Annotated in this window: 54 protein-coding genes and 1 tRNA gene (1 of these 55 cut by a window edge); 27 read left to right on the forward strand and 28 right to left on the reverse strand. The window is 65.6% G+C overall.

Annotated features, from left to right (window positions below; translation table 11 throughout):
• Positions 1-156: 156 nt before the first annotated feature.
• Both ALII_RS0108405 and ALII_RS0108410 read left to right on the forward strand, forming a co-directional pair.
• Positions 157-630, forward strand: a complete 474-nt coding sequence (locus ALII_RS0108405) for a TerB family tellurite resistance protein (RefSeq protein ID WP_024586876.1) — start codon at positions 157-159, stop codon at positions 628-630.
• Between the two features lie 4 nt (positions 631-634).
• A complete protein-coding gene (locus ALII_RS0108410; RefSeq protein ID WP_051375813.1) occupies positions 635-1,420 on the forward strand; it encodes a glutamine amidotransferase in 786 nt (261 codons plus the stop codon).
• Here the strand turns inward: ALII_RS0108410 and ALII_RS0108415 are convergent.
• Entirely contained in the window at positions 1,373-2,614 is a 1,242-nt protein-coding gene (locus tag ALII_RS0108415; protein WP_024586878.1) for an MFS transporter, read from the reverse strand. The two genes, ALII_RS0108410 and ALII_RS0108415, sit on opposite strands and share 48 nt — an antisense overlap.
• A gap of 154 nt (positions 2,615-2,768) precedes the next feature.
• Between ALII_RS0108415 and ALII_RS0108420 the strand changes: the two genes are divergently transcribed.
• On the forward strand, positions 2,769-3,854 hold the full coding sequence (locus ALII_RS0108420; protein WP_024586879.1) for a YihY/virulence factor BrkB family protein: 1,086 nt from the start codon (positions 2,769-2,771) through the stop codon (positions 3,852-3,854).
• Between the two features lie 190 nt (positions 3,855-4,044).
• Positions 4,045-4,737, forward strand: a complete 693-nt coding sequence (locus tag ALII_RS0108425; RefSeq protein WP_024586880.1) for a YrbL family protein — start codon at positions 4,045-4,047, stop codon at positions 4,735-4,737.
• A gap of 99 nt (positions 4,738-4,836) precedes the next feature.
• On the opposite strand, the gene ALII_RS0108430 is transcribed toward ALII_RS0108425, so the two are convergent.
• From ALII_RS0108430 to ALII_RS0108440, 3 genes are all read right to left on the reverse strand, one after another.
• Positions 4,837-6,345: a tripartite tricarboxylate transporter permease gene (locus ALII_RS0108430; RefSeq protein ID WP_081718937.1), complete on the reverse strand. Its 1,509-nt coding sequence runs from the start codon at positions 6,343-6,345 to the stop codon at positions 4,837-4,839.
• Positions 6,345-6,848: a tripartite tricarboxylate transporter TctB family protein gene (locus ALII_RS21900; RefSeq protein ID WP_024586882.1), complete on the reverse strand. Its 504-nt coding sequence runs from the start codon at positions 6,846-6,848 to the stop codon at positions 6,345-6,347. The genes ALII_RS0108430 and ALII_RS21900 overlap by 1 nt, the downstream gene beginning before the upstream one ends.
• Before the next feature lie 153 nt (positions 6,849-7,001).
• Entirely contained in the window at positions 7,002-7,994 is a 993-nt protein-coding gene (locus tag ALII_RS0108440; RefSeq protein WP_024586883.1) for a tripartite tricarboxylate transporter substrate binding protein, read from the reverse strand.
• 172 nt (positions 7,995-8,166) lie between these two features.
• Here ALII_RS0108440 and ALII_RS0108445 point away from each other — a divergent pair, with 172 nt between their 5' ends.
• Positions 8,167-9,075 (forward strand): LysR family transcriptional regulator, encoded by a 909-nt coding sequence (locus ALII_RS0108445; protein ID WP_024586884.1) that lies wholly within the window; start codon positions 8,167-8,169, stop codon positions 9,073-9,075.
• Between the two features lie 39 nt (positions 9,076-9,114).
• Here the strand turns inward: ALII_RS0108445 and ALII_RS0108450 are convergent, their stop codons facing one another.
• The 8 genes from ALII_RS0108450 to bcsN form a co-directional block, all read right to left on the reverse strand.
• The gene (locus tag ALII_RS0108450) at positions 9,115-11,142 is read right to left on the reverse strand and encodes a TRAP transporter fused permease subunit (protein ID WP_081718938.1); all 2,028 of its coding nucleotides are present in this window, start codon (positions 11,140-11,142) and stop codon (positions 9,115-9,117) included.
• 70 nt (positions 11,143-11,212) lie between these two features.
• Positions 11,213-12,379: a TAXI family TRAP transporter solute-binding subunit gene (locus ALII_RS0108455; protein ID WP_029660345.1), complete on the reverse strand. Its 1,167-nt coding sequence runs from the start codon at positions 12,377-12,379 to the stop codon at positions 11,213-11,215.
• Between the two features lie 434 nt (positions 12,380-12,813).
• Positions 12,814-13,578 (reverse strand): SDR family oxidoreductase, encoded by a 765-nt coding sequence (locus ALII_RS0108460; protein WP_024586887.1) that lies wholly within the window; start codon positions 13,576-13,578, stop codon positions 12,814-12,816.
• Positions 13,579-13,669: 91 nt separating this feature from the next.
• Positions 13,670-15,814 carry a hypothetical protein gene (locus tag ALII_RS0108465; RefSeq protein WP_024586888.1) on the reverse strand — a complete coding sequence of 715 codons (2,145 nt, stop codon included), beginning with the start codon at positions 15,812-15,814 and terminating at the stop codon, positions 13,670-13,672.
• Positions 15,811-16,854 carry a glycosyl hydrolase family 8 gene (locus tag ALII_RS0108470; protein WP_024586889.1) on the reverse strand — a complete coding sequence of 348 codons (1,044 nt, stop codon included), beginning with the start codon at positions 16,852-16,854 and terminating at the stop codon, positions 15,811-15,813. Before ALII_RS0108470 ends, ALII_RS0108465 begins: the two co-directional genes overlap by 4 nt.
• Positions 16,851-19,262 carry a cellulose biosynthesis cyclic di-GMP-binding regulatory protein BcsB gene (locus ALII_RS0108475; protein ID WP_024586890.1) on the reverse strand — a complete coding sequence of 804 codons (2,412 nt, stop codon included), beginning with the start codon at positions 19,260-19,262 and terminating at the stop codon, positions 16,851-16,853. Before ALII_RS0108475 ends, ALII_RS0108470 begins: the two co-directional genes overlap by 4 nt.
• Entirely contained in the window at positions 19,259-21,448 is a 2,190-nt protein-coding gene (bcsA, locus tag ALII_RS0108480; RefSeq protein ID WP_024586891.1) for a UDP-forming cellulose synthase catalytic subunit, read from the reverse strand. Before bcsA ends, ALII_RS0108475 begins: the two co-directional genes overlap by 4 nt.
• 157 nt (positions 21,449-21,605) lie before the next feature.
• Entirely contained in the window at positions 21,606-22,634 is a 1,029-nt protein-coding gene (gene bcsN / locus ALII_RS0108485) for a cellulose biosynthesis protein BcsN (protein WP_081718939.1), read from the reverse strand.
• Between the two features lie 252 nt (positions 22,635-22,886).
• Between bcsN and ALII_RS21615 the strand changes: the two genes are divergently transcribed.
• Positions 22,887-23,270: a TVP38/TMEM64 family protein gene (locus ALII_RS21615; RefSeq protein WP_152529567.1), complete on the forward strand. Its 384-nt coding sequence runs from the start codon at positions 22,887-22,889 to the stop codon at positions 23,268-23,270.
• A gap of 106 nt (positions 23,271-23,376) precedes the next feature.
• On the opposite strand, the gene ALII_RS0108495 is transcribed toward ALII_RS21615, so the two are convergent.
• A tRNA-Ala gene (locus ALII_RS0108495) sits at positions 23,377-23,452 on the reverse strand.
• A gap of 173 nt (positions 23,453-23,625) precedes the next feature.
• Between ALII_RS0108495 and ALII_RS0108500 the strand changes: the two genes are divergently transcribed.
• The 6 genes from ALII_RS0108500 (at position 23,626) to ALII_RS0108525 (ending at position 27,864) form a co-directional block, all read left to right on the forward strand.
• Entirely contained in the window at positions 23,626-23,916 is a 291-nt protein-coding gene (locus ALII_RS0108500; protein ID WP_024586894.1) for a YggT family protein, read from the forward strand.
• 156 nt (positions 23,917-24,072) lie between these two features.
• Positions 24,073-25,902: a translational GTPase TypA gene (typA, locus tag ALII_RS0108505; protein ID WP_024586895.1), complete on the forward strand. Its 1,830-nt coding sequence runs from the start codon at positions 24,073-24,075 to the stop codon at positions 25,900-25,902.
• 124 nt (positions 25,903-26,026) lie between these two features.
• Positions 26,027-26,323 carry a YciI-like protein gene (locus tag ALII_RS0108510; protein WP_024586896.1) on the forward strand — a complete coding sequence of 99 codons (297 nt, stop codon included), beginning with the start codon at positions 26,027-26,029 and terminating at the stop codon, positions 26,321-26,323.
• Positions 26,323-26,748 (forward strand): EVE domain-containing protein, encoded by a 426-nt coding sequence (locus tag ALII_RS0108515; RefSeq protein WP_024586897.1) that lies wholly within the window; start codon positions 26,323-26,325, stop codon positions 26,746-26,748. Before ALII_RS0108510 ends, ALII_RS0108515 begins: the two co-directional genes overlap by 1 nt.
• The gene (locus ALII_RS0108520; protein ID WP_051375814.1) at positions 26,703-27,386 is read left to right on the forward strand and encodes a methyltransferase; all 684 of its coding nucleotides are present in this window, start codon (positions 26,703-26,705) and stop codon (positions 27,384-27,386) included. Before ALII_RS0108515 ends, ALII_RS0108520 begins: the two co-directional genes overlap by 46 nt.
• A 55-nt stretch (positions 27,387-27,441) precedes the next feature.
• The gene (locus ALII_RS0108525) at positions 27,442-27,864 is read left to right on the forward strand and encodes a DUF1761 domain-containing protein (RefSeq protein ID WP_024586899.1); all 423 of its coding nucleotides are present in this window, start codon (positions 27,442-27,444) and stop codon (positions 27,862-27,864) included.
• On the opposite strand, the gene ALII_RS0108530 is transcribed toward ALII_RS0108525, so the two are convergent.
• Positions 27,845-28,354, reverse strand: a complete 510-nt coding sequence (locus ALII_RS0108530; RefSeq protein WP_051375815.1) for a L,D-transpeptidase family protein — start codon at positions 28,352-28,354, stop codon at positions 27,845-27,847. The two genes, ALII_RS0108525 and ALII_RS0108530, sit on opposite strands and share 20 nt — an antisense overlap.
• 166 nt (positions 28,355-28,520) lie before the next feature.
• Here ALII_RS0108530 and ALII_RS0108535 point away from each other — a divergent pair, with 166 nt between their 5' ends.
• Together ALII_RS0108535 and ALII_RS0108540 are read left to right on the forward strand one after the other, a co-directional pair.
• Positions 28,521-29,204, forward strand: a complete 684-nt coding sequence (locus ALII_RS0108535; RefSeq protein WP_024586901.1) for a response regulator transcription factor — start codon at positions 28,521-28,523, stop codon at positions 29,202-29,204.
• A 61-nt stretch (positions 29,205-29,265) separates the two neighbouring features.
• A complete protein-coding gene (locus ALII_RS0108540; protein WP_024586902.1) occupies positions 29,266-29,721 on the forward strand; it encodes a cyclic nucleotide-binding domain-containing protein in 456 nt (151 codons plus the stop codon).
• A 194-nt stretch (positions 29,722-29,915) separates the two neighbouring features.
• Here ALII_RS0108540 and ALII_RS0108545 read toward each other — a convergent pair whose 3' ends face one another.
• Positions 29,916-30,857, reverse strand: a complete 942-nt coding sequence (locus ALII_RS0108545) for a nucleoside hydrolase (RefSeq protein ID WP_024586903.1) — start codon at positions 30,855-30,857, stop codon at positions 29,916-29,918.
• Between the two features lie 113 nt (positions 30,858-30,970).
• On the opposite strand from ALII_RS0108545, the gene ALII_RS0108550 reads away from it, so the two are divergent.
• Both ALII_RS0108550 and ALII_RS0108555 read left to right on the forward strand, forming a co-directional pair.
• On the forward strand, positions 30,971-31,396 hold the full coding sequence (locus ALII_RS0108550; protein WP_024586904.1) for an Hsp20 family protein: 426 nt from the start codon (positions 30,971-30,973) through the stop codon (positions 31,394-31,396).
• A gap of 79 nt (positions 31,397-31,475) precedes the next feature.
• On the forward strand, positions 31,476-31,736 hold the full coding sequence (locus ALII_RS0108555; RefSeq protein ID WP_024586905.1) for a DUF1150 family protein: 261 nt from the start codon (positions 31,476-31,478) through the stop codon (positions 31,734-31,736).
• A gap of 100 nt (positions 31,737-31,836) precedes the next feature.
• Here ALII_RS0108555 and ptsN read toward each other — a convergent pair whose 3' ends face one another.
• The 6 genes from ptsN to lptC all read right to left on the reverse strand — a co-directional run bounded on the left by ptsN (position 31,837) and on the right by lptC (position 36,778).
• A complete protein-coding gene (gene ptsN / locus ALII_RS0108560; protein ID WP_024586906.1) occupies positions 31,837-32,301 on the reverse strand; it encodes a PTS IIA-like nitrogen regulatory protein PtsN in 465 nt (154 codons plus the stop codon).
• A 46-nt stretch (positions 32,302-32,347) separates the two neighbouring features.
• Positions 32,348-32,935, reverse strand: coding sequence for a ribosome-associated translation inhibitor RaiA (raiA, locus tag ALII_RS0108565; RefSeq protein WP_024586907.1), 588 nt, complete (start codon positions 32,933-32,935; stop codon positions 32,348-32,350).
• 235 nt (positions 32,936-33,170) lie between these two features.
• Entirely contained in the window at positions 33,171-34,664 is a 1,494-nt protein-coding gene (gene rpoN, locus ALII_RS0108570) for an RNA polymerase factor sigma-54 (RefSeq protein ID WP_024586908.1), read from the reverse strand.
• A gap of 109 nt (positions 34,665-34,773) precedes the next feature.
• Complete coding sequence (gene lptB, locus ALII_RS0108575; RefSeq protein ID WP_024586909.1) at positions 34,774-35,553, reverse strand: LPS export ABC transporter ATP-binding protein; 780 nt, start codon at positions 35,551-35,553, stop codon at positions 34,774-34,776.
• Between the two features lie 8 nt (positions 35,554-35,561).
• Entirely contained in the window at positions 35,562-36,125 is a 564-nt protein-coding gene (locus tag ALII_RS0108580) for an LptA/OstA family protein (protein WP_024586910.1), read from the reverse strand.
• On the reverse strand, positions 36,125-36,778 hold the full coding sequence (gene lptC, locus ALII_RS0108585; protein WP_024586911.1) for an LPS export ABC transporter periplasmic protein LptC: 654 nt from the start codon (positions 36,776-36,778) through the stop codon (positions 36,125-36,127). Before lptC ends, ALII_RS0108580 begins: the two co-directional genes overlap by 1 nt.
• A gap of 292 nt (positions 36,779-37,070) precedes the next feature.
• On the opposite strand from lptC, the gene sppA reads away from it, so the two are divergent.
• From sppA to ALII_RS0108600, 3 genes are all read left to right on the forward strand, one after another.
• Positions 37,071-38,039 carry a signal peptide peptidase SppA gene (sppA, locus tag ALII_RS0108590; RefSeq protein WP_024586912.1) on the forward strand — a complete coding sequence of 323 codons (969 nt, stop codon included), beginning with the start codon at positions 37,071-37,073 and terminating at the stop codon, positions 38,037-38,039.
• Positions 38,040-38,196: 157 nt separating this feature from the next.
• Positions 38,197-38,487, forward strand: a complete 291-nt coding sequence (locus tag ALII_RS0108595; protein ID WP_024586913.1) for an integration host factor subunit beta — start codon at positions 38,197-38,199, stop codon at positions 38,485-38,487.
• Positions 38,488-38,515: 28 nt separating this feature from the next.
• Positions 38,516-38,821 (forward strand): DUF1049 domain-containing protein, encoded by a 306-nt coding sequence (locus ALII_RS0108600; protein WP_024586914.1) that lies wholly within the window; start codon positions 38,516-38,518, stop codon positions 38,819-38,821.
• Here ALII_RS0108600 and ALII_RS0108605 read toward each other — a convergent pair.
• Positions 38,818-39,522 carry an HAD family hydrolase gene (locus ALII_RS0108605; RefSeq protein WP_024586915.1) on the reverse strand — a complete coding sequence of 235 codons (705 nt, stop codon included), beginning with the start codon at positions 39,520-39,522 and terminating at the stop codon, positions 38,818-38,820. The genes ALII_RS0108600 and ALII_RS0108605 overlap by 4 nt on opposite strands.
• A 29-nt stretch (positions 39,523-39,551) precedes the next feature.
• Between ALII_RS0108605 and ALII_RS0108610 the strand changes: the two genes are divergently transcribed.
• The 6 genes from ALII_RS0108610 (at position 39,552) to ALII_RS0108635 (ending at position 46,289) form a co-directional block, all read left to right on the forward strand.
• Positions 39,552-40,604, forward strand: a complete 1,053-nt coding sequence (locus ALII_RS0108610) for a class I SAM-dependent rRNA methyltransferase (protein ID WP_024586916.1) — start codon at positions 39,552-39,554, stop codon at positions 40,602-40,604.
• Positions 40,601-41,452 carry an RNA methyltransferase gene (locus tag ALII_RS0108615; RefSeq protein WP_024586917.1) on the forward strand — a complete coding sequence of 284 codons (852 nt, stop codon included), beginning with the start codon at positions 40,601-40,603 and terminating at the stop codon, positions 41,450-41,452. The genes ALII_RS0108610 and ALII_RS0108615 overlap by 4 nt, the downstream gene beginning before the upstream one ends.
• Entirely contained in the window at positions 41,449-41,949 is a 501-nt protein-coding gene (gene lspA / locus ALII_RS0108620) for a signal peptidase II (protein WP_024586918.1), read from the forward strand. The genes ALII_RS0108615 and lspA overlap by 4 nt, the downstream gene beginning before the upstream one ends.
• Positions 41,950-42,009: 60 nt before the next feature.
• Positions 42,010-42,999 (forward strand): MDR family oxidoreductase, encoded by a 990-nt coding sequence (locus ALII_RS0108625; protein ID WP_024586919.1) that lies wholly within the window; start codon positions 42,010-42,012, stop codon positions 42,997-42,999.
• A gap of 87 nt (positions 43,000-43,086) precedes the next feature.
• The gene (locus ALII_RS0108630; protein WP_024586920.1) at positions 43,087-45,324 is read left to right on the forward strand and encodes a response regulator; all 2,238 of its coding nucleotides are present in this window, start codon (positions 43,087-43,089) and stop codon (positions 45,322-45,324) included.
• Between the two features lie 134 nt (positions 45,325-45,458).
• On the forward strand, positions 45,459-46,289 hold the full coding sequence (locus ALII_RS0108635; protein ID WP_051375818.1) for a GNAT family N-acetyltransferase: 831 nt from the start codon (positions 45,459-45,461) through the stop codon (positions 46,287-46,289).
• A 7-nt stretch (positions 46,290-46,296) separates the two neighbouring features.
• Here ALII_RS0108635 and ALII_RS0108640 read toward each other — a convergent pair whose 3' ends face one another.
• The 3 genes from ALII_RS0108640 to gyrB all read right to left on the reverse strand — a co-directional run bounded on the left by ALII_RS0108640 (position 46,297) and on the right by gyrB (position 50,337).
• Positions 46,297-46,935, reverse strand: coding sequence for a trimeric intracellular cation channel family protein (locus tag ALII_RS0108640; protein WP_024586922.1), 639 nt, complete (start codon positions 46,933-46,935; stop codon positions 46,297-46,299).
• Between the two features lie 134 nt (positions 46,936-47,069).
• Positions 47,070-47,747: a nucleotide exchange factor GrpE gene (grpE, locus tag ALII_RS0108645; RefSeq protein WP_024586923.1), complete on the reverse strand. Its 678-nt coding sequence runs from the start codon at positions 47,745-47,747 to the stop codon at positions 47,070-47,072.
• A gap of 115 nt (positions 47,748-47,862) precedes the next feature.
• On the reverse strand, positions 47,863-50,337 hold the full coding sequence (gene gyrB, locus ALII_RS0108650) for a DNA topoisomerase (ATP-hydrolyzing) subunit B (RefSeq protein WP_024586924.1): 2,475 nt from the start codon (positions 50,335-50,337) through the stop codon (positions 47,863-47,865).
• A 251-nt stretch (positions 50,338-50,588) separates the two neighbouring features.
• Here gyrB and ALII_RS22945 point away from each other — a divergent pair, with 251 nt between their 5' ends.
• Positions 50,589-52,622 (forward strand): PAS domain-containing protein, encoded by a 2,034-nt coding sequence (locus tag ALII_RS22945; protein ID WP_201767714.1) that lies wholly within the window; start codon positions 50,589-50,591, stop codon positions 52,620-52,622.
• A 52-nt stretch (positions 52,623-52,674) separates the two neighbouring features.
• On the opposite strand, the gene ALII_RS21145 is transcribed toward ALII_RS22945, so the two are convergent.
• Complete coding sequence (locus ALII_RS21145) at positions 52,675-53,118, reverse strand: response regulator (RefSeq protein WP_024586926.1); 444 nt, start codon at positions 53,116-53,118, stop codon at positions 52,675-52,677.
• 266 nt (positions 53,119-53,384) lie between these two features.
• Between ALII_RS21145 and ALII_RS0108665 the strand changes: the two genes are divergently transcribed.
• A complete protein-coding gene (locus ALII_RS0108665; RefSeq protein WP_024586927.1) occupies positions 53,385-54,752 on the forward strand; it encodes a cytochrome P450 in 1,368 nt (455 codons plus the stop codon).
• A gap of 133 nt (positions 54,753-54,885) precedes the next feature.
• On the opposite strand, the gene ALII_RS0108670 is transcribed toward ALII_RS0108665, so the two are convergent.
• Both ALII_RS0108670 and rsmI read right to left on the reverse strand, forming a co-directional pair.
• Positions 54,886-55,245: a YraN family protein gene (locus tag ALII_RS0108670; protein WP_024586928.1), complete on the reverse strand. Its 360-nt coding sequence runs from the start codon at positions 55,243-55,245 to the stop codon at positions 54,886-54,888.
• A protein-coding gene (gene rsmI / locus ALII_RS0108675; RefSeq protein ID WP_024586929.1) for a 16S rRNA (cytidine(1402)-2'-O)-methyltransferase crosses the window boundary here: on the reverse strand, positions 55,238-55,645 show its 3' end. 489 nt of this gene lie beyond the right edge of the window; 408 of the gene's 897 nt are visible here — the last part of the coding sequence; its start codon lies off the right edge, out of view; the stop codon is at positions 55,238-55,240. Before rsmI ends, ALII_RS0108670 begins: the two co-directional genes overlap by 8 nt.

Consider the following 55,645-nt stretch of genomic DNA (forward strand, 5'->3'; position numbering starts at 1 on the left):
GATAAAGGGTGGGGGTCACTTCAGAAAAAACCAATCTCCTCCACCCCCCACACCCAAACGATTGCCCGCATCTTGGCCTTTTCGCCGTCCTTGCGTTAAATGAAGGCAATCGGGCGCGATTCGCTGGTCGTGCCGCAAGGGACCTGACGCCGCCTCATGCTCGACCGCCTTCTTTCGCTTTTCCGTGACGTTCCCGCGGGCCGATCCGACTCCGACCGCTCCGACGATCCGAGGGTGGCGGTCGCGGCGCTGATGTACCATATCGTCGATGCGGACGGCGTGCGTGGCGCGGATGAAGCCGAGGCGCTGCGGCGGACCATCGCGGAGGCCTACCGGCTTTCCGGCGACGAACTCGACCGCATCCTCGTCGCGGGCGAGACTGCCGAGCGGGACGCGGTCGATCTCTATGCCTTCACCAGCGTCATCAATCGGCATCTGGACTTGCCGGCACGTCAGGAACTGATCTCGCTCCTGTGGGAAATGGTCTACGCCGATGGCGAGCGCCACGAACTGGAAGACAATCTCGTCTGGCGCGTTTGCGAACTCGTCGGCATCGACGGGCCGGAACGCGTGGCCCTGCGCCAGCGCGTCGCCGAACGCCTGCAATTCAGGAACGAAGACAACGGATAGAAGAATGCTGCACGGACCGATCTCGAAAGACGCATCCCACAAGGGGAAGCAGATCCTGATCGTCCTGCATCAGGAGCATTCGAGCCCCGGCCGCGTCGGGCAGTTGCTCGCCGCCGACGGCTACCATCTCGACATTCGCCGCCCGCCTCTGGGCGACGCTTTGCCCGCCACGCTCGCCGACCATGAAGGCGTCGTGATCTTCGGCGGGCCGATGAGCGCCAACGACCCGGAAGAATTCGTCAAGCGCGAGACCGACTGGATCTCGGTGCCGCTGCGTGAGGAAAAGCCGTTTCTCGGCATCTGCCTCGGTGCGCAGATGCTGGTCAATCATCTCGGCGGCAAGGTCGGCGGGCGCGACGACGGTCATGTCGAGATCGGCTGGTATCCGATCGAGGCAACCGACGAGGCGCGCGCCCTGCCGCTCGACTGGCCGTCCATGGTCTACCAGTTCCACCGCGAAGGCTTTTCGCTGCCCGCGGGCGCAAAGCTGCTGGCGACTGCCGAATCCTATCGCAACCAGGCGTTCCGCTATGGCCACAATGCCTGGGGCATCCAGTTCCATGCCGAACTGACGCGCGTCATGATGCACAAATGGGTGGTCAAGGGCGCGCACCGCTTCGTCCTGCCCGGCGCGCAGCAGGGCCGCGACCATCTGCATGGCCGCATGCTCTGGGACCTGAAGCTCAAGGCCTGGCTCGACGGTTTCCTGAAGCTCATCTTCGACCGCCAGGCGTTCGAGGCGTCACATGCGTCCGTCGAGACGTCGCGCCTTTCTGAGTTCGGGAAATAGCCAGGCCCACAGGCCCGCAACGCCGACCGCGCCGATGCCGCCCAGCACCACTGCCGGCACCGTCCCGATCATGGCGGCCATCGTCCCGGCGCGAAACTCGCCGAGCTCGTTCGATGCGCCGACGAACACCATGTTCACCGCATTGACCCGCCCGCGCACCCGGTCGGGCGTCCAGAGTTGGATCAGCGTCTCGCGGATGTAGACGGAGATCATGTCGGCCGCGCCCAGAAGCGCCAGCGCGACGATCGACAGCCACGGAATGGTGGAAAGGCCGAAGATCGCGGTGAAGACGCCGAACAGGCCGACGAAGACGAACATGATGATGCCGGCATGGTCGCGGATCGGATGGCCGGCGAGCCAGATGGCGACGCCGATGGCGCCGATGCCGGGCGCGGCGCGCAGGAGCCCGAGGCCCCAGGGGCCGAGTTCGAGAATGTCGCGCGCATAGACCGGCAGCAGCGCGACCGCACCGCCCAGAAGCACGGCGAAGAGATCGAGCGAGATCGCGCCGAGCACCACCTTTTCCGACCGGATGTAGCGGAAGCCGGCGAAGATCGTCTCCAGCGACGGACGCTCGGTCTCGGTGTGCTGCTTCGGCTTGGGGATCGAGAAGATCAAAAGCGAGGCGATGCCCATCATCGCCGCCGCGGTGCCGTAGGCCGCCTCGCTGGCAAGGCCGTAGAGGAGGCCGCCGGCGACCGGCCCGACGATGGTCGCCGTCTGCCAGGCCGACGAGTTCCACGCCACGGCGTTGGCGAAATCCTTCGCCGGCACGAGATTGGCGACGAGCGAGGCGGACGCCGGTCCGAAGAAGGCGCGCGCGACGCCGAAGACGAGCAGGACCGCGAAGACCGGCGCGGCCGAGCCGAGCCCGCGAACGGAAAGCCAGAGCAGCGCCGCCGCGCAGCCCATTTCAAGCAGGGAGGCCAGCCCCATGACGAGCCGGCGGCCGAACCGGTCGGCGACCGCGCCCGTCACCAGCACGAGCAGCAAGGCCGGCGCGAACTGGACGAGGCCGACGAGGCCGAGATCGAACGGATCGCGCGTCAGATCGTAGACCTGCCAGCCGACCGCGACCGACACGATCTGCGTCGCGAAGGTCATGAAGAACCGCGCCACCCAGAAGCGCAGATAGGAGGAATGGCGAAACGCCGCGTAGCGGTCGTCGGGATGCGCGGTTTTGGCTTCGGTCATGGGCGGGTCCGGGTCGGCTGCACCTTCTGATAGACCCTTTCGCGCCCCGGCGCGCCTCTACCAAGCGGCTGGACCAGCGCTTCTCGCGCGCTTGCGCCATGCAACCTATCGGCGTCTTCAAGGTTTCGCCCATAGACGAAAAGGGGCGACAGGAATGGACGAGACGGGCAGGACGACGGGGCGCGGACGGAACGCGGACCGTCCTTCGGCAATCCCCGCAAGGGGCTGGAAGGACATCGCCTGGCGGGTCTGGGCCAATATCAACGAACACCGCGTCATGCTGATCGCCGCAGGCGTCACCTTCTACCTGCTGCTGGCGCTGTTTCCCGCGCTTGCCGCCTTCGTCTCGATCTACGGCTTCGTCGCCGATCCGGTGACCGTCGGCGACCACATCTCGTTTCTGGGCGGCTTGCTCCCGTCCGCGTCGCTCGACCTCATCTATGCCCAGCTCGAGGCGCTCGCCGAACAGCGGCCCGAGGCGCTGAGCTTCGGCTTCGTCCTCGGCTTCCTCATCGCCCTGTGGAGCGCCAATAACGGCATCAAGTCGATGTTCGAGGCGATGAACGTCGCCAATCAGGAGAACGAGAAGCGCTCCTTCGTGAGGCTGAACCTGATCTCGTTCTGCTTCACGCTCGGCGCGATGTTCCTCGCCATCGCCTTCATCTTCACCGTCGGCGTGGTGCCCGCGATCCTCGCCCTTTTGCGCCTCGACGATTTCGGACCGATGCTGATCGCGGCCCTGCGCTGGCCCGTCATGCTGGTCATCATCGTCACCGGCATCTCGCTGCTCTACCGGTTCGGCCCGAGCCGCGAACAGGCCAAGTGGCGCTGGCTGTCCTGGGGCGCGTGCTTCGCCTCGGTCGTGTGGATCGTGACCTCGTTCGGCTTTTCCTACTACCTGCAGAATTTCGCCGACTACAACGCGACCTACGGCTCGCTCGGCGCGGTCATCGGCTTCATGATGTGGACGTGGATTTCCGCCATGATCGTCATCGTCGGCGCCGAGATCAACGCCGAGATGGAACACCAAACCGCGCTCGACACGACGACCGGCGCGGACCTGCCGATGGGCATTCGCGGCGCGACCATGGCCGACACGCTCGGCAAACCGGCCGAGACCTTCGTTCCGGACGAACACATGAACGATGACGGCGCGCGGACCGGCAAGGCCCATGTCGGCATCCTCGCCGCGGCAGCCGTCATCATGATGGCGATCCCGGTCCTGCATCGGGTGCGCTGACGCGCGGATGCGACGTCTTTGCAACAGAATTGCGACAATCTGTCCATCGGTCTGGAATAAACGTTGCGAAGCTTCGTTCAATGTCCGTTAAGTCGAACATTGAACGAGCTAACCATGACGTTCATCCAGCCGCGTACCAAGCATGCACTGGATGAGTATTTAGCTGTTGCTAATATGGATATTGCTGCGGATGGGCAGGCAAGTACTCGAATTGCGCGATGCTGTTCCGGTTTGTCGCGGCAATGCGCGGAATATCTACGACCTGCCCATTTATCCCGGCAGTGTCCTCAAGACCGTTCGCCCCGACAAGGTCGACGAGAACGGATTTCTCGCCGGCAAGAGCGCCATCAAAAAGGTACGTCTGGAGGGCTGCTATCACGGGTTTGCGCGCGAACTGCGCGAATTCCTGATCCAGTTTCGCAAACACCGTTGCGAGTCGGCGTTTTCACTTCCGATCGCTCATATTCACGGCATCGTCCAGACCGACGAGGGGGCCGGTCTTCTCGTTGAGAAGATCGTCGGAACAGATGGCGGTCTTGCACCGACGATCGGAAGGCTGCAAGCGTCCGGCACGCTTGCCAACAAGCACCGGCAGGCGCTCGAGACCATGTTCGAGCGCTGCCGCGAACTGCATATCGTCCTGAACGATATCCATGCCAACAACATCGTCTATACCGAGGCGCGCAACGGCATGCCTGAATGTGTGTGCGTGGATGGTTATGGCGAGCGCGTCCTGATCCCGATTCAACGTTGGTCCAAATGGGTCAATCGGCGCAGGATCGACCAGATCGCACGCGATGCCGATCAATATCTCGGCGGGGATACGCGTTGCGAACCTTGGGGGCGGCAACGGCGAATGCGCCAGGCTACTGCGCGCGCCTGAAGACTGGTTGCGCCGAGCGGGAACGAACCGCTGACATCGTCATGACAAATGCGCGCTATCCCGACTGCATCCGCGTCGACCGCGTTCGATACCGGAACCTCACGACGGCGCCTCGGCTGCCTTGCGTCCACGCAGGCGTGCCCATAGCGGGGTCTGGCCGACGATGATCGCGATCAGCGAGAGGGTCAGGATCAGCGACAGCGGACTGGTGAAGAACTCGCCGGCGAAGATCATCACATCGTCGCGCGCGGAGATCATCGCGCGCCTGTAGGAAACGTCCATCAGCGGCCCCAGGATGATGCCCAGGATGACCGGCGCGACGGGGAAACCATACACTTTCAGGAAGTAGCCGAGAATGCCGAAGGCCAGCATCCAGTAGACATCGGTCACGCTGTTCTGCACGGCGAACGTGCCGACGACAGACAGGACGACGATGAGGGGCAGGATGATGCCCTTGGGCAGTTCCACGATCTTCGAGAAGAGCTTGATGCCGCTGAGGCCGAAGATCAGCAGGAAGATGTTGGCCAGCACGAGATTGCCGACGATGAACCAGAAGAGATGTGGCGTCTCGACCATCAGCAGCGGGCCGGGCTTCAGACCGTGGATATAGAGCGCGCCGATGATGATCGCCGTCACCGCGTCACCGGGGATGCCGAGCGTCAGCATGGGCACATAGGCGCCGCCGACCGCGGCATTGTTGGCCGATTCGGGCGCCACAAGCCCTTCATAGGCGCCTTCGCCGAACGGGCGCGAGGGGTTCTTGACCGTCCGTTTCGCCTGGTCGTAGGCGAGCAGCGAGGCGATGTCTCCGCCCGTTCCGGGCAGCGCGCCGATGGTCACGCCGATCGCGGACGACTGCAGCGAGAGCGGAAGGTATTTGCGGATCAGCGACCATTTTGGAATGACGCTTCCGACCTTCTGCTTGATTGCCGGCAGGTCGAAGGTCCGCAACTGGTAGAGGACTTCGGCAACGCCGAAGAAACCGATCATCGCGGCGACATAGGAGATGCCGCCCATCAGGCTGAATTCGCCGAAGGTGAAGCGCGCCTGCGCCGTCATCGGGTCCATGCCGACGAGGCCGATGACGATGCCCAGCGAAGCGGCGAAGATGCCCTTGGCGAGCGAACTCGCGGCCAGGCTGCCGACAAGCAGAATGCCGATGATGGCGATCAGCAGATAGTCGCGCGGCGCGAACATCAAGGCGAATTTCGAGATCACCGGCGCGGCCACCGCGAGCGCGATGATGCCGACGAAGCCCCCGATGACCGACATGACCGTCGAAAGGCCGATGGCCGGCCCCGCCTCGCCGCGCTGGGCGAGCGGATAGCCGTCGAGTGCGGTCGCGACGGCGCTCGGCGCGCCGGGAATGTTGAGCAGGATGGCGGTGCGCGAACCGCCATAGACGCCGCCCATATAGACGCCCGCGATCAGGGCCAGCGCGTCGTTCACGTCCCATGTGAAGGTGAAGGAGATCAGGATCGATGCGGCCATCGTCACCGACAGGCCGGGTATGGCGCCGATATAGATGCCGGCGAACGTGCCGATCGCCGTCCAGACGAGCAGGCTCGGGTCGAGCCATCCCATGAAGAAGTAGCCGAAATTCTCCATCAGAAGAATGCTCCCCTCGGCAGAACGACGACGAAGACGTAGCGGAACAGACCGTAGATCACGGCGACCGAGACGGCGCTGATCACGAGCGTCAGCAAGAACCGCTTGCGGTAGAGCAGGATCATGGCAGCCGACAGGAAGAGGTAGGAAGCGACGATGAAGCCGAGCGGCTGAAGGGCGAGCATGTAGCCGATGATCAGGGCCGCGAACGCCACGATGCGAAACGAGACCACGTCGCCGAAGAACTGCCGGCCATCGCCGCAGCCCTCTCGCCGGGCCGATTTCGCGATGATGACGATCGCGGTCAACACCATCGTCCCCGTCGCCAGCATCGGGAAGACGCCGGCCGAGGACAGCGACTTGAAGCCGGCGATCGACCACGCCTGATAGGCAAGGACGAGGCTGGCGATTGCCAGGAGGACATTGAAGATCGCACTGCCGGGCGCTACGCCCTCGGGCGCGCGCTGATAGGCGGTGCTGCCGGTCTGGTCAGGCTCGTTCATGGGGTCCTCCCGCGGCAGCCATCCGCTTTTCGAGCGCTCGCAAGGTTCATCTGGCGCTCTGATCTTGCTGGGATTTCATTGCACCGTCCGCGCTCGTCGCACGCACGGGTGGCCCGTCCGCCGCCAAGGGGCAGACAGGCCGTTGCGTCCGGGTCAGGGACGCGGGATGTTCAGTTCCTCGGGCGAGCGCTCGACTGCGCCGGCATCGGCCAGCGTCCAGACAGTGGCCGACTGCCACTGCTTCAGAAACGCGTCCGCCTCTTCACCCGATATGTTCATCGTGATGTTTGTGCGGTCGGCCATGAGCGTCTTGAAGGCGTCGGTGTCGGCTGCGGTCTTGAACGCTTCCGTGAGCTTGGCCTTGACGTCGTCCGGCGTGTCCGCCTTGACGAAGACGCCGTAGAACGGGCCCCAGGGGAGCAGCGAGGAAAGCTCGGGATAGTCTTCGGTGATCGGCGGCACGCCCGGCAGCGCGTCGATCTCCTCGGCATTGAAGACCGCCAGCGGCTTGACCGTGCCGGCCTTGATCAATTCGGCCGCGGCGGAGGCGCCGACGGGCATGAAGTCGACATGACCGCCCTGAAGCGCGGTCAGGCCGGGGCCTTCGCCGTCGAACGGAACGGCCGTCACCTCGTAATCCGCGACTGTCGAGAGCATCGCGCCGATGACGTAGGGAATGCCGCCAGGCCCGGTCGAGCCCATCTTGATCTCGCCCGGCCGGCTCTGCGCATCGGCGACGACATCGGCAAAGCTTTCCCACGGCGAATCCGGGCTCGTGACGATGACGCCGACGCCGCGGCCCAGGATGTTGACCGGATAGAACTGGTTGTAGTCGATCTCGCCGAGCCCCATCACTCCATGAAGCTGCGGGTTCTCCGCGCCGAAGAGGATCGTGTAGCCGTCGGATGGGGCCGAGGCGACATAGGTGGTCGAGATCGCGCCGGCCGCGCCGGCCTTGTTGAGCATGACGATCTTCTGGCCGAGCGCTTCTTCGGCGGCCGGCGTCACGGCGCGCGCGACGACGTCGGTCGCCCCGCCCGCGCCCCACATGATGACACCCAGAAGCTCGCGCTCCGGATAGTCCTGCGCGGCGGCCACGCCGACCGAGGCCGCCAGGCCGGCAGCCATTACGATGCTACGGATCATTTCATTCCTCCCAAATGGCAACGAGACACCATGCGGCAACCCGGCATTCAACGCAGGCGCGGACTTGCCCTCCCGCCGGCCGCATGCGTTCCGCCATTTACAAGCAGCGTGCGTGCAAACACAATTACCAAGATCGTCGAATGACATAACATCAGGTTAAGGTTGGATCGAGATGCTGACGTTGCGACAGGTCGAAGTGGTTCGCGCGATCATGGTTTCGGGCTCCATCGCCGGGGCTGCACGCCATCTCAATGTTTCGCAACCGGGCATCAGCCGCCTGATGAAGCATCTGGAAACCTCCCTCGGCATCAGGCTCTTCGTCCGCCGGGGCGGCCGCTACGTGCCAGCGGAGGAAGCGCGCGCCGTGTTCGAGCAGATCAACGACGTGCATCGCAAGATCGACGACCTCCAGCTTGCGATCGACCGGCTCGCCCGGGGCAAGGATGTCGGGCTGCAGTTCGGATCGGTGCCCTCGATCGCCAACGTCATGGTGCCGCGTGCGGTGGTCGCGATGCAAAAGCGCTATCCCGACCTGCGGCTCAACATCGACATCATCAAGATCGAGGAAGCCGTCGACTATCTGATGCTCGCGCGCGGCGAGGTCGCGCTGATGAGCTACCGCCTCGACCACCCCTCGCTCGTCTTCGAGCCGCTGGCGACCGGCAAGCTCGTCTTCATCACCGCACCCGACCACGAGGCTGCGCGGATGCCCAGCATTTCCGTTGCCCAGATCGCCCGCTACCCGCTCATCGGCATCGATCCGAACGACCCTTACGGCCGCATCATGGTCTCGCTCTTCGAGCGGCACGGCTTCGAATACAACATCCCGATCCGCGCGCGCTTCGGCACGACCGTGATGTCGCTCGTCGAACGCAATGCGGGCGTCGCCGTCATCGACACGTTCTCGGTCGCCGATATCGGCAGTGGGCGCCTTGCCGTGATCCCGATCGAGGAGGAAACGAGCTTTCAGACCTATTTCGCCACGCGGCGCGACAGCTCCATTTCCAGTTTCGCCGGCAGTCTCATTCAGGAACTGAAGAAATCCATGACGTCGAGCCCCGCGCTCGACCCGCAGCATTGAACCCCATCGGCAGCACGCTCCGACGACCCATCGACTCCCTCATGCAGGGACGGCGCGTCTGTTCCGGAGGAACGTCACCACGAGCGTCGGCGCAGCGATCAACAGTGCGATCGCGGCGGTTTCGAGGTTCGACAGCCCGAGGCTCTGAACGCCCGGTGCGGCCAGCGCAAGTCCGCCGATTGCGAGCATGATCCGCATCGCGTAGCCCGGCGCTCCGTCCTGTATCGCACCCAGGCCCGCGATGTATCCCTGAACGGCAGAGCCGATGAAGATGACGCCGACGAGGGCGGTGACGAAGACCGCGCCGACTTCGACCGGCGTGCCTTGCCCGATGAGCGCGGGATTGAGGACGAAGAAGAAGGGAACGACGTAGATCACGCTGCCCAGAACACAGGCCGACGCCGCCGCCTTCATCGGGCTGACGCCGGCGATCGTCGCCGCCGCGAAGGCGCCGAGCGCGACCGGCGGCGTGATGAAGGACACCATGCCCCAGTAGAGAATGAAGAGATGCACGGCCAGCGGGTCGAGGCCCGACTGCACCAGTGCCGGCGCCAGGACGATGGCGAGGAAGATGTAGCAGGCGGTGACCGTCATGCCCATGCCGAAGATGAACGCCGTCGCGGCGCCCATGATCAGCAAGGTCAGCGTCCCGTCTCCGGCGAGGAAGACGAGATCGTTGACCAGCGTGCCGGCGAGGCCGGTTGCCGAAAACGCCCCGACGATCATGCCGACGGCCAGAAGCAGCGCCACGAGTTCCGCGAGCGAGCGCCCGATCGAGACGAGCAGATCGGCGAAGCCGCCGATGGACAGACGGGTCGACGGCCAGATCTGGTTGATGATCAGGAGCAGCGCCGTCGCATAGAACGGCGCCAGCGTTTCCTGCCGCAGGCCGATCATCACGAAGATCAGGACCGCGAACACCGCGATGTACTGCCAGCCCTCCGCGAATGTCTGCCGGAACGTCGGCAGTTCGCTTTCGGGCATGCCCTTGAGGTTGCGCTTGGCGGCATAGGCGTCAAGCTGGACGAACAGCGCGAAATAGAAGAGAACCGACGGAATGATGGCGGCAATGGCGATCTCGACATAGGGCCGGCCGAGGAACGACGCCATGATGAAGGCGGTCGTGCCCATGACGGGCGGCATCAATGTCCCGCCCGTCGAGGCGCAGGCTTCGGTGCCGGCGGCATAGCGCGCGGAAAACCCGGCGCGTTTCATGGCAGGTATCGTGACCACGCCTGTCGTCAGGACGTTGGAGATGACGCTTCCCGACATCGACCCCATGAAACCCGAGGCAAAGATCGCGACCTTCGCCGCGCCGCCGCGGAACCGGCCCACGAGCGCGAGCGCCAGATTGTTGAAGAACCTGCCACCACCGGTGAACTGAAGCGCGGCCCCGAAGACGATGAAGCCGATGACGAGTTGCCCGAAGGCCCGCATCGGAATGCCGAACGAGCTTTCGGCGGAAATGATATGGAATGCGATCGTCTCGTTGAGCGGAGACGGAAATCCCGAGATCGGGCCCGGCATCTTGTCGGCGACGACCGGATAGAGCGAGAACAGCAGCACCAGCACGAAGATGATGAGACCGCCGGTGCGGCGGGCGCCCTCGAGAATGAGCGCCCACATGACGAAGCTCAGATAGGTCGCGAGCGGCGGTGCACCGTATTCCCAGCCTTGAAGAAGGCTGGTCTGGGCCGTGTAGGCGAAATAGCCCGACACGCCCGCACTGGCTGCGGCGAGGACGAAATCGTACCAGGGAATCCGGTGGCTCGGCGCACCCGCGAATGCCGGGAACGCGATGAACGTCATGGCCAGGAAGATGCCGGACAGGACGTACAGATATTGCGGATCTAGAATTGTGGTCGGCAGCAGCCGAAGGTTGAAGAGCTGATTGACGGCCAGCGCGATCGCCGCAAGCGTCGCGAGTGCCAGAACCCAGCGTATCGAATTCGGCAGGAGGCGATAGCGCAGCTCCTGGGCGATTTCATCCTTGGCATGGTCCTGCAGGACCGCTGGTTCCGCGGGAGACGCGCTCTTGGCGCCTCCCGTCACATGCTGACCGGTCATCGCAGGGTTCCCGTGCTGGAAGCAGACAAATGAAGGCCCGGCGCGGGCCTCCACTTCCTTGGCCGTTCGGCTATTCGAAGACCACGCTCAGCCCGGCTTCTTCCAGCTTCCGGGCACGAATTTCCATCCAGCGCGCCTCGAAGTCCGCCTCCGCGACCTCTTCGCCCTGCATCTCCTCCCAAGCCGCGGCCAGAACGCCCTGTCGCTCGATCAGGGCATCGTTGTGCGCGTCATGCTCTTCGGTCCAGACGCCCGCCTCGCGGAAATATTCCACCGCCCCTTCGTGATAGGGCACCGCCCAGGCGAATACCTGATTGTCCAGCGCCCAGCCGTTGATCCCCGGCGCGCTGTCCTGATAGGTCGGATAGAGTTCGACCATGGCCTTCGTCATGTTGTAGACGAGACTTGTGTCCTGCTCGGCATAGGTCGTCAGCACCGGGTAGGGATAGGTCGCCGCCTCGTTGACGTTGTCCGCTCCCATCGCGGCGCCTTCGGTACCGTCATTGGGAATGAAGAACGGTGCCCGCTCCTGAAGGCGCTGCCAGCCCTCCGTGTCGTCATGCGGCAAAGGCGGCCAGAACAGGCCGCGCGGCGAGGCTTCGAGCTGATAGGCCTGACCAGATGTCGATGCCGCGAATGCCGCGTCCGCCTGGTCGTTGATGATGGCCTCCCAGGCCGCGCCGAAGCCCGAGAACTCGACGCGCTCCACGTCGTCCCACGTCAGGTTCGCAAAGGCCAGGATCGCCGTGATGTTCTCGTTCAGCGAGGGTGCGCCGACGACATAGGCGACCCGTTTGCCGGCCAGGTCCGCGATGGTCTCGATGCCCGCATCCGCCGCGACGCCGATGCCGAGATTGCCGTCGCCATTGGCCGCCAGAAGCAGGCGAACCGCCTGCGGGCCCCAATCCGCGCCGCCGAACTCGAAAACACCTTCCTGCGCGAGATAGGATGCGCCGACGCCCGTGGCGGAGAACTGGACGCGGCCCTGGCGCAGGGGAACCTGACGCGAAACGTCGTTGCGTCCGGGCAGCACGCGCAGGTCGATGCCCAGTTCGTTCTTCAGCGCGCCGCCGATGGCGACCGCCTGATTGTAGCCGCCAGAACCGACATCATAGGCGGTCCAGGCAAGCTGGCCGGGCAGTTCGATATCCTGCGCCGATGCCTGGCCCGTAGCGGCGACAGCGCAAAGAATGCCGGCCGCGACCGCGGTGCGGGAACGCAATGAAGTTCCGATCATGAATGCTCCTCCTCTGTGGTCTTCCAAATCGTCGGATTCCGCGTGAGCGAACCGAACCTCCCCGGTCGCACGCAGCTCTCAATGTGGATGGCAATCGTCGGGCAGAAGGCTGCCGGTGGCGGCTCGACACCTTTGGCGGCATGAAAATTCATCCGCGGAATTGCCCGGTCTGCGCCTTACTCCTCCCATCCGGACCATTGCATCCCGTCCAGCTTTTGTCCAACGCGGCTCAATCCAACCAGATCAATTTGAACGACGTTCCAGTGATCCGTCGAATTCCTTCCGAACAATGCGCGATATTCGCATGAATTTCAGCACTTTCGGCCAATATCGCGGCACGCCCGCCGGACGTTGCTTGCAATGCTTTTCATTCCCTCGATTGCGATTTCGCCACCATCGAAACCACCAATATTGTCATCGCTGCGGCAATGATCTCAGGCAATGGTCACGCCGCCATCGGCGACGATGGTCTGGCCGGTGATGAAACTCGATGCGCCCGATGCCAGGAAGGCGACGATCGAGGCGATTTCGCCGGGATGGCCGATGCGGCGCAGCGGGGTCGTCCGGTTGCGCTCGGAGAGCAGTTGCTCGTCTTCCCACAGGGCGCGCGCGAAATCGGTCTTCACCAGGCCCGGCGCGACGCAATTGACGCGCACGTTGCGCGGCCCCCATTCGACGGCGAGATTGCGCGCCAGTGCGAAGTCGGCCGCTTTCGAGATGCCGTAGCCGCCGATCCGGTCGGTTCCCCGGATGCCGGCAATGGACGACACGATCACCACCGCGCCGCCGCCCCGCTCCGCCATTTCCGGGATCGTCAGGTTTGCCAGCCACAGATTGCTCTTCACGTTGGCGTCGAAAATCTTGTCGAAGGCCTCGTCGGTCATCTGCGACAGCGGCCCGTAGACCGGATTGACGGCCGCGTTGCAGACGAGAATGTCGATCGGGCCGAGCCTGTCGCGGGTCGTCGAGACGAGCGCCTCCACCTCGTCGCGTCGCGTGATGTTGCAAGGGACCGCGATCGCCTGCCCGCCCTTGGCCGTGATGCCGGCCACCACCGCGTCGCAAACCTCCGCCTTGCGGCTCGACACGACGACCGAGGCACCCAGTTCGGCGAAGAGTTCGACGATGGCGCGTCCGATGCCGCGGGTCGAACCGGTGACGACCGCCACCTTGCCGGTCAGGTCGAGCGGGTTGTTCATGGCGATATCTCCCCCATTCAGATTTTTATCGTGGACGTGCCGCAGGACGGTCCCGCTCAAGGGGCGTCCTGCTTGACGATGGAGCCATGGTTCATCGCTGCGAATTCATCTGGTCGTCGACGGCGGCCAGCCCCCGCAGTCCCTCGCGGCTGCCCGTTCCCGCGACCGACTGGAAGACGCGTCTCGCATCGTCGGTTCGGTAGAGGTTGAGATAGGCGTAGCCGCGCAGGACCATCAAATCGTTGCGTTCCGCGGCGATCTGCGCGCGCTGGTCGAGCGCCATCAGCGCCTCGGCGTAGCGGCGGCGCTCGAAGGCGCCGAGCGCGCGTTCGGCGAGAATGCTGGCCTGCAGTTCGGCGCTCCGCTCGGAGTTCATCGGCGCCGCGGTCGCGGCCACGGCGGCCTCGTCGACCAGCCCGGCGCGCAGATAGGCAAGGCTCTGGCCATAGGCCGCATCGCGCGCCGTGGCGCCGTCTGCGCGCAATGCGACGTCGAAGGCGCGGGCGGCTTCGAGCGGGCGGTCGATCTCCATCAGGCACCACCCGAGGGTGAGCGCGGCGCGCGGCGCCATGCCGCGCGGGTCGGTCGAGGCGCTGCATCCCGAGCTCGGGCGCGTTCGCGCCGGCGCTGCGGCTCTGGGTTCTGCTTCGACGATGATCGTGGGCGCGGCCGGCTGTGCGGGCGCGGCCGCATAGGCGAGCGGCTGTGCGGGTTGCACGTTCTGCGCCCCGCCCGGAGCGGGCGGTTGAGGCGCCGGCGCTGCGGGCTCGGCCTGCGGCGTTCCGACCGTCGCGATTCTGTCCGACCGTCCGGCCCATTGCCGCTTTACTTCCGCGAGGCCGGCCGTGTCGCCGAGTTGCAGCCGCGTCAAGGCGAGGCCGTAGGCGGACGCTTCGTCATCGGGATCGAATCCGAGGGCAGTGGAAAACCACTGGCCGGCGGTCTCGTGCTGGCCGTAGGCGCGCGCGTACCAGCCAAGCTGCTGGGCGGCCGGTGCGTTGCGGGCTTCGACCACCTCCCCGACGATACGGGCCAGAATGTCAGGCGCGAGCGCAACGCGCGGCTCGACGGCGAGAAGGTTGGCCGCTGCGGCGAGATAGACCTGCCGCCGGTCGTCGTTCTCGTCGCGATAGGGAAAGGCGACGTCCTCGGCTTCCGCGAACGCATCCCGTTCGATCAGCGCGAGCGCGAGCCCTTCGGCCGCATCGCCCTCGGCTTCGGCCTCGAAGGCCATGCGGAACCATCGTTCCGCCGCTTCGGCGTCGTCGCGACCGAGATAGTACCAGCCGAGCAGCCGCGCATCGCTTGCGCTCGGTCCCTCGCCGGCCAGCCGCTCGACACGGGCGATGTCTTCGGCGCTGGCGGTCACTGAGGCGTCTTCCCCAGCGGCGGCCAGCGCGTCGCGCGCGAGATCGTCCCGCACCGGCGCGAACTCGCCGGCCCCATCGTCGCCGAAACGCTCCAGCGTCAGGAGTTCGTCGCGCAGATCGGCCGAAAGAAGCTGCGCCGCATTCTGCATCGTCGCCAGGCGCTCCTGCGGATCGTCGCAGGTGGTCAGGACATAGCGATAGGCGTCGCGCGCGCGGGGCTGGCGCTCGGTCATGGCGAAGGCTTCGGCCACGCGCCAGAGGACGTCGACCTCCGAACAGGTCAACAGGCTCGGATTCTCGGACCCGACACGCACGACCGTCTGGTACTGGTCGAGATTGGAGGCGTTCACCAGCCGTTCGCGCGCCTCGGAAACCGCGAGGCGGTCCAAAAGGTCGGACGGCGGCTGCCATTGCGGCTCGGACATCTGACGCTCGGCGATCGCCTGGCGTGCTTCGGCGAGGCGCCCTTGCGAATAAAGCAGCCAGACGGCCTCGAGACGCTCGTCGACGCTCAGCGGAACCGCGAGCGGATCGGCCGGCGGTGTCCAGGACGGATAAAGCGCGCGCAGGCGCGCGATCTCGATCTCCAGCCGTCGCGTGTCGCCCTGGCGCGCGAAATAGCGAAGCGCCGATTCGTCGACGGTCGGCATTGGCTGGTCGGGCGGCGGTGCAGGCACCGGCGCCTGGGCGACCAGCGGCGCTTCGGGCAGTGACGACGCCTCGCCGGCCGAAAATGGCGGCGAGGCGACCGCGCCTGTGGTCTGCACGGAGCCTGCGTCGCCGTTGATGTTCCAGAACTGCGCACCCGCCGGCGCGGCGGTTGCGAGACAGATGGCCGAGGCAAGAAGAGCGAGGCGCGACGTCATGGGAGACACTCCGCATGTTGCTGGCGCAGATGCGCGAGTGCCAGAAGATGCAGCGTCGACGGATAATAGACGGTCGGCGCGAATGTCAGGAGTTCAGGCTCGATTGGCGCGTCATCGACCACGCAGGCGGCCATGGCGGGTATGATGCGGTAGCCGGCATCGCTCAGAGCCGTCTTGGTCGTGCCGGTGGCGAGATCCACCAGCGTCAGATTCGCATCTTCGTCGACCATTCCGCGCCGCATCTCGTCGATCAGTCCGGCGCCGCCCATGCCGGCGCGCATCAGGTAGAGGGGGATTCGCAGGGCATTGTAGCCGAATTCGGCTTCGAAGCCCTGTGCCGGTGCGAACACAGATCCGATCGAAAGCCAGTCGGGCGGCAGTTGCCGGTCGGAAAACCGGGCGGACGAGACGAGTTCCAACCCGCCCTGCGCAAGCGCCTGCCAGTCCGTTTCGGGGGCAAGGGCCTCGAAGGACGCGAACGCCTCGAACACCCAGTAGGACGGGTTGACCACCGGCCCGTCCTCCCGCTCCTCGCCGGAAAAACCGGCGACTCCCGGCCGCAGCATCACACGGCCCTCATGCTCATAAACGAGGTGACGCCCGATCGCCTCGGCAAGCGTCGCCGCGGATGCCGTCAGCCGCTCGTCGCCCCATGTCTGGCCGGCGGTCGCGAGCGCGTAGGCGATGAGAATGTCGCCGTCGCTGGCATTGTTGACGTCGGTGACGTGCGGGGTCTGGTCGGCCTCCCATTTCCACGCGGCGAGGCCGTCGTCGCGCAGCAGGAGTTCGCGGCGGGTGAACGACCAGATGCGCTCGAAATCGTCGCGCGCGCCGGCGATCCGGGCGAGGAGCATGCCGTAGCCCTGGCCCTCGCTATGACTGATGTCGTCATTGGCATCATCCAGCACCCGCCCCTCCTCGGTCACGAACCGGTCGCTGTAGAGCTCCCATTCGGCTTCGGTGATCGGGGCGGTTTCCTGCGACATGGCGGCTCCGGCGGCAAGCACCAGCATGAGCGCCGCAAAGGCGATGCGTTTCAATTGCGTCTCCCAAGACGCGCCAGCAATCTCGACGTCGAAACGCCCAGAACGATGCAGATGACCACCAGGCCCAGCGCGTAGGACAGGATGTTCGACGACAACCAGTTTGCGACGATCAGCCGGTAGTTGCCAAGAGACGGCTCCTGCGATGCGACGAACGCGACGGACCCCGCGTCGAGAACGAGCGGGGGCCCGGCCTCTGCGGGGAAGGCGGCGAGATGACCGGCGATCTGCGACCAGTTTGCGGCCGAAGCAAGCGTGCGTCCGCCCGCTTCCAGCCCGACGTCGTCGGCGGCAGCGACCACGGTCCATGTGCCCGTGCCCGCCGGGTTGAGCCCCTGCGCAACGACGAGCGAGTCGGTCTGCGCGGGTATGTAGGGCGGGTCTTCGCGCGGCGCAAAGCGCAGCATGTCCGCGGTCAGGTCGAAGGTTTCCGAGAGCCAGTTCCGCGTCGCGTCGACCGCCTGGCTGACCCGGCCCGTGTCCATGCGGGTGCGCCAGTCTTCCATGGTCACCGGGTTGGCGCCGGCGGTCCCGGCCGACGCCGCGACCGATCCGGTGGCGCGGATCGGCGCCCAGCTCGAAGCCGCCTGCGCATCGATGCCCACCTGCGTCAGGACGCTTGCGGGGACGCTGGCCGGCGTGCCGAAGAAGAGCGCGTTCTGTTCGCGCGCGGCCTCCGGCGACATCACCAGTTGAACCGGGACGATGCGCCCGCCCACCTGTGCGACATTCGCGAGAAAGTTGGCCGCGGCCGACAGCCCTGCGGTCGAACCGCGCCCGATGAGAACGGGTACGGGCCGCTCGGCGCGATTATAGGGAAAGCCGGTTCCGGCCACTGCCGCCAGGTTTGGAAACTGCCCGACCCGGGCGAATTGCGGCAAGACGAAACGGGACGTGTCGAACAGGGCGAAACGCGGCGTGTCGTCCGTCGTGGCGCCGGGCGCGCAGACCTGATCAGCTTGCGTCAAGAGATCCACTTCGAGGAGCACCGTGTTCACGCCCGGCCGGAAGTGCTCCATCGTCACCTTGATCGGGAACTGGCGCAGCACCGCGCCTCGGCGGGCCGTCATCGGCACGGACGTCGCGATGTTGCCGTTGACATAGACGTTAATGAGGCCGCCGGGCAGCACCGCGCTCGTATAGGCCGCGTCGAGCAGGATGCGCGCCTGGCCGTACGACCCGGCATAGAAATCCGACGGGATCGCGAACTGGAACGAACGCGCGTAGCGGCGGCCGGCAAATTGCTCCGAGGCAATGCCGAACTCGGCGAATGTGACGCTGCGGGCCTCGTAGAGCATCGACGCATTCGGCGTGCGCACCGCCTCCGTCACCAGAAATTCGCGCGGCGAGTTGGCGGGCCGGTCGACCTGCTGGGCGATCCCGTCGATCGCGGCGAGCCATTCCTGGCGCGACCGGCCGGTGACGAGCAGCGTCGGAACGCCGCCGGCGGGCGCATGCAGGGACGCGCTCGCGCCGTCGATTTCGCCAGGATCGACCCCGGCCAGCGCCGCAACCTCATCGGCCGTTCCGACGACGACCACCAGCGCGGCATCCTGCGACGCCTCGTCCATGCTCGCCGCGATCGAGAAACGGGAATTGGCAAGGCTGGTCGACAACGTCACCGCCTGGGCGAGCCGGAGCAGGTCCGCGCCGATGTCGCTTCGCGACAGGCCGGGCGCGACGATCGCGATCTGCGCCTCTCCGTCGATGTTCGCGCCGAGCGCGCGCAACTCTTCGATGCTCTCCGGCCCGACCGCCGCATCGCCCGTAAAGGTCAGCGTCGTTCCGGCGCCGTCGAGTTCGGTCCACAATTCATAGGTGGAGGCGATGCTACAATCGGTGCGGTGGCGGTGGACGGCGCGAACGCTGATCTCGTTTCGCCCCGGCTGGAGCACGCCGGGCGCGACGTCCAGCGACAGGTGGCTGAGGGTCTCTGCCGACTGGATGCTCTGGTCGAGGATCGAGATGCCGTTGACCGACACGAACAGCCGCGAGGTTTCGGGCGCCACCACGATCGCGTTGCTATAGGCCAGATCGAGCCGCGCGGCCGACTGCGCCTGATCTCCGGTCAGATAGACCGCCCAGGCGCGGCTGTCGCTTTCGCCGTTCAGGCGCATCCTTGCCTGCGGCAGCAAATGACGCACCGAGGAATCCGCCGAGTCGTCGACCGTTTCCGCCTCTGGCGCCGGATCGTCGCCGGTTTCGGCCTCGGGCGCAGACTCGTCGGCGGGTTCCGGGATCGGCGCCGGCTCGGGCTGCGGAGCGGGAAGCGGTTGCGGCGGCTCGATCGCCGGCACCTGCTCCTCGGCCGCCGGCCGCTCGGGCGACATGTCGAAGGGCGTGCCCTGTGCGAGGGCGGCGCCCGGCGCGAGAAGCATGAGGGCTGCGGCCAGTTCGCGCTTCATGCCCGGGCTCCCGATGCGGCGCGCGCGGCGTCGGTGCGATCCGACCTGTTGCGCACGAAGTAGTAGAGGCCGCGATAGGTCTGGAACAGGGCGACGCGCAGGAACCAGATCGTGCCCAGGAAGACGCCGGGGTTGCGTCGGCGCAAGCTCTGGAAACTCGACCACTGCCCGGCATCGGCGAAGATCAGGTCGACGACCATGCGGTGATGGATCGTCTGCGAACGCACGAACGAACAGCCGATGGCCAACGCATCGCCGACCCTGTCCTTGTTGCGGATCAGGAGCGGTAGCGTCTGTGGCTCGCTCGCCCAATGCGGCGTGAAACGGATCGCGGCCTGGCCGCTGTCGATGCCGGCGAGCGCGCCCTGATTGGCGACCCGCACGCGCGCGCCATTGACCGACACATCCTCGATCGTGGCGGGATACCAAATCTCGCCGACGCCGAATTCGCAGCGCCGGTTGATCTTCACGCGCCGTGTCGCCGCGCGCTCCCGCCGCTCCGCGACGACACCGAGGGCAGCGCCCGCCATGATGAGGTTGAGCAGGTTCCAGCCGCCGACGACGAGCGTGACGTCGGCCTTGTAGGGCTCGGCATAGATGCGCCAGGCAGTGACGGCAACGCCGATCAGAAGGACGGCGAAGATCAGGAAGAACGGCCTCGACAATTCCGACAGCCGGCTCGTGGTGATGGTTTCGTCCTTGGCCGTGACCTTGAAGGTCGGCTTGCGCGGATTGAGCGCCACGGAAATCACGGCCGGGAGAAGATGGACGGTCTGGATGTACTCGTAGAGTTCCGAAATCCACGGCCATCGGAAAGAGCCGTAGAGGTAGTTCTGCATCATCAAATTCACGAGCATGTAGCTGAGCGTATAGGCGAGGAACTCGCCGCCGGACGCCGTGAATATCTGAAGGTCGAAGAACAGGTAGAAGAGCGGCGCGAAGAGGAAGATCGTCCGCGGGAAGGGGAACAGCCAGAACAGCGTCGACGACATGTAGCAAAGACGCTGCGGCAGGGAGAGCCCGCGCTTGAGAAGCGGGAAGCGGAAGCGCAGGATCTGCATCATCCCCTGCGCCCAGCGCGAGCGCTGGCCGATGAAGCTGGCGAATGTCGCCGGCTGCAGGCCCGCGATCAGCGGCTTGTCGACATAGACGCTGTTCCAGCCGCGCGAATGCAGCTCGATCGCCGTCTCGCAATCCTCGGTGATCGAAATGCCCGAAAAACCCTTCGATTCGGCAAGCGCCTCGCGCCGAAGCACCGCCGCCGAGCCGCAGAAGAAGGCCGCGTTCCACTTGTCGAGGCCGCGCTGGATGATGCCGTAGAACATCTCGTTTTCGGACGGCATCTTCTCGAACGTCCTGAGATTTCGTTCGAGCGGGTCCGGGTTGAGGAAGAAGTGCGGCGTCTGGACGAGGAACAGACGCTTGTCCTCGCGAAAATAGCCGACCGTCTCGCGCAGGAACGGCCGGGTCGGCGCGTGGTCGGCGTCGAAGACGGCAATCAGTTCGCCCGTCGAATGTTCGAGCCCGTTGTTGAGATTGCCCGCCTTGGCGTGCTCGTTGCGGGCTCGCGTCAGGTAGCGCGCGCCCAGTTCCTCGCAAAGCTGCTGCAGCTCGATGTGGCGACGCTGGGCCATTTGCGCGTCGACGACGCTGTCGGAATTGCGCTTCTGCTCCGTGCCGCCATCATCCAGCAGCCAGACGGTGAAGCGGTCGGCGGGATAGTCCATCGCCTTGGCCGCCGCGATCGTGTCGGCGAGGAGGACCGGGTCCTCATTATAGGTCGGGATGAAGACGTCGACGGTCGGCAGGACCTGCTCTTCGACGCTCGGGGCAGGCCGCGGGCGAAGCGGCCGGGCGACGATGAACAGGCTGAGAAACAGCATGAAGACGCTGTACATCTCGGCAAGGTAGAGCAGCAGGCCGGGAATGAAGTTCTCGAGCTGGGTGACCGGCGGAAGCGTGCTCGTCGTGCGCCAGTAGACATAGCGCAGCACGATCGCGGTTCCGAAGGCGAGCGCGACCAGGCGCCATGTCCCGTCCGAGCGGAACAGCTTGAAGACCATCATCAGGATGACGACGATCGTTCCGGCGATGAGATGCGTCTGCAGGTTGATCGGAAGCGAGACGATGAAAAGGACGCAGGCTGCGGCGGTGATCCACACGACTGCAAGGGCAAGCTTGATCATGTCTTGGTGCCGCTCGCTTTGCGCATCATGTCATTTCGCTCCGTCCTTCCTGTGATTCCAGCCGGTTGAAAAAATCGGTCACTCCTTCCGCTGCGGCCAATCACACCGCCGTTCATGCTGAATCCGAGGTTAAGAAGGGCGTCCTCCTACCCCGCATTCACGGATTGGGGGTCGTCTCGGCCGCGGGCGGCGGCGCGGGAACGATGGGTGCCGCCTGGGTAGACGTGGGCGGCGGCGGAACGATGGGAGCGCCGGGAGGCAATGCCTGTTCTTGCGGCGCCGAAGGGGCGGCGGGCGCAGGAGCGGCGATCACGACCCGCCTGTTGGCCGGCCTCAGGACGACCGGCTCTGGCTCCAGCACGGTTTCGAACCGCGCGCTCCCGGCGGGAAAGACAGGGCTGCCCGTGCGTCCGAGACGCTCGTCGGGCGGCGGCGGATTGCCGAACGGATTCCAGCTTTCGGCGCCGAACCCGCCAGTCACCGTATAGCCGTACATCACCTTGAGGAGAGCCTGTTCCGAGGCACCGGTCTCGCAAAGGCGCAAGCGGGTCTGCATCGTTCCGCGCAGGTTGAAGGGCGCAGCCGTGCGCGGCGCGCTCACCCGCTGCCAGGCGTAGAGGCAAAGATCGCGACCGCTGCGGCCGAATGCGTAACCGAACGGACCGTAATTGTTCTGGACGAAAAGCGCCGATGTCTGCATCGCGATGCCCGGCAACAAGCTGCGCATCTCGCGCCGGATGGACGCCTCGGTCAGCGGCAGGTTCGACAGGGTCGTCTGGCCTGCTTCCGAACCCATCGGCCCGAAGAGCTGCACGCGCAGCAGGTTTTGCCCGGCAACGCGCGAGCGTGTTCCAAGCGCGATGTCCTGCTGGACGGCATTGGCGAAGCGACGCTCCACGACATCGATGACCGCCGGGCCGCCGGGCGGCGGCAGAGCCATCGCCTCGACGGCGCCGACGCGCGCGCTCGACGCCGATCGCTGGAACTGCGTGGTGCCGCTGCATCCCGCGAGCAAAGCCGCAAAAAGCGCCGCAATCACGCCCTGCCGGACCGCGCGCCTGTCATGAGTGATCGTATTGGCCATGTCCCTCGTCGCCAGTGCCGAATCACAATTCGTCAGACTGGAGCAGCGAGGCTGCAAATTCAATTGCAGGGATGTGACAGCAACCGGGAGAAGATCGGCCATACCGGGTGTCCGAACGATTCGAGATCCATTCGATCACATTGACCCGGTGCCAAGTACGAAATAACAATCAGACATGTCGTGCTCGCTGATCTGCATCGCCGACTTCAGCAATTCGGGCTTCGGTGGTCCTTGAACCACCATCCGGGTCGACAGTCTGTCGCACCTAGCCTCGACATTTCCAAATCCATCGAGCAAGCGGGCAGCCGCCCGGCACCGCGCAATGCGCTGCGTTCCTTTTTCGCGGCTTCGGCGTTGGTTGCCGTTTGCATCGCCGCTTATCTGCTGGTTCCGGCAATCCGGTCTGAAATCAATCGGCTGATCTTCGTTCTGTCGATGGCGGACATTCATGCGGTTCGCGGCTGGGTCGAGTCGGCCGGGGCATGGGCGCCCGCAATCTCGATCTTCATCATGGTCTTTCATGCGGTCCTGGCACCCCTGCCCGCCGTCGCGGTGACGTTCGCCAATGCCGCGATTTTCGGATGGGCATGGGGGGCGGCGATTTCCTGGACGGGCGCGATGCTGGGCGCCGTGGTCTGCTACTGGCTGGCGATCGGGCTCGGCCGCAGTCTCGTCGAGCGCTATGCGCCGACGGGCGTCGTCGCGCGTCTCGATGAGGAGAGCCTGCCCCTGGAGTAGTGGCGCCCTGCTCGCGGCCCCGCTTTGGCGGGGCCGAAAGTGAGATCGTGAAGATCGCGACGCCATCCCTTCGGCGGACCGTAGTCAGGTGCTTGCGGGTGGAAACTGGTGGAGCTGAGCGGGATCGAACCGCTGACCTCGTCATTGCGAACGACGCGCTCTCCCAACTGAGCTACAGCCCCATGACCAGTGCCGCGCATTTAGGGATTGCGTCGGTTTACTGTCAAGTTGATCTTTGCGTCGCGGCGCCCCTGCCGCGCGGGCCGGGGCTTGCCGGGCAAGGACCCAGCGTCTACATGTCGGCCACCAACGAACGAGCATCGGTCGCGGCCGATTGCGACCAATGGAGACCGGCATGATCGCCCTCATTCAGACCATCATCCTGGCACTGGATATCTACTGGTGGCTGATCATCCTGTCGGCGATCTTCTCCTGGCTCTACGCCTTCAACGTCGTCAATCCGCGCAACCAGTTCGTCGGCACGATCGGCAATTTTCTCTACAAGGTGACCGAGCCGGCGCTGCGGCCGATCCGGCGCCTTTTGCCCGATCTTGGCGGCATCGACATCTCGCCGATCATCCTTCTTCTGTTGATCTTCTTCCTGCGCCAGTTCATCCTGACCACGGTCGCGCCTGCCCTGATCTAGGGCGGGCACGCGGCCGGGATCGAGGTCGCGGACGGCGCTTCCCATGCGAGGCGCACCGCGCCCCCTTTCGCATTTGCGAAAAAACCTGTAAGAGCGCGCCAACGTAATCGCCGCGCCATGTTGGGCGCTGGACGCAAAAACCCCCGGGTACCCACAATGAAGCTCCGCAACATCGCGATCATCGCGCACGTCGACCATGGCAAGACCACGCTCGTCGACGAACTCCTGAAGCAGTCGGGCTCGTTCCGCGACAACCAGCGCGTCGCCGAGCGCGCGATGGATTCGAACGACCTCGAAAAGGAACGCGGCATCACCATCCTCGCCAAGGCGACCTCGGTCGACTGGAAGGACACCCGCATCAACATCGTCGACACGCCGGGCCACGCCGATTTCGGCGGTGAGGTCGAACGCATCCTGTCGATGGTGGATGGCGCGATCGTCCTCGTCGACGCCGCCGAAGGCCCGATGCCGCAGACCAAGTTCGTCGTCGGCAAGGCGCTGAAGGTCGGCCTGCGCCCGATCGTCGTCATCAACAAGATCGACCGTCCCGACGCCCGCCATGTCGAGGTCGTCAACGAGGTGTTCGACCTTTTCGCCGCGCTCGACGCGACCGACGAGCAGCTCGACTTCCCGATCCTCTACGGTTCGGGCCGTGACGGCTGGGTCTCCGAAAACCCGGAAGGCCCGAAGGACCAGCGCCTCGAGCCGCTGTTCGAACTTGTGGTCAAGCACGTGCCGGAGCCGACCGTCGCGCCCGGCCCGTTCCGCATGATCGGCACGATCCTCGAAGCCAACCCGTTCCTCGGCCGCATCATCACCGGCCGCATCGCGTCGGGCACGCTGAAGCCGAACCAGTCGGTCAAGGTGCTGCACCATGACGGCTCGCTGCTCGAGAACGGCCGCGTCTCCAAGATCCTCGCCTTCCGCGGCCTCGAGCGCCAGCCGATCGAGGAAGCGCAGGCGGGCGACATCGTCGCGATCGCGGGCCTGTCCAAGGGCACCGTCGCCGACACGTTCTGCGACCCGGCCGTGACCGAGCCGATGCAGGCGCAGCCGATCGATCCGCCGACCGTCACCATGTCCTTCATCGTCAACGATTCGCCGCTCGCCGGCACCGAGGGCGACAAGGTCACCAGCCGCGTCATCCGCGACCGCCTGATGAAGGAGGCCGAGGGCAATGTCGCGCTCAAGATCGAGGAATCGGCCGACAAGGATTCGTTCTACGTTTCCGGCCGCGGCGAATTGCAGCTCGCCGTGCTGATCGAGACCATGCGCCGCGAGGGCTTCGAGCTTGCCGTTTCGCGTCCGCGCGTCGTCATGCAGAAGGACGAGAACGGCGATCTGCTTGAGCCGATCGAAGAAGTCGTGATCGACGTCGACGAGGAGCATTCGGGCGTCGTCGTGCAGAAGATGTCCGAGCGCAAGGCCGACATGGTCGAGCTGCGCCCGTCCGGCGGCGACCGCCAGCGCCTCGTCTTCCACGCGCCGACGCGCGGCCTCATCGGCTACCAGTCGGAGCTCCTGACGGACACGCGCGGCACCGCGGTGATGAACCGCCTGTTCCACTCCTACCAGCCCTACAAGGGCGAGCTCGCCGGCCGCACCAATGGCGTCCTGATCTCCAACGACCAGGGCGAGTCGGTCGCCTTCGCCATGTGGAACCTCGAAGACCGCGGCCCGATGGTCATCGACGCCGGCGTCAAGGTCTATGCCGGCATGATCATCGGCATCCACAGCCGTGACAACGATCTCGAAGTGAACGTCCTCAAGGGCAAGAAGCTCACCAACATCCGCGCCGCCGGCAAGGACGAGGCCGTGCGCCTCACCCCGCCGATCCGCATGACGCTGGAGCGCGCGCTGGCCTGGATTCAGGACGACGAACTGGTCGAGGTCACGCCGAAGACGATCCGCCTGCGCAAGCTCTATCTCGACCCGCACGAGCGCAAGCGCTTCGAAAAGTCGGCCAAGATCGCCGGCGCGGCGTAAGCCAGAAGCGACACTGTCATCGAAGACGGCCATGTGTCCCACCGGACGCATGGCCGTCTTGCTTTTGGGGTCGCAGCCGGACTATCTCCAAACCCGATCCGATTGAACGAGAAAGGGCGCGCGCGTGATCTACATTCTTCTGTGCAAGGACAAAGCGGGGCACCTGCAGACCCGCCTCGACAACCGCCCCGCCCATGTCGACTATCTGAACGGCCTCGATGCCGAGGGCGCGCTGCGCTTCGCCGGCCCGTTCCTCGACACCGAAGGCAAGCCCACCGGCTCGATGGTCGCCGTCGAGGCCGAGGATGAAGCCGCCGCCCGCGCGATCGCCGATGGCGACCCTTATGCGAAGGCCGGGCTCTTCGAGAGCGTCGACATCCGCCCATGGAACTGGGTCTTCAAGAAGCCGGACGCCGCCTGATGCAATACTGGCTGTTCAAGTCGGAGCCCGACGTCTTTTCCTTCGACGACCTGAAGGCCAAGGGGAAGAAGGGCCAGGAATGGGACGGCGTGCGCAACTACCAGGCACGCAACAACATGCGGGCGATGAAGATCGGCGACCGCGGCTTCTTCTATCATTCCAATATCGGGCTCGAGGTCGTCGGCATCGTCGAGGTGTGCGGTGAGATCCATCCCGATTCCACGACCGACGATCCGCGCTGGGAATGCGTCGATGTGCGCGCCGTCGAAAAGGTCCCGACGCCGGTCACGCTGGCCGAGGTCAAGGCCAATCCGAAGCTCGCCAAGATGTCGCTCGTCACCTCCATGCGACTTTCCGTCCAGCCCGTGACCGAGGACGAATGGGTGGAAGTCTGCCGGATGGCCGGATTCAAGAAAACCCCGTGAAAGACCGGCGCGATTTCATCCGCGCCAACACGGCGCCGATCGCGCCGCCGCACGTGCCCGAAATCCGGCTGCACCTTGCCGACGAGGCGCATGAGCTTTGGCACCGGACCGAAGCAGAGCTCGAAGCCATCGGCCTCGAGCCGCCCTTCTGGGCCTTCGCCTGGGCTGGCGGGCAGGGTCTTGCGCGCTACGTGCTCGACCATCCCGAAACCGTCGCGGCCAAGCGCGTGGTCGACTTCGCCACCGGCTCAGGCCTTGTCGCAATCGCGGCGATGAAGGCGGGCGCGGCGAGCGTCCTTGCCAGCGACATCGACCCGTTCTGCGCGGCCGCCGTCGCGCTCAATGCGACCGCGAACGGCGTCACGGTCGAGACCACGGATCGCGATCTCGTCGGCGAAACGCCCGGCTGCGACGTGCTTCTGGCCGGCGACGTCTTCTACGACCGTGCCTTTGCCGAAAGGCTTGTGCCCTGGCTGCGCGAGCTAGCGGCGGCGGGAATCACCGTTCTCGTCGGCGATCCCGGACGCGCCTACCTGCCGCGCGACAGGCTGGCCGAGCTTGCTCGCTATGAAGTGCCGGTGACGCGCATTCTCGAAGACGCCGAAGTGAAGCGGACGACGGTCTGGCAATTCGTCTAGCTTGACCGCGATCACGAACCTGTCAGCATCGCTTTTTCATCGTTAGGAGGAGACGATGGACTTCTCGGCCATCAACTATCTGTCGGTCCTGCTGGCAGCGATCGCCGCCTTCATTTTCGGCGCCGGATATTACGGCGTCCTGTCGAAGGCCTGGATGAAGGCCGGCCGGATCGATGCCGTGCAGGCGCGGCCCGGCGCCGCGATTCTCGGCGTCACGTTCGGCGCCGAACTCGTCATGGCTTTCGTCCTGGCCGGCATCGTCGGCGCCGGCGAGGTGACGCTGGGAGGCGGCCTCTTCACCGGCTTTCTCGCCTGGCTCGGCTTCATGGTCACCGTCATGGCGGTCAACCATCGCTACCAGGCCTATGGCTGGGACCTGACCATGATCGACGGCGGCCACTGGCTCGGCGTCGCCCTGATCATGGGTGCGATCATCGGCTGGCTGAGCGTCGGCGATCCTAGCGCGTTACCGTCATGATACTGCGCGGCGACAGGCGCGGCAGGAGCCACGCCATGTCGTGCGCGCTGATCGCGACGCAGCCCTCCGTCGGCGTATAGCCCGGTCGGGCGAGGTGGAAGAAGATCGCGCTGCCCATGCCGCGCCGGCGCGGGCGGATGTTCGCGTCGAGCACGATCACCACGTCATAGAGATGATCCTCGCGCCGCATCTTTTCATGGCTGGCGGCGTAGGGCAGGCGCACGGGCCGGTTGTAGTTGCGGTCGCCGGGCGCGTCGCACCAGCCGTCGCCGGGCCGGATCGGGTCGAGCGCGAGGCCGGAGACGAGGCGGCGCGGGCGGTCGCGGCGCACGAAGGCGGAGAGAAGCCGCATCGGCCCGAGCGGCGTCGCGCCATCGCCCTCGCGCTTGACGGCGCGTATGCCGCCCTTGCCGATTGCGCAGCGCAGCACCCTGTTTGCGACGACGAGCAGCCCTTGCCTCTGGTCGCCGGGGCGGGGCCGCACTACCATATGCCTGACAACGCGTCCTTTTTTCGCCGCACCGCCATTGCACTCACGGAATTTGGAGTATGATCGTTTGCTCAAGCAAATCACCGTGAAAGACTATCCAGACTTACCCGCCCAGCCTAGAGCGATAGGCGAAACCGCCAGATATCTCAACAAGATGGACTGAACGATGACGTCACGCACCATTCTCATCGTCGACGACGACAACGATCTGCGCGAGACGCTGGCCGACCAGTTGTCGCTCTACGAGGAATTCGACGTCCTGCAGGAGCCGACCGCGGCCAAGGGCGTCCAGACCGCGCGCGGCGGCATCGTCGACCTGCTCATCATGGATGTCGGCCTGCCGGACATGGATGGCCGCGAGGCGGTCAAGATCCTGCGCAAGGGCGGCTACAAGGCGCCGATCATCATGCTGACCGGGCAGGACACGGATTCCGACACGATCCTCGGGCTCGAAGCGGGCGCCAACGACTATGTCACCAAGCCGTTCCGCTTCGCCGTGCTTCTGGCGCGCATCCGCGCCCAGCTTCGCCAGCACGAGCAGAGCGAGGACGCCACCTTCAATGTCGGCCCCTACGTCTTCAAGCCGAGCCAGAAACTTCTGACCGACGCCAAGGGCGGCAAGATCCGCCTGACGGAAAAGGAAGCCTCGATCATCAAATATCTCTACCGCGCCGACAAAAAGGTCGTCACGCGCGATGTGCTGCTCGAAGAGGTCTGGGGCTACAATTCGGGCGTCACCACCCACACGCTGGAAACCCACGTCTACCGCCTGCGCCAGAAGATCGAGCGCGATCCTTCCAATGCCGAAATTCTTGTGACAGAAAGCGGCGGATACAAGCTGGTGCCCTGATTTCAGGCACGGACGTGCTGCCGCAGCCGATGGGGGTCGGCGCGCGCAGACGGGGACGCCGATGGCCTTGGACGACGACATTCGCATTCTCTCGGGCGTGGAGCTGCTTGCCGGCTTCACGTCGGAACAGTTGCGTCTGCTCGCCTTCGGCGCCGAAAGCCTGCGCCTCGCCTCTGGCCGCGTCCTCTATCGCGAGGGGCAATCGGCTGAGAGCGGCTATGTGGTGACGACCGGCACCGTCTCGCTCTTTCGCGAACGCGAGGGCGAACGCATCAGCCTTGCAGAAGTCGGCCCCGGCACCATGCTCGGCGAACTCGCCATCATCGCCCCCACCACCCGGCTGACCGGCGCGCTGGCCACAAGCGACGTCGAACTCATCCGCCTCAACCGCACGCTGTTCCGCCGCATCCTCACCGAATACCCCGAGACGGCGGCATTATTGCACCAGCGCATCACGGACAATCTGGGGGCGCTGTTGGCTGATATCCAAAGCTTGGCGCCGCGGTTTTCGGAGTAGCTTTTTCCGAAGGAGACCCCCACCCTGTATCCCTCCCCACAAGGGGGAGGGAGGTCATCCACGCAGCGCCTGACCGTCAAACTTGGACATCTGGCGGAAAAGGGAATGAGCAACGCTGACGGCCTCCCTCCCCCTTGTGGGGAGGGATACAGGGTGGGGGTCAATTCAAAAAAAACCTACCCAACTCCCCCAGATCAAAGCCGCCCCAACCGCTCCGTCAACAACCCAAAAAACCCGTCCGCGTCGATGTCGCGCATGACCTTGGCGTTCTTCGGCCGGCCGGTCGTGCCCCACCAGTCGACGACGGTCGCGCCCATGGTGAGTTCCGACATCGTCTCGACCGTGACGTTGCAATCGCGCCCCGAGAACAGCTCCGGCTTCAAAAGCCAGGCGATGACACAAGGGTCGTGCAGCGGCCCGCCATCGGTGCCGTATTTCTGTTCGTCATAGCGCTCGAAGAAATCGAGCAGCGCGGCCGTCGCCTCGCCGACCGGCGTTCCGATCGCGCGGATCGCCTCCACCCGGGCGCGCGTGGTCAGCGCCTTGTGAGTGACGTCGAGCGGCATCATCACGATCGGCACGCCCGATTTCAGAACGACGTCGGCCGCATGCGGGTCGACATAGATGTTGAATTCGGCGGACGGCGTCACGTTGCCCTGCTCGAAATAGCCGCCGCCCATCAGCACGATCTGCTTGATGCGGCTGGCGATCTTCGGCTCCTTGATCAGCGCGAGCGCGATGTTGGTCAGCGGCCCGAGCGGGCAGAGCGTGATCGTGCCCTCCGGCTCGGCCATCAGCGTCTCGACCAGATAGTCGACCGCGTATTGCTTCTGGAGCTGCATGGTCGGCTCCGGCAGGTCCGGGCCGTCGAGGCCGGTCTTGCCGTGGACTTCCTCGGCGGTGACGAGCTGGCGCATCAGCGGCCGGACTGCACCGGAATAGACCTTGATGTCGGGGCGGCCTGCAAGCTCGCAGATCTTGCGCGCATTCTTCTCCGTCAGCGCCAGCGGCACGTTGCCGGCGACCGCAGTGATGCCGATCACCTCCAGTTCCGGGCTCGCCAGGGCCAGCAATATGGCGACGGCATCGTCCTGTCCGGGGTCGGTGTCGATGATGATCTTTGCGGCCTGCGACATGTGATTGGTCCCTCGCGTTCGACTTGAACTGCGTATGGCGACAATCCATATCAGGGTCAACGGCCAGAACGCCTTCGGGGTCCGGCCAGACCGTCGCTCTTCGAGGACACGAAATGACGCGAATGACACCTTTTTCGAATCCGCTTCTGCTCGGGTTCGACACGATGGAAAAGACGCTCGAACGGGTCGCCAAATCCGGCGATTCCTATCCCCCCTACAACATCGAGCGCCTGGCATCGGGCGAGAATGGCGGCCATCGCCTGCGCATCACGCTGGCCGTGGCGGGCTTCGCCGAAAGCGATCTCGACGTGTCGATCGAAGAGAACCAGCTCGTCGTTCGCGGCAAGCAGGTCGACGACGGGGAACGCGATTTTCTCCACCGCGGCATCGCCGCGAGGCAGTTCCAGCGCATCTTCGTGCTTGCCGACGGCATGCGCGTGACCGGTGCGGCCCTGAAGAACGGGCTTTTGGGCATCGATCTCGACCGCCCGGAACCGGAACGGCTGGTAAAGAAAATCAACATTTTAGTGAAAGATTGATCGCAGGATCAATCGGAACCGAAAGGCTCGGCTGCGGGTTGGTCCTGTGAGACGTCCCGCCAGGCTCAGGAGGCTGACGATGACTGAGAACGAACATCACGACAATCCGCTGACGAACGACGAACTCGCGCATCTGGGCGAGGGAACCGTGGCCTATCTGCGCCAGATGGATTCGGACGATCTGCGCGGCAAGTTCCCCGGCATGCCGGAAATGGCGTCGGGGCTGCGGCTCTGGGCGGTCTTCGCCGCCGATGGCCGACCGATCCTTCTGACCGACCAGCGCGAGACGGCGATCGCCGGCGCGATGCAGAACGATCTGGTGCCCGTCAGCATTCACTGACGCATCCGTTTCGACCGGATTTCCCTGCGCGCCCGAACGCTGCAGGGGAAAATGAAAAAAGGCGGCCCGAAGCCGCCTTTTTTCGTGCCGTGAGCAAAGCTCAGGCGGCGTTGGTGGTCGCGCTTTCGGCCAGGAAGGCGTGGATCGCCGAGGCGTCCGTCGTGCCCCTGATCTTGGCGACCGTCTCGCCGTCGCGCAGCACGCGAGCGGTACGCGACAGCGCCTTCAGGTGATCGGCGCCCGCGCTTTCGGGCGCGAGCAGCAGGAAGACGAGATCGACCGGCTGGTCGTCCAGCGCCTCGAACTCGACCGGATGGTCGAGCCGGGCGAAGACGCCGGTGATCTTCGCGATGCCGGGCAGCTTGCCATGCGGAATGGCGATGCCGTTGCCGACGCCGGTCGAGCCGAGGCGTTCGCGCTGCAGGATCGTGTCGAAGATTTCACGCTCGGGCAGGCCGGTGATCGATGCCGCCTTTTCGGCCAGAAGCTGCAGAAGCTGCTTCTTGGAATTGGCCTTCAAGGCCGGCATCACTGCCGAAGCCTCGATCAGATCGCTCAGATCCATTGGAAATCCTCTTGATCCCGCATTCGGCGAACGTTTTTCGCCGGTGCTAGTTCGCGTTCGCGCCCAAAGCCGAAGACGGGTCGATCCAGCCGATATTCCCGTCGGGGCGTCGATAGACGATGTTGACCGAATCCGTCCCGGCATTGCGGAAGACGACGACCGGCGTGTCCTTGGTGTCGAGTTCGATGACCGCGGTCGCGACCGACATGGTCTGCAACGCGACGGTCGATTCGGCGACGACGGCAGGTGCGTAATCATCCGGCACCTCGTCATCTTCTTCGCCGACAGGCGACATGATCCGATAGGCCATGTCGATGGCGTCCGCGCCGTTGGCGCCGGTATTGTGCGACTTCAGGCGGCGCTTGTAGCGGCGCAGGCGCTTTTCGATGCGCTCTGCCGCGCCGTCGAAGGCGAGCTGCGGGTCCTGCGCCTGTCCGGTCGCCTGCAGCACCATGCCCGTGTCGATGTGGATCGAGCAGTCGGCGGTAAAGCGCGAGCCGGCCTTCTCGACGGTCACCCGTCCCGAAAATCCGCCGTCGAAATACTTGTCGACGGCATCGCCGATACGGCTCTCGATCCGCGTGCGGAACGCTTCGCCGATCTCCATGTGCTTTCCCGAAATGCGCAGACTCATGACCTATCTGACCTTCTGTTCATGCTGACCGGGCCGTTGGTGACCCATCTGGGTACATAGGCGAGTGTATACCCGTCGCCAGCCTGCACAAGGTTTTCCGGCGCCGTCTCCCCACGACGTCGGGGGTCGGGCCGGAGGCGAACATGCGCCGAAGACCGGATGGCATTTGCGCCCCGGCCCATTGCGGCGCGGCTTCTAGTCCCTTAACGAAACCTTGTCAATGAAGCCGCCCGGCTCAGCCCGAAAACGCCGCTCTTGCGCGCTTTTCGCGGCGGCGCTGGACGGAGGAGGCGATGTTCATTCCCTCGCGATATTTCGCAACCGTGCGCCGGGCGATGTCGATCCCGTCCGCCTTCAGTGCGTCCATGATCGCGTCGTCCGAAAGGACGCTCTCGGGCCGCTCGGCATCGATCAAGGCGCGAATGCGGTCGCGCACGGCCTCGGACGAATGCGCGTCGCCACCGCCGGAGGCCGCGATGGCGACGGTGAAGAAATAGCGGAATTCGAACACGCCGCGCGGCGTCATCATGAACTTGTTCGACGTCACCCGGCTGACGGTGGATTCGTGCATCCCGATCGCGTCGGCGACGGTCTTCAGGTTGAGCGGGCGCAAATGCCGCACGCCATGGGCGAGGAACGCGTCCTGCTGGCGCACGATCTCGGTTGCGACCTTCAGGATGGTTCGCGCGCGCTGGTCGAGCGAGCGCACCAGCCAGTTGGCGCTCTGCAGGCATTCGGAGACGAAATCCCGGTCCTCGCGCTGCCGCGCGCCCTTGGAGACGGTCGCGGCATAGGTCTGGTTGACGAGGATGCGGGGCAGGGCGTCGGGGTTGAGGTCGATCGCCCAGCTCCCGTCCGGCGCCGCGCGCACGACCACGTCGGGCCGGATGATCTCGGCCGTGTCGACCACGAAGGCGAGGCCGGGCTTGGGGTCGAGGCCGCGCAGTTCGGCCAGCATGTCGAGAAGATCCGCCTCGTCGACGCCGCACAGCTTCTTCAGCGTCGCGAAATCGCGCCGGGCGACGAGTTCCAGATGCGCGACCATCGCCGCCATCGCCGGGTCGAGCCGGTCGCGCGCGGCAAGCTGCAGCGCGAGGCACTCGGCAAGGTCGCGCGCGAAGAGCCCGGCCGGGTCGAAGCGCTGGCAAAGGCCAAGCACGCGTTCGGCCTCAGCCACCGAAACGCCCAGCCGGTCGGCGATCTCGCCGGTGTCGGCGCGCATGTAGCCATCCTCGTCGAGCGCGTCGGCAAGCTCCCCCGCAATGAACCGGTCCTGCGGCGCGCGGATCGACAGCGCGATCTGCTCGCGCACATGCTGGCGAAGGTCGGGCTTGCCGGGCGCGAAATCGAAACTGTCGAAGCCGGTATCGGTCGGGCCGGAAGGCGAGGGCGCAGACGATGAAAGCGCCGCGAGAGCCGGCTCGTCCGGAAAGACGTTTTCGAGCGACGTGTCGAGCTGGTCGGCCATGCGCTCCGAGCTCGAGCCGTCGCTGGCCTCGAACCATTGATCGACGCCGTCCTCGGCGGATGGCTCGTGGCCTGGCGTGTCCTCGTCGGGAGCGTCCTCGGCCTCTGCCCGTTCGAGCAGCGGATTGCGCTCGATTTCCTCATCGATGAACTTGTCGAGCTCGAGCTGGGTGAATTGCAGGAGACGGATCGACTGCAGCAATTGCGGTGTCATCACCAGCGATTGCGACTGCCTAAGCTGAAGTCTGGCCCCAAGCCCCATTTCGACCCGATCCCGTAAGGGCCGTTTTTCGGCCTCTCGTCAGGCAGACAAGAAACTGGCCCGGGACTTGCTTGTCAAGCCGATTGGCGTCCGCGAGGCGGAAATCCGGCTAAAGGGTAAAGCCTTCGCCCAGATAGAGCCGGCGCACGTCCGGATTGGCGACGATCTCCGCCGGGCGGCCATGCGTCAGCACCTGGCCGGCATGGATGATGTAGGCCCGATCGATCAGCCCGAGCGTCTCGCGCACATTGTGGTCGGTGACGAGCACGCCGATGCCGCGCGCCGTCAACTGGCGCACCAGATGCTGGATGTCGGAGACCGCGATCGGATCGACGCCGGCGAAGGGTTCGTCGAGCAGCATGAAGTTCGGGTTCGACGCCAGCGCGCGGGCGATCTCGAGCCGCCGCCGCTCACCGCCCGACAGCGAGATCGATGCGGCCTTGCGCAGATGGGAGATGTTGAATTCTTCCAGAAGCTCGTCGAGCCGCTCCTCGCGGACCTTCCGGTTCTTCTCGGTGACCTCGAGAATGCCGCGAATGTTCTGCTCGACCGAAAGCCCGCGGAAGATCGACGCTTCCTGCGGCAGATAGCCGATGCCGAGGCGGGCGCGGCGATACATCGGCAGCGAGGTGACGTCGTTGCCGTCGATCTCGATCGTGCCCGCATCGACCGGCACGAGCCCGGTGACCATGTAGAAGCAGGTCGTCTTGCCCGCGCCATTGGGGCCGAGCAGCCCGACCGCCTCGCCCGCACGCACGCCCAGCGAGACGCCCGAGACAACCTGGCGCCCCTTGTAGCTCTTCGTCAGGCCGCGCGCGATCAGCGTGCCCTTGAAGCGGCGCGGATCGGTGGTGCTGGCCGTGGCCGCAGGTTCCGGTCGGTTGAGCATCGGGTCGATTACTGCCTCTGCGAGCCGGGCTGGAGCAGCATGCGCACGCGCCCGCCGCCCTGGTTGCCGCAGCCGTCGAGTTCGGCGACGCCGGTGTTCATCTGGACGCGAAGCTGGCAGCCGACGATGACGTTCTCGCCCTCGGTCAGCACGACCTCGCGGCCGGAAAGCGTCAGAAGCTCGGTGCCCATGTCGAACGTCCCGCGATCGCCGGTGGCGACCTGCGTGGCGGTCTGGATATAGACCGTTTCCTCGACCTCGATGCGCTCGATGTCCGAAGCGCCGGTCGAAGGCGTCGAGGCGCCGGAGCCGTCGCTGACGTAATGGACGACCATGCGCCCGGCGCGCAGCGTCGTCTCGCCCTGCACGACCTGAACGTTGCCGGTGAAGACGGCGGTGCCGTCATTGTCGCGCACTTCGAGCCGGTCGCTCTCGATCTCGATCGGCTGGTCGCCGTCGAGCTGCAGGCCCGACATGCGGCTTGCCTGCTGGGCCGTCGCGACAGACGCCATGACGAGCGCAAGCCCGAGCACGGCCGCGCCGCCGAAAATCCCCCTGATCCCCGTCCCCATTACTGCGTCACTCCACTGGCATTGGACGCGGACTGCAGTTTCGCCCCGTCGATGCGCATGCGCACCCGGTTCTCGAAGATCAGCACCGCGCCGTCATCGGCGATCTGCATGGAGTCGGCGGTAACGTTCGTTCCGTCAAGATCAATTTCGACCGGATCGTTCGTTTGCAGCGCTCCGCTCGAAATGTCGACGATCGCCGACTGGAAGCGCGCATTGATGCCCTTCTCCGTCTGCACGCTCATCGGGCTCGTCACGTCGAGCCGGTTGGCCGTGCGGTCGAACGTGCCGCTTTCGGTGATCACCGTGACCCAGTCGTCGCCTTCGAGCGGCAGCCGGGCATTGATCTGTTCCAGGTCGATCCGGTCGCCTGCGCCGATCACCTGCGAGGCGCGCGCCGCGCTCATCGAATAGGGGCGGTTGTCGGAGGTGAAACCGTCGAGCTTGGGGTTCTGCATCACGAGGCGCCCGTCCTCGACCGAGGTCGAGCCGAGCTGGAAGCCGATGGAGCCCGGCGACGACAGCCATGCGGCGACTGCGAAAACGACGACGAGCCCTACCGCGCCGACGGGCAGGGCGCGTTTCATGAACCGCACCCGGCTCGAATGGCGCTGCGCGCGCACGAAGCGGTCGTCCGGCCTTGAAATGTCGGTCATCTCGAACCTCTGTCAGGGCGTTGAGAACCACCCTGCTTCTCGATCTGTGCTGCGATCGGCATGCGGATCGCAGGATTTGTCGCTGCTATGCGCCGTTTTGCCTGAAACTTCTATGAACGAAATCTTCGAACGACTTGGATAAGCGCCCAATATGGTGATTTTCCGGCTATTGAACAGGGGTGCCTCTCACGCAAGGTGATGCGGCCATGTGCGTGGCTGTCCTGCGCCGCCTCTTCTATCCGCCTCTGCCATCGGATAAGAAAAGCCTTCGCGAAGAAGAAGGACGACCGGCATGGCCGCACGAGCCGACGATCTGATCGACCGCAGACGGTTGCGGCGCAAGCTCTCATTCTGGCGCGTCGCCGCCATCCTGCTCGTCGCGGCGATCGTCGTCGCGACCACGGGCTATTTCTGGCGCGACGGCACCGGCGTGGGCATCGCGCACATCGCCCGCATCAAGATCGAGGGCACGATCACCGAGGACGAGGAGCTTCTGGAGCGTCTCGAACGCGTCCGGGAATCGGCGATGGTCCGGGGTGTGATCCTGCACGTCAACTCGCCCGGCGGCACGACCGCGGGCGGCGAGGCGGTGTTCGAGGCTGTGCGCAAGCTGGCCGCCGAAAAGCCGGTCGTCGCGCAGGTCGGCACGCTTGCCGCCTCGGCCGGCTACATGATCGCCAGCGCGGCCGACCATATCGTCGCGCGCCAGTCCTCCATCGTCGGCTCGATCGGCGTCCTCTTCCAGTATCCGGACGTTACCGGGCTGATGGACAATCTCGGCATCAAGGTGGACGGCGTGAAGTCCTCGCCGCTCAAGGCCGAGCCCTCGCCCTTCACGCCGACGACCGAGGAGGAACGCGCGATGATCCGCGCCCTCGTCATGGACAGTTATGAATGGTTCGTCGGCCTCGTTCAGGATCGTCGGCCGCTCGATCGCGCCGAGGTGCTGGCGCTTGCGGACGGCTCGATCTTCACCGGCCGTCAGGCGCTGGACAGCAAACTGGTCGACAGCCTCGGCGGCGAGGAAGAGGCGGTGCGCTGGCTGGGCACGCGCGGCGTCGATGGCGAACTCGAAGTCGTCGAGTGGAAGCCGCGCAATCAGGGCGGCTGGTGGGGCGTCGGATCGCAGGCGACCGTCGCCTCGCTCCTCGGCCTCGACCGCCTCGTGGACGCGCTTTTCGCCCGCGCCGGACTGGAGCCCTTGTTTCTTGACGGGCTTGTATCGGTCTGGCAACCTCGCTCCTCATCGACGGCCGACTAAAAATTTAATGAAATCATTCGGCTAGAGCATCGCTGTCAGGAATGGTAACCGGTTTTGCGGATCGGTGCGATGCGCGATGGGTCATGTGGATCGCCACGAGCTCCGACGAGGGGGCAGGCGGTCCTGCTGCGGCGGGTCCTGGGAGAGGGATGGGACGATGATCAAATCCGAACTGGTGCAGACGATTGCCAACCGCAATCCGCATCTTTTCCTTCGCGACGTCGAGAATATCGTCAACGCGATCTTCGACGAGATTACCGAGGCCCTGGCACAGGGAAACCGCGTGGAACTGCGCGGCTTCGGGGCCTTTTCGGTCAAGAACCGGCCAGCGCGTGTCGGGCGGAACCCGCGCACGGGCGAGGCCGTTGAAGTGGAGGAAAAGTGGGTCCCCTTCTTCAAGACCGGCAAGGAACTGCGCGAGCGGCTGAACACCGACGCCTCGTCCTGAGCCGCCAAGCCCGCCAAACGGAGCACCTATGCGCAAATTCGTCGGCCTCGCCATCTATCTTCCGATAGCGATCCTCCTGATCGCGCTCGCGGTGGCGAACCGCGGCTGGGTGCCGTTCTCGCTCGACCCGTTCAACGCCGACAATCCGGCGCTCACCTTCCAGGCGCCGCTTTTCGTTCTCTTGTTCCTGACGCTGGTGCTGGGCATGTTTCTCGGCTCGATCGCGACCTGGCTGCGCCAGGCGCCCTATCGCAAGATGGCCCGACAGCAGCGCGCCCAGCAGCCCGAATCCACTGACGCCTCGGGCAAGGTCGTCGCCCGCCCGCGCGCCTAGCCGTCGATTTCACCGACCAGCGCGACCAGGCCGGAAAGGTCCGCCATCTCGCGAAAGCGCGGATGTGCGTCCGGCTTGTCGGCGTGCTCGAAGCTCCATGTCAGTTCGTGGGGCACGTAGACCCCCCAACTCCCCGCATCGAGCGCCGGGACGACGTCCGACTTGAGCGAGTTGCCGATCATCATCGCCGAGGACGGGTCGTGCCCGCCGACCGAGAAGATGCGCGCATAGGTCGCCTCGCTCTTGTCCGAGACGATCTCCACCGCGTCGAAGTGCTCGCCGAGGCCTGACGCGGCCAGCTTGCGCTCCTGGTCGAAAAGGTCGCCCTTGGTGATGAGGACGAGGCGATAGCGCCCCGCAAGCGCCTCCAGCGTCTCGGCGGCATGCGGCAGCGTCTCGACCGGATGGCGCAGCATCTCGCGGCCGGCGGCGAGAATCTTCCCGATCGTCTCCGCCGGCACCCGCCCATCCGTGATCTCGATCGCCGTCTCGATCATCGACAGGGTGAAGCCCTTGATGCCGAATCCGTAATGCCCGAGATTGCGCTTCTCGGCCTCGAGCAGGCGCGCCGTCAGATGATCCTTCTCCGCGTGATCTGCCAGAAGCTCGGCAAAATGCGCCTCGGTCATGCGGAAGAACTGCTCGTTCTGCCACAAAGTGTCGTCGGCATCGAAGCCGATGGTTGTTAGGGAATGCGCCATCTGCCCTTCCTTGCGGTTGCCGCGCCTCTATGGCAGAAGCGCGCGCATCTGTCCTGAACGAGAACGAGAGCTTGAAATCCAGGGAGCGCAACAGGCGCCGCGACCGGCCCGAGACGTCCGACCGTGCGCCGCAATCGGCGCCGGCGCCGAAGGCCGCGCGCGATCTGTCGCGCCGCAAGGGCGCGCTGCCGGCCGAAAACCTGCCGCTGATCCTCGAGGTCGCGCCGAATGACGACTACGCGCTGATCGATTCCGGCGCGGGGCTGAAGCTCGAGCAGTACGGCCCATACCGCATCGTGCGCCCGGAAGGGCAGGCGATCTGGCAGCCGGCGCTCGGGCCCCGCGAGTGGGAGAATGTCGACGCGGTCTTCACCGGCGACACCGACGAGGAAGGCATGGGCCGCTGGCGCTTTCCGAAAAGCCCGCTCGGCGAGACCTGGCCGATGAAGCATGACGGGATCGACTATCTCGGCCGCTTCACCTCGTTCCGCCATGTCGGCGTCTTCCCCGAGCAGGCCTCGCACTGGTCGCAGATGGAAGACTGGATCAGGGCGGCGAAGCGCCCGGTCAAGGTCCTGAACCTCTTCGGCTATACCGGCCTCGCCTCGCTCGTCGCCGCACGCGCCGGCGCCGAGGTCACCCATGTCGATGCCTCGAAAAAGGCGATCGGCTGGGCACGCGAGAACCAGGAGATGGCGGGCCTCGCCGACAAGCCGATCCGCTGGATCTGCGAGGACGCGATGAAGTTCGTCGAGCGCGAGGAGCGTCGCGAGAGCCGCTACGACATCATCCTGTTCGACCCGCCCGCTTATGGCCGCGGCCCCAAGGGCGAGGTTTGGCAGCTCTTCGAGGACCTCCCGGCGATGGCCGACATCTGCCGCTCGATCCTCACCGACAAGCCGATCGGCGTGGTGCTGACGGCCTATTCGATCCGCTCGTCCTTCTTCGCCATCCACGCTCTGATGCGCGACATCTTTGCGGGGCAGGGCGGATGCGTTGAATCGGGCGAACTGATCATTCGCGAGAAGTCCGCCGGCCGCGCCCTGTCGACCTCGCTCTTTTCGCGGTGGGTGGCGCAATGAGCGAGCCGAGGATGCCACGTGTCGGGCAGGTGAAGGAAATCACCAGCCTGTCGAACCCGATCGTCAAGGACATCAAGGCGCTGGCCTTGAAGAAATTCCGCGACGAAAAGCACGCCTTCATGGCCGAGGGGCTGAAGCTCGTCATCGATGCGCTCGATGGCGGCTGGACGATCCGGACGCTGATTTATTCCAAGGCCGGCATCGGCAATCCGGCGGTGGAGAAGACTGCTGCGCGCACCGTCGCGCTGGGCGGTCTGGTGCTCGAAGTCTCCGAAAAGGTGCTCGGCGCGATCACCCGCCGCGACAATCCGCAGATGGTCGTCGGCGTCTTCGAGCAGAGACTGACGAAGCTGCCCGACATCCGCCTTTCTGCCGGCGACGTCTGGGTGGCGCTCGACCGGGTGCGCGATCCGGGCAATCTCGGCACCATCATCCGCACCGCCGACGCGGTCGGCGCGAAAGGCGTGATCCTCGTCGGCGAGACGACCGATCCGTTCTCCCTCGAAACCGTCCGCGCCACGATGGGCTCGGTCTTTTCCGTGCCCGTCGCGCGTGCGACGCCGGAGGCCTTCCTCGCCTGGAAGGCCAAGGCGGGCGCCATGCTCGTCGGCACGCATCTCAAGGGCTCCGTCGACTACCGCACGCCGCGCTATCAGGGCCGCCCGGTCGTCCTCCTGATGGGCAACGAACAGCAGGGCCTGCCGGACGAACTGGCCCGCGCCTGCGACGAACTGGTCCGAATCCCCCAGGCCGGACGCGCCGATTCGCTCAATCTATCGGTCGCGACCGGCATCATGCTTTACGAGGTGCGCCGCGCCGCCCTCGAAATCGGAGACAGACTGGCGTGAGCGAAACCCATCCCCGCAATCCGCGCGTCCTGATCGGCTACGGCCTCGTCGTCATCGTCGCCGTCGCGCTCGACCAGTGGATCAAATACTGGGTCGAAACGCACATGGCGATGCACGAGCGCATCGATATCGTGCCGATGCTGGCGCTGTTCCGCACCCACAACACCGGCATCGCCTTCTCGCTCCTGTCCGAGTTCGGCTCCGTCGGCCTCGTCGTGATGACGGGCGCGGTGACGCTGTTCGTGCTCTATCTTGCCGCCAAGTCCGAACCGCACCAGCGCTGGGCGCGGCTCGGCTTCGCGCTGATCATCGGCGGCGCGATCGGCAATCTGATCGACCGCGTCTGGCTCGGTTACGTCGTCGATTACGTCCTCTTCCACCTCCCCAACTGGTCCTTCGCGGTGTTCAACCTCGCCGACGCCTTCATCACGGTCGGCGCGATGCTGGTGATCCTCGAAGAGATCATCGCCTGGCGCAAGTCCCGCACGCCAAGTTGACGGCGCGCATCTGACGTCGGAAACTCGCTGCAACGCAAAAGCAGATTTCAGGGAGTTTCGATGTCGGAGAGTTTCAAGGCCATCCTCGTCTCGCGCGACGACAACAAGGTCCAGTCGGTCAACACGGTCGATCTGACCGACGCCGACCTGATGGAGGGCGACGTCACCATCGCCGTCGAGGCCACCACGGTCAATTACAAGGACGGCCTGGCGATCACCGGCAAGGCGCCTGTCGTGCGCAAATGGCCGCTGATCCCCGGCATCGATTTCGCCGGCACGGTCTTGGCGTCGAGCCATCCGGACTGGAAGGCCGGCGACAAGGTCATCCTGAACGGTTGGGGCGTCGGCGAGACCCATCACGGCGCCTATGCGGGCCGCGCGCGCGTCAGGGGTGACTGGCTGGTGCGCCTTCCCTCCGGCATGACCGCGAAGGATGCGATGGCGGTCGGCACCGCCGGCTATACGGCAATGCTCTGCGTCATGGCATTGGAGCGGCACGGCATCGTTCCCGCCCGCGGCCCGGTCGTGGTGACGGGCGCCGCCGGCGGCGTCGGCTCGGTCGCGATCGCGATCCTTGCCCGGCTCGGCTATCGCGTCATCGCCTCGACGGGCCGGACCTCGGAAAGCGACTATCTGAAATCGCTCGGCGCGAGCGACATCATCGACCGCGAGGAACTGTCGCAGCCCGCCAAGGCGCTCGGCAAGGAACGCTGGGCCGGCGGCATCGACGCGGTCGGAAGCCACACGCTGGCGAACGTCCTGTCGATGACCTCCTATGGCGGCGCGGTCGCCGCCTGCGGCCTTGCCGGCGGCATGGACCTGCCGACCAGCGTCGCGCCCTTCATCCTGCGCGGCGTTTCGCTGCTCGGCATCGATTCGGTGATGGCCCCGCGCGAAATCCGTGAGGAGGCGTGGAAGCGCATCGGCACAGATCTCGATGCCGCCAAGCTCGCCTCCATCGCCACGACAATCGGTTTCGACGGCATCGAACAGGCCGCGCGCGACATCGTCGACGGCAAGGTCAGGGGCCGCGTGGTCGTCGAAATGTAGAGCCCTTTGAGGGGCTTTCGGCGCAATCGCTAAAATTGGAACGATTGCGCCGATCCTTCCCTAACGGGGCCGTGGCATGGTTCGGCGATGAAGCCGGGCCTCCATACGCGCCGCGCGGGCAGCGAGCCGACCGCCGCCATCGGGCACGCGGACGACGCGTCGTCGCGCCGCGTCGTCGCCTCGCCGCCGATGGCGATGGACCTGCCGGATGCGCCGCAACCGGTGATCTATACGGCCGGACTGCCCGTCGCCGGTTTCCTGATGGCGATCGCTGCCGTCGCCTTCCTGACCGATGCGTCCTATCTCGTTTCCGTACCGCTCGTCGCCGGCGCGCTGACGCTGGCCGGCATGTCGCTCTTCGCCCCGCAGCTTGCCATGCGCAGGAAGGCAAGTCCGGCGCGGCTGCGCCTGCCCGCGCCTGCGGTGCCGCCGCTCGACCCCTGGTCGACGCCGGATTTGATCGAGGCGCTTGGCCTCGGCCGCATGACCCGCGACGGCGACGGCCACATCCTTGCGATCAACGCTGAACTCGCGCGGATGCTCGGCCACGAGCCGGCCAAACTGCGCGGCGCCACGTTGAAATCGCTCGGCGTCGACCTTGCGAGCGCGCCGGATTCCGCCTTTGCCACCAGACCCGCAATCAGCGCTTTGGAATTCGCGCTGCCCGGCCAGCCGGCCGAGCGCTGGCTTTCCTGGCTGGAACTGTCCGAGCGCCGCCAGGACGGCACGGTCCGCCATCATGCGGTCGCGCGCGACATCACCCAGCGCAAGACCGCCGAGGCGGCAGGCGAGGTCTCGCGCCGGCAGGCGGTCGAGGCGAGCCGCGCGAAGTCGCGTTTCCTCGCCACCGTCAGTCACGAGATTCGCACGCCGATGAACGGCATCATGGGCATGGCGCAGCTTCTCGGCCAGACGGCGCTGTCGCCCGAACAGTCGACCTATGTCGGGGCGATCTCGACCTCGTCGAGCGCGCTTCTGGCGCTGATCGAGGATCTGCTCGACTATTCCAAGATCGAGAGCGGCCGTCTCGATCTCGACCGCCGCCCGACCGACCTGCGCGAATTGTGCGAGAACGTCGTCGAGCTTCTGGCTGCGCGCGCGCATGCCAAGGGCATCGGCCTCGGCCTCTACGTCGCCGCCGACGTGCCGGAGCGCGCGCTGCTCGACGGCGGCAAGGTCCGGCAGATCCTTCTCAACCTCGTCGGCAATGCGATCAAGTTCACCGATCGCGGCGGGGTCCTGGTGAAGCTGGTTCGCAAGCGCGTCGATGGCGTCGAGATGATCCGGCTGAGCGTGCGCGACACCGGGCCCGGCCTTGCGCCTGCCGATCTGTCGCGCATCTTCATGGAATACGAGCAGGCAGGCTCGGATGCGGCGCTGCGTCAGGCGGGCGCGGGGCTCGGTCTGGCGATCTCCCAGCGCATCGCCGAGGCGATGGGCGGCCGGCTGACGGCGGCGAGCAAGCCTGCCTATGGCAGCATCTTCGCTGCGCAGATTCCCATCGAGGTGCTTGAGGAATCGTCCCCCGGCGCGCCGCTGGCCGGCAAGCGCGTGCTGATCGTCTCGCGCAACCGCATGGAGGCCGAGGCGATGGCGCTGTGCGTGCGCGATCATGGCGGCATGGCCGCCGTGGCGCGCACCGTCGAAGAGGCGGCGCACCTCGCCGAAGGCAGCGGCTTCACGCTTCTGGTAGTTGACGCCGCACTGGAGAACGACGATGGCGCCCTTTTGCGCCGGCTTCGTCAGGTCTGCGGTCATGACGCGCCCGCGATCACCCTGGTCGACCCCAAGTCGCGCGGCCGGATGGGGCATCTGCGCGCCCACGGCTATGGCCATTTCCTGCCGCGCCCGCTCCGGCGCGACACGCTGCTCAAGGTCCTGCTCGAACGGATCGAGCAGGCGAGGCCGACGCGGCGCATGACGCTCGCCCAGGCGCGCACCGCGCTCAGCGTCCTCGTCGCCGAGGACAACGAGATCAACGCGCTTCTCGCCCGCTCCGCCCTGACCCGCGCCGGCCATCGCGTCGAGACCGTCGTCAACGGAAGGTTGGCGCTGGAGGCCGCCACGATGCGGCCCGGCATGCGTTTCGACGTTATCCTGATGGATTTGCAGATGCCGGTCATGGACGGCACGCAAGCCATCGCCGCGATCCGCGCCCATGAAGCCGAGAACGGCCTGCCGAGCGTGCCGATCCTGGTCCTGACCGCCGACGACCGGGCCGAAAGCCGGCAAACGATCCTCGCGCTCGGCGCATCCGGCGTCATCGCAAAGCCGGTCGACCCGGTCCGCCTCATCGCCATTCTGGACGAGACGGCGGCTCGCTGACCTGCCGGCGGCGTGACTTTCGCGCCTGTCATGATTATGTTGCTCAAGGCGGCTATGGATCGCACATCCGGTGATGTGGAGACTGGCCGATGAACCCGATCCTTCTTCCGCGCGACGAGACGACCGGCCTTGTCATGACCGATGCACCCCGCCCGCAGCTATCGACCGGCCCGCAGACATGCCTCGGCCGCATCGGCGCGCTGGAAGTGCATCTGGCGACGAGCGCCTGCGAGATCGAGGCGGCGCAAAGGCTGCGCTACCGCGTCTTCTACGCCGAGAGGGGCAACGGAGCCCCGTGCGACCTCTCGCGCGACACCGATCGCTTCGACGACATCTGCGATCATCTCCTCGTCATCGATACATCCCTTGCGGCCTCGAACCGGGAGCGCATCGTCGGCACCTACCGATTGTTGCCACAGGAAAAGACCTCGGCGACGGGCGGCTTTTATTCGAGTGCCGAATTCGACATCAAGGCGCTGGCGGCGCGCCATCCGGGCCTCAACATCCTCGAACTGGGACGCTCCTGCGTTCTGCCTGCCTATCGTTCGCGCCGCACGGTCGAGCTTCTCTGGCAGGGCATCTGGGCCTATACGCGCCGCCACGGCATCGACATCATGGCCGGCTGCGCCTCGTTCGAGGGCACCGTCCCGGCCCGCCATGCCGAGGCGCTTTCCTTCCTTCATCACAATTGCCGCGCAACCGGCGACTGGGCCGTGCGCGCGGTCGCGGACCGGCTCGTGACGATGGATTTGATGCCTGCCGAGGCCGTGCGCACGCGCGAGGCCCTTGCGGCCATGCCTCCCCTGATCAAGGGCTATCTGCGCCTTGGCGCGATGATCGGCGAGGGCTGCGTCATCGACCACGACTTCGGCACCACGGACGTCTTCGTCGTCCTGCCGGTCGCGAAGATTTCGGCGCGCTACATCAATTACTATGGCGCCGAAGCCCAGCGCTTCGCCGCATGATTTCGGTCTATTCCGTCGGAATGTCCTCCGGCGCCCGGCCCGGCCGGCTCCTGTAGGCGGGGAACGTCCAGCCATAGGCGAGCGCACCGCCGCGCACGCAGAACGCGATGGAAAACGCGATCAGCGCCGCCCCGCCGGCAGGTGACCCGCCAAGGTCGGCAAGTACATAGGCGACCGACCCGGACAGCGCCGCGGTGACGTAGATTTCGGGCCGCAGCAGCACCGAGGCCTCGCCCGCCAGGAGATCGCGCAGGATGCCGCCGAACGTCGCCGTCAGCACGCCCGCAACCACGCCGATCACCGGCGATCCCGTCACTTCGAGGCCCTTATAGGCGCCGAAGACGCTATAGGCGGCAAGGCCCACCGCATCGAGCCACAGCAGCAGCCGGTAGCGCGATTCGACCAGATGCGCGCCGAAGAAGACGGCAACCGCGACGATGGCGCAGACCAGCAGGTAATTGTGATTGGCGATCCAGAAGACCGGCACGTCGAGAACGAGGTCGCGGAAAGTGCCGCCGCCGATCGCCGTCACCCCGGCGAGGAACAGGAACCCGATAATGTCGAGCTGCTTGCGCGAGGCGGCCAGCGCACCGGTCGCCGCGAACACCGCGATGCCGGCATAGTCCAGGAACAGGAGCAGGTTCAATTTGGCCTCCCGCGCGAAATCGCGCTCGGTCCATCCGAGCAAGTGCGGGTTAAGGTCCAATGAAAGCGCGCGGTTAACGCCGCGCGGATGTGCGATTGCCCACGAAAAAGGCGCCCGCAGGCGCCTCTGGATCGTTATGCGTCCTTTTCGGACTGCGCATTGGGCGGGCCGGGTTCGGCCGGCGCATCCGCCGGTCCCGCCTTGGGTCCGCCCTTGGAGACGCCGACCATCGCCGGGCGCAGCACGCGCTCGCCGATCACGTAGCCGGTCTGGACCACCTGCAGAACAGTGTTGTTCGGCACGTCCGGGTTGGGAATCTCGAACATCGCCTGGTGGAAGTTCGGGTCGAAGCGCTCGCCTTCGGGCGCCAGCCGCTTGACGCCGTGCCGCTCCAGCGCCCCGAGCATGTCGCGCTCGGTCATCTCGACCCCTTCGATCAGCGCCTTGAAGCCTGCATCGTCCGAACCCTTCGCCTCGGCCGGAATGGCGTCGAGCGCGCGGCGCATGTTGTCGGAAACCGACAGCATGTCGCGGGCGAAATTGGCGACCGCATAGCTCTTGGCGTCGGCGATCTCGCGCTGGGTGCGCCGGCGCAAATTCTCCATCTCGGCCGCCATGCGCAGCGCGCGGTCCTTCAGTTCCGCATTCTGCTTGGCCAGGTCCTCGTTTTCCCCGGCAAGCCGCATGAAGGCCTCGAAATCGGCCTGGCTGTCCTGGCTTTCCGCCATGTCGGCGCTGGCCTCGATGTTCGGATCGGTGTGCGTCTCACCGCTCTCGCCGCTCATGCGTTCGTTTTCCGGACGATCGTTCATGGCTGATCCCGTCTTCCTTCGAAAATTCGTGAGTTGGCGCCGATATCGATGTTCGCGGCGCCAAAATCAAGGGGCCGCGCCCGAAGACGCGGCCCCGTATGGCTCGTCTCGGCGGTCAGATGTCGAGATTGGCGACCGACAGCGCGTTCTCCTGGATGAACTCGCGGCGCGGCTCGACCTCGTCGCCCATCAGGCGCGAGAACAGCGAATCCGCGTCGGTCGCGTCGTTGACCTTGACCTGCAGCAGCGAGCGCGCATTGGGGTCGAGCGTCGTCTCCCAGAGCTGGTCGGCATTCATTTCGCCAAGGCCCTTGTAGCGCTGCAGCGACAGGCCCTTGCGGCCGGTGGCGAAGATCGCGTCCAGCAGCGCCATCGGCCCCGCGATCACCTCCGCCTTGTCGTTGCGGCGCAGCACCGGCTGCTTCATGTAGACTTCCTGAAGCCGCTGGGTGTAGCGGTCGATGGCGCGCGCATCGGCCGAGCCGATCAGCCCGGCATCGAGCGTGACGATTTCGCGCACCGAGCGCACGGTGCGCTCGAAGACGACGCCGCCGGCGCCCTCGTTCGACGGATTGACGCGGCCCTCCCAGCCCCGCTCCGTCTCCTCGGAGATCATGTCGAGCCGATCCGCCACCGTCTGCACGATGCCCGGCACCTGCGCCGCATCGCCCATGCGCTCGGCATTGAGCGCGCCGCCGATCGCCGCCTGCTCGACCACCGAGCGCGAATAGCGCGTGTGCAGGCCCTGGATCAGCGACCGGACGCCCAGCGCGTCGTTGATGACGGCCCGCAGATCCTGCCCGGCCCGAACCTCGCCCGTTGACAGTTCCAGCGACGCCTCGTCGAGACCCTGCCCGATCAGGTAATCCTCGAAGGACGGCTCGTCCTTGATGTACTGGACCGACTTGCCTCGGCTGACCTTGTAGAGCGGCGGCTGGGCGATATAGAGGTGCCCGCGCTCGATCAGCTCCGGCATCTGGCGGAAGAAGAACGTCAGGAGCAGCGTACGAATATGCGCGCCGTCGACGTCGGCGTCGGTCATGATGATGATCTTGTGGTAGCGCAGTTTGTCGGCGTTGAACTCGTCCTTGCCGATGCCGGTGCCGAGCGCGGTGATCATCGTGCCGATCATGTCGGAGGAGAGCATCCGGTCGAACCGCGCGCGCTCCACGTTGAGGATCTTGCCGCGCAGCGGCAGGATCGCCTGGTTCTGGCGCGAGCGCCCGCCCTTGGCCGAGCCGCCTGCCGAGTCACCCTCGACGATGAAGATTTCGGACTTGGCCGGATCGCGCTCCTGGCAATCCGCCAGCTTGCCGGGCAGCGAGCTGATCTCGAGCGCGCCCTTGCGGCGGGTCAGTTCGCGCGCCTTGCGCGCAGCCTCGCGCGCTGCCGCCGCCTCGATCACCTTGCCGATCAGCACCCTGGCCTCGGCCGGATGTTCCTCGAACCAGGTGCCGAGCGCGTCGTTGACGAGGTTTTCGACCACCGGACGAACCTCGGACGAAACCAGCTTGTCCTTGGTCTGCGAGGAGAATTTCGGGTCGGGCACCTTGACCGACAGCACCGCCGTCAGCCCCTCGCGGGAATCGTCGCCCGTGATCGAAACCTTTTCCTTCTTGGTCAGACCGGAAACGTCGGCATAGCTCGTCACCTGGCGCGTCAGCGCGCCGCGGAAACCGGCAAGATGCGTGCCGCCGTCGCGCTGCGGGATGTTGTTGGTGAAGCACAGCACATTCTCATGGTAGGAATCGTTCCACCACATGGCGACTTCGACGGTGATGCCGTCGCGCTCGGCTTGAATCGCGATCGGCGCGGGGATCAGCGATTTCTTGGACCGGTCGAGATATTTGACGAACTCTTCCAGCCCGCCTTCATAGAAAAGTTCCTGCACCTTGACGTCGGCATGACGCTTGTCGGTGAGGACGATGCGCACACCCGAATTCAGGAAGGCGAGTTCGCGCAGGCGATGCTCCAGCGTCCCGTAATCGAAATCGATCATCGTGAATGTTTCGGCGGACGGGAAGAAGGTGATTTCCGTGCCGGAGCGCCCGTCATTGGTGCCGGGCTGCTTGTCCTCGACATAGGTGCCGGTAACCGTCAGCGGCCCGTCGGCATTGCCATGGGTGAAGCTCATCTCATGGAACTTGCCGTTCCGGCGGATCTTCATCTTCAGCCATGCCGAGAGAGCGTTGACGACCGAGACGCCGACGCCGTGCAGGCCGCCCGAGACCTTGTAGGAGTTCTGGTCGAACTTACCGCCGGCGTGGAGCTGGGTCATGATGACCTCGGCCGCCGAAACGCCCTCGCCCTTGTGCATGTCGGTCGGGATGCCGCGCCCATTGTCGGTCACGGTGACCGAACCGTCCGGATTGAGCGTGACGGTGACGAGATCGGCATGGCCGGCGAGCGATTCGTCGATCGCGTTGTCGACGACTTCGTAGACCATGTGGTGCAGGCCCGAGCCGTCATCCGTGTCGCCGATATACATGCCGGGGCGCTTGCGCACCGCGTCCAGTCCCTTGAGAACCTTGATGGATTCGGCGCCATACTCGGCCGGTTCGCCGGGGAGGTTTTCGGGCGTGTCGCTCATGAAATTCCGATCTTCGTGGATGTCGTCGGCAGGCGCGCGGACAAGTCGTGCGACTCAGGCGCTTTTGGTGACCCGAATATAGGGGTGAACGCCTGATTTTCCAAGTTTTGCACGGCTTTGCGGCGCCTTCACGTCCACTTTTCCAAAGCCTTGCGCAAACTTGTCTCAACCTGCGTGTTGTCATGGTGAACCAACGGCGATTAAACACGTTGGAAGCCTCGAGAGGCTGGGCCGGATTTGGGGGAACTTTCTTGCGTCGACAGCTTGCGTTTTTTGCTGCCGCATTGTGCCTGCCGCTCCTGGCTTTCATGGCCTACATCCTGTTTAACCTGGCCATCGCCGAGCGCGAGCGGCTGGAGGCGCGCGCATCCGAAGCCGCGCGCGACCTGTCGGCCGCGATCGATCGCGAATTGCTGGGCCTCACCTCGGCGCTCGAGGTCCTCGCCGTATCGCCCCAGCTCCAGGCCGGTGACATCGAGGGTTTCCACGCCAAGGCCTCGCAGGTCGACGACAGGCTGGGCTTCAACGCGGTGCTGCGCACGCCGGACGGCCAGCAGCTCGTCAATCTGCGCCGCCCGTTCGGCTCGGAACTGCCGCGCACGCCCCAACCGTCGGATGCCGACGTTCTGGCTTCGGACGAACCGTTGATCCTCGATCTGTTCGACGGGCCGGTCGCCGGCGAGCCGCTTTTCGCGGTGACGATGCCGATCCTCGTCGATGGCGAGCCGCGCTACATCCTCAGCCTGGCGGTCCCCGCAACCCGAATTCGCGAACTGCTGCTCGCGCAGCAATTGCCCGAAAGCTGGACCGTCGCGGCGATCGACAACAACGACCGCATCGTCGCCCGCAGCAGGCGGCATGACGAATTCGTCGGCGAGATCGCCACGGACGATCTGCGCGCCAATACGGCCGGCTATTTCGGAAGCTGGAACGCGACGACCATCGACGGGGAGGCGGTGTTCGGCACCTATGCGCGCTCGCTGGTTTCGGATTGGCGCATCGCCATCGGCATCATGCAGCGCGAACTCAATGCGCCGGCGGTTCGCTTCGTGCAGTTCTTCGTCCTGCTCGGTCTTCTTGCGCTCGGCCTGTCGGCGCTTCTCGCCTCGCTCTTTGCGCGCCGTCTGGCCCTGTCGGCCACGGGCCTTGCCGCCCAGGCGCATCAACTGGCCGATGGCGAACCGGTCACGCCGCGGCCGTCGCGCGTGCGCGAATTCTCGGAAATCGGCGCGATTCTCGTCGCAGCGTCGGATCGCCTGCGCGGCCGTGAAGCGGAACTGAAGGAAAGCGAGGCGAAGTTCCGCGCCATCGCCGACACCATGCCGCAAATGGTCTGGTCGACCACGCCGGACGGCCTCCACGATTATTACAACGCGCGCTGGTACGAATTCACCGGCGTTCCGGTCGGATCGACCGACGGCGAGGGCTGGAACGGCATGTTCCACCCCGACGACCAGCCGCGCGCCTGGCAGCAATGGTCCCATTCGCTGCGAACCGGCGAGCCCTACGACATCGAATACCGCCTGCGTCACCATTCGGGTGAATATCGCTGGACGCTCGGCCGTGCCCTGCCCATCCGTGACGACGAAGGCCGCATCATCCGCTGGTTCGGAACCTGCACCGACATTCACGAAACCAAGATCGCGGCCGAGGAGCGCGAAGTCGTCGCGCAGGAGCTGTCGCACCGGATCAAGAACATCTTTTCGGTCCTCGGTTCAATCGTCGGCCTGACGGCGCGCACGCGGCCCGAGGCGCAGGAATTCGCCGCCGAGCTGCGCGCCCGCATCCTGGCGCTCGGCACCGCGCACGAATTCGTCCGTCCGCGTGCCCTGGAATCATCGGTCGACGGGCATGCCTCGCTTCACGGTCTGCTGCGCGCTCTGCTGGCCGCCTATGACGGCGACGGCACGCATGTTTCGATCAGCGGCCCGGATCTTCCGATCGCCGAGGGGGCTGCGACGCCGCTCGCGCTGGTTTTCCACGAACTGGGAACCAATGCCGCCAAATATGGCGGGTTCTCGGGGGCGGACAGCCGCATCGAAATCACCACCTTTGCCGATGACGCCGACTACCACGTCACGTGGAAGGAGCACGTCGCAGGCGCCGCGCCGTCCGCCGAAGCGGCATCGGACAGCGGTTTCGGTTCGCGCCTGATCGAGTTGAGCATTCGTGGTCAGATGGGTGGCACGATCGAGCGCATCTTCGAGCCGGATGGATTGCGGGTCGAGATCACGATTCCCGTCTGGGCCCTGTCGCGTGCGGCAAGGTTGCGACGCGGCGTGTAGGGCGCTTCAGGCAGATTCTAGGGAAGTGGTTGTCACGGGCAGGGGCAGGCGCTCAGCCGTGCGCCCCGCGCCCGGGTTCGCCGCCCGGCGTCATGAAAAGCTGCAGGCGGGCAGGGGGCTCGGCGTCCATGTGCTCATTGTGGCAAGCGACGGCATAGCGGATCGCGTCGCGCAACTCGCTGTCAGCGACAGGTTTGGCGATCACACCGAGTGTGCCGGGGACGCCGTCGCCGAGCTGCGTCGGGTTCGCGGTCATGAAGACGACGGTCACGTCGTGGCGGCTGGCGAGTTCCCGGCCGATCTCGATGCCGGTCGCGCCGTCGCGCAAATTGAGGTCGACGAGCGCGACTTCGGCGCGCTTTCCCATCTCGAGCGCAGACGAACGATCTGCCGCGATCCCGACCGGTTCATGGCCGAGTTCGCCGATGGCGTATTCGATTTCGATCGCGACGAAGATCTCGTCTTCGACCACCAGTATCTTGCAAGCGTTGTCCAACTTACGTCTACCCAAGTCCACGGCAGCTCAGCCCAACTCATGTCGAGGCCGATGGTTGCACGACTAAAGGAAAAGTCTTTATTTTTTTCGACTTTGCGTGGCAATTGCGCCACGTGGCCGGCCTTCGTGCCGTTCCGCCCGCAAAATGCCGATCCCGCCCCAAGGTTCCAGCATCCCGCACGGGCAAAATTGTCGCGGGGTCGGGGCGCGATGCTGGCGAGGCCGCCCGGCGCTCCCTAGATTGATCGGAACCGAGGAGCGCCGCCATGGACACCAAGCCCGCCCATTTCGTGCCGCCGGCACCCCGGCCGCGCCAGTCGCCGCCCTCGACGTTGCAGATGATGCGTATCGTCTACAACAACCCGCTCGAACTGTGGGGCGAGCCTTCCTACAATGAGAAATGGATTTCGATCTCGACCGGCATCGGCGGCCCGCTCGTCATCGCCAACGATCCCGGCCTCATCCGCTACGTCCTCGTCGAGAACGCGAAGAACTACAAGATGGCGCGCGTGCGCCAGAAGATCCTGCGCCCGATCCTGCGCGACGGACTGCTCACCGCCGAGGGCGACGTCTGGAAACGTTCGCGCAAGGCGATGGCGCCGGTCTTCACGCCGAAGAACATCGACGGCTTCGCGCCCGCCATGCTGTCGACATCGCTCGCCTTCGCCGAGCGCTACCGCGACACCGACCGCGCCGACGTATCGCGCGACATGACCATGTTGACCTACGACATCCTCGCCGAAACGCTCTTTTCCGGCGAGATCGCCGGCGAGCCCGGCTCCTTCGCCCATCAGGTCGATCGCCTGTTCGAGACGATGGGCCGCGTCGATCCGATGGACCTTCTCGGCGCCCCCGACTGGCTGCCGCGCTTCACCCGCATCCGCGGCAAGAAATCCCTCGCCTTTTTCCGCAGGATCGTCGCCGACACGATCGCCTTGAGAAAGGCCCGCATGGATCGCGGCGAGGGCGTTCCGGCCGATTTCCTGACGCTGCTGCTGAAGGCCGAAGGCCCGGACGGCCTCACGCGCGCCGAGATCGAGGACAACATCATCACCTTCATCGGCGCCGGCCACGAGACCACCGCCCGCGCGCTGGGCTGGACGCTCTACTGCCTCGCCGAAGCGCCATGGGAGCGCGACAGGATCGAGGCCGAGATCGACGCGGCGCTCGCCAGAGACCTGCCGCCGCAGGATTGGCTCGACGCGATGCCGCTCACCCGCGCCGCCTTCGAGGAAGCGATGCGGCTCTATCCGCCGGCCCCGTCGATCAACCGCGAGGCCATCGCAGCCGACCGCTACGAGGACCTCGAAATCGTCAAGGGCGCGCAGGTGCTCGTCATGCCGTGGACCGTCCACCGCCACCGCAAGATCTGGAATGACCCGGAAGCCTTCATCCCCGCCCGCTTCCACCCGGAAAACCGCGACGCGCTCGACCGCTACCAGTACCTCCCCTTCGGCGCCGGCCCCCGCATCTGCATCGGCGCCGCCTTCGCCATGCAGGAAGCCGTCATCGCGCTCGCCGTCCTGATGTCGCGCTACCGCTTCGACACGCTGCCCGAAACGAAACCCTGGCCGGTCCAGAAACTCACCACCCAGCCCCAGGGCGGCCTGCCGATGAAGGTGAGCCGGCGGTAGAACGCCCCCTCCGTCGCTTCGCGCCACCTCCCCCGCTTCGCAGGGGAGGAACCAGGGTCGTGGACGGACGCAACCCCGATCCTCCCCCGTTCACGGGGGAGGTGGCGCGAAGCGACGGAGGGGGCGCTATGGCTCAATTCCGCCCCTGAAACAGATTCTCCACATGCACCGGCCACCGCCGCGGCAGCACCGCGACCAGGTCGAACCGCACCGAAAGCCGCGCAAAATCCGGCTGGCGCGAGAGCCAGTGGTCCGCCGCCGCCTCGATCCGCCGCTGCGCAGTGCCGCCCACCGCCTCCATCGCCGCGCTCAGATCACGCCGCGCCTTGACCTCGACGATCGCGACCAGATCGCCACGCCGGGCAATGATGTCGATCTCGCCCGCCTTGGTGCGAAAGTTCCGCGCCACGATCCGATACCCCTTCAGCCGCAGCGCCATCGCCGCCAGCCATTCCGACCGGTTGCCGTGCCGATAGGCCCCAAGCCTATCCATCCTGCGCGTCCCGCAATTCCACCAGCCGGCGGAACAGATCCTGCTTGGCCTGCCCCGTCATCTTCGCCGCCTCGCCGGCCGCCTTCGACGCCGGCATGTCGCGCGCCAGATCGAGCAGCAGCCGGTCGACATCCACCCCTTCCGCCGCAGCTTGTTCCAGCGCCGGCCCGACACAGACGACGACCTCGCCCTTCGGCGTGTCCGCTTCCGCGTAGTGCGCCGCGAGTTCAGCCAGCGTCCCGCGCCGCGCCTCCTCGAATGCTTTGGTCAGCTCCCGCGCCACCACCGCCGGCCGGTCGCCCAGAACGTCCAGCATCGCTTTGAGGCTCGCCGCCAGCCGGCGCGGACTTTCGAAGAAGATCAGTGTCCCGGGAATGCGCGCCACCTCTTCGAGCCGCGT

Origin of the sequence: Aliihoeflea sp. 2WW, from assembly GCF_000497755.1 — a bacterium.
In the GTDB taxonomy this organism is placed as follows: Bacteria; Pseudomonadota; Alphaproteobacteria; order Rhizobiales; family Rhizobiaceae; genus Aliihoeflea.

What these genes read in the sequence shown, in the direction of transcription:
- ALII_RS0108405 (WP_024586876.1), top strand. Translation starts at nt 157, where the DNA reads ATGCTCGACCGCCTTCTTTCGCTTTTCCGTGACGTTCCCGCGGGCCGA.
- ALII_RS0108410 (WP_051375813.1), top strand. Translation starts at nt 635, where the DNA reads ATGCTGCACGGACCGATCTCGAAAGACGCATCCCACAAGGGGAAGCAG.
- ALII_RS0108415 (WP_024586878.1), bottom strand. Translation starts at nt 2,614, where the DNA reads ATGACCGAAGCCAAAACCGCGCATCCCGACGACCGCTACGCGGCGTTT.
- ALII_RS0108420 (WP_024586879.1), top strand. Translation starts at nt 2,769, where the DNA reads ATGGACGAGACGGGCAGGACGACGGGGCGCGGACGGAACGCGGACCGT.
- ALII_RS0108425 (WP_024586880.1), top strand. Translation starts at nt 4,045, where the DNA reads ATGGGCAGGCAAGTACTCGAATTGCGCGATGCTGTTCCGGTTTGTCGC.
- ALII_RS0108430 (WP_081718937.1), bottom strand. Translation starts at nt 6,345, where the DNA reads ATGGAGAATTTCGGCTACTTCTTCATGGGATGGCTCGACCCGAGCCTG.
- ALII_RS21900 (WP_024586882.1), bottom strand. Translation starts at nt 6,848, where the DNA reads ATGAACGAGCCTGACCAGACCGGCAGCACCGCCTATCAGCGCGCGCCC.
- ALII_RS0108440 (WP_024586883.1), bottom strand. Translation starts at nt 7,994, where the DNA reads ATGATCCGTAGCATCGTAATGGCTGCCGGCCTGGCGGCCTCGGTCGGC.
- ALII_RS0108445 (WP_024586884.1), top strand. Translation starts at nt 8,167, where the DNA reads ATGCTGACGTTGCGACAGGTCGAAGTGGTTCGCGCGATCATGGTTTCG.
- ALII_RS0108450 (WP_081718938.1), bottom strand. Translation starts at nt 11,142, where the DNA reads ATGACCGGTCAGCATGTGACGGGAGGCGCCAAGAGCGCGTCTCCCGCG.
- ALII_RS0108455 (WP_029660345.1), bottom strand. Translation starts at nt 12,379, where the DNA reads ATGATCGGAACTTCATTGCGTTCCCGCACCGCGGTCGCGGCCGGCATT.
- ALII_RS0108460 (WP_024586887.1), bottom strand. Translation starts at nt 13,578, where the DNA reads ATGAACAACCCGCTCGACCTGACCGGCAAGGTGGCGGTCGTCACCGGT.
- ALII_RS0108465 (WP_024586888.1), bottom strand. Translation starts at nt 15,814, where the DNA reads ATGACGTCGCGCCTCGCTCTTCTTGCCTCGGCCATCTGTCTCGCAACC.
- ALII_RS0108475 (WP_024586890.1), bottom strand. Translation starts at nt 19,262, where the DNA reads ATGAAGCGCGAACTGGCCGCAGCCCTCATGCTTCTCGCGCCGGGCGCC.
- bcsA (WP_024586891.1), bottom strand. Translation starts at nt 21,448, where the DNA reads ATGATCAAGCTTGCCCTTGCAGTCGTGTGGATCACCGCCGCAGCCTGC.
- bcsN (WP_081718939.1), bottom strand. Translation starts at nt 22,634, where the DNA reads ATGGCCGATCTTCTCCCGGTTGCTGTCACATCCCTGCAATTGAATTTG.
- ALII_RS0108500 (WP_024586894.1), top strand. Translation starts at nt 23,626, where the DNA reads ATGATCGCCCTCATTCAGACCATCATCCTGGCACTGGATATCTACTGG.
- typA (WP_024586895.1), top strand. Translation starts at nt 24,073, where the DNA reads ATGAAGCTCCGCAACATCGCGATCATCGCGCACGTCGACCATGGCAAG.
- ALII_RS0108515 (WP_024586897.1), top strand. Translation starts at nt 26,323, where the DNA reads ATGCAATACTGGCTGTTCAAGTCGGAGCCCGACGTCTTTTCCTTCGAC.
- ALII_RS0108520 (WP_051375814.1), top strand. Translation starts at nt 26,703, where the DNA reads ATGGGTGGAAGTCTGCCGGATGGCCGGATTCAAGAAAACCCCGTGAAA.
- ALII_RS0108525 (WP_024586899.1), top strand. Translation starts at nt 27,442, where the DNA reads ATGGACTTCTCGGCCATCAACTATCTGTCGGTCCTGCTGGCAGCGATC.
- ALII_RS0108530 (WP_051375815.1), bottom strand. Translation starts at nt 28,354, where the DNA reads ATGGTAGTGCGGCCCCGCCCCGGCGACCAGAGGCAAGGGCTGCTCGTC.
- ALII_RS0108535 (WP_024586901.1), top strand. Translation starts at nt 28,521, where the DNA reads ATGACGTCACGCACCATTCTCATCGTCGACGACGACAACGATCTGCGC.
- ALII_RS0108540 (WP_024586902.1), top strand. Translation starts at nt 29,266, where the DNA reads ATGGCCTTGGACGACGACATTCGCATTCTCTCGGGCGTGGAGCTGCTT.
- ALII_RS0108545 (WP_024586903.1), bottom strand. Translation starts at nt 30,857, where the DNA reads ATGTCGCAGGCCGCAAAGATCATCATCGACACCGACCCCGGACAGGAC.
- ALII_RS0108550 (WP_024586904.1), top strand. Translation starts at nt 30,971, where the DNA reads ATGACGCGAATGACACCTTTTTCGAATCCGCTTCTGCTCGGGTTCGAC.
- ALII_RS0108555 (WP_024586905.1), top strand. Translation starts at nt 31,476, where the DNA reads ATGACTGAGAACGAACATCACGACAATCCGCTGACGAACGACGAACTC.
- ptsN (WP_024586906.1), bottom strand. Translation starts at nt 32,301, where the DNA reads ATGGATCTGAGCGATCTGATCGAGGCTTCGGCAGTGATGCCGGCCTTG.
- raiA (WP_024586907.1), bottom strand. Translation starts at nt 32,935, where the DNA reads ATGAGTCTGCGCATTTCGGGAAAGCACATGGAGATCGGCGAAGCGTTC.
- rpoN (WP_024586908.1), bottom strand. Translation starts at nt 34,664, where the DNA reads ATGGGGCTTGGGGCCAGACTTCAGCTTAGGCAGTCGCAATCGCTGGTG.
- lptB (WP_024586909.1), bottom strand. Translation starts at nt 35,553, where the DNA reads ATGCTCAACCGACCGGAACCTGCGGCCACGGCCAGCACCACCGATCCG.
- ALII_RS0108580 (WP_024586910.1), bottom strand. Translation starts at nt 36,125, where the DNA reads ATGGGGACGGGGATCAGGGGGATTTTCGGCGGCGCGGCCGTGCTCGGG.
- lptC (WP_024586911.1), bottom strand. Translation starts at nt 36,778, where the DNA reads ATGACCGACATTTCAAGGCCGGACGACCGCTTCGTGCGCGCGCAGCGC.
- sppA (WP_024586912.1), top strand. Translation starts at nt 37,071, where the DNA reads ATGGCCGCACGAGCCGACGATCTGATCGACCGCAGACGGTTGCGGCGC.
- ALII_RS0108595 (WP_024586913.1), top strand. Translation starts at nt 38,197, where the DNA reads ATGATCAAATCCGAACTGGTGCAGACGATTGCCAACCGCAATCCGCAT.
- ALII_RS0108600 (WP_024586914.1), top strand. Translation starts at nt 38,516, where the DNA reads ATGCGCAAATTCGTCGGCCTCGCCATCTATCTTCCGATAGCGATCCTC.
- ALII_RS0108605 (WP_024586915.1), bottom strand. Translation starts at nt 39,522, where the DNA reads ATGGCGCATTCCCTAACAACCATCGGCTTCGATGCCGACGACACTTTG.
- ALII_RS0108610 (WP_024586916.1), top strand. Translation starts at nt 39,552, where the DNA reads ATGGCAGAAGCGCGCGCATCTGTCCTGAACGAGAACGAGAGCTTGAAA.
- ALII_RS0108615 (WP_024586917.1), top strand. Translation starts at nt 40,601, where the DNA reads ATGAGCGAGCCGAGGATGCCACGTGTCGGGCAGGTGAAGGAAATCACC.
- ALII_RS0108625 (WP_024586919.1), top strand. Translation starts at nt 42,010, where the DNA reads ATGTCGGAGAGTTTCAAGGCCATCCTCGTCTCGCGCGACGACAACAAG.
- ALII_RS0108630 (WP_024586920.1), top strand. Translation starts at nt 43,087, where the DNA reads ATGAAGCCGGGCCTCCATACGCGCCGCGCGGGCAGCGAGCCGACCGCC.
- ALII_RS0108635 (WP_051375818.1), top strand. Translation starts at nt 45,459, where the DNA reads ATGACCGATGCACCCCGCCCGCAGCTATCGACCGGCCCGCAGACATGC.
- grpE (WP_024586923.1), bottom strand. Translation starts at nt 47,747, where the DNA reads ATGAACGATCGTCCGGAAAACGAACGCATGAGCGGCGAGAGCGGTGAG.
- gyrB (WP_024586924.1), bottom strand. Translation starts at nt 50,337, where the DNA reads ATGAGCGACACGCCCGAAAACCTCCCCGGCGAACCGGCCGAGTATGGC.
- ALII_RS0108665 (WP_024586927.1), top strand. Translation starts at nt 53,385, where the DNA reads ATGGACACCAAGCCCGCCCATTTCGTGCCGCCGGCACCCCGGCCGCGC.
- ALII_RS0108670 (WP_024586928.1), bottom strand. Translation starts at nt 55,245, where the DNA reads ATGGATAGGCTTGGGGCCTATCGGCACGGCAACCGGTCGGAATGGCTG.